48 protein-coding genes and 3 tRNA genes are annotated in these 56,426 nt (G+C 68.6%); 26 read left to right on the plus strand and 25 right to left on the minus strand.

The window, feature by feature from the left end:
- Nucleotides 1–340: 340 nt before the first annotated feature.
- The 7 genes from dxs to AC3WL7_RS16405 all read right to left on the minus strand — a co-directional run bounded on the left by dxs (nt 341) and on the right by AC3WL7_RS16405 (nt 6,689).
- Nucleotides 341–2,248 carry a 1-deoxy-D-xylulose-5-phosphate synthase gene (dxs, locus tag AC3WL7_RS16375; RefSeq protein ID WP_492751679.1) on the minus strand — a complete coding sequence of 636 codons (1,908 nt, stop codon included), beginning with the start codon at nt 2,246–2,248 and terminating at the stop codon, nt 341–343.
- A gap of 105 nt (nt 2,249–2,353) precedes the next feature.
- Nucleotides 2,354–3,019 carry an HNH endonuclease gene (locus tag AC3WL7_RS16380; RefSeq protein ID WP_079222565.1) on the minus strand — a complete coding sequence of 222 codons (666 nt, stop codon included), beginning with the start codon at nt 3,017–3,019 and terminating at the stop codon, nt 2,354–2,356.
- Between the two features lie 264 nt (nt 3,020–3,283).
- Entirely contained in the window at nt 3,284–5,074 is a 1,791-nt protein-coding gene (locus tag AC3WL7_RS16385) for an acyl-CoA dehydrogenase C-terminal domain-containing protein (protein WP_492751681.1), read from the minus strand.
- Nucleotides 5,075–5,135: 61 nt separating this feature from the next.
- Nucleotides 5,136–5,612, minus strand: coding sequence for an LEA/WHy family protein (locus AC3WL7_RS16390; protein WP_492751683.1), 477 nt, complete (start codon nt 5,610–5,612; stop codon nt 5,136–5,138).
- Nucleotides 5,613–5,777: 165 nt separating this feature from the next.
- Nucleotides 5,778–6,335 (minus strand): lipocalin family protein, encoded by a 558-nt coding sequence (locus AC3WL7_RS16395; RefSeq protein WP_492751686.1) that lies wholly within the window; start codon nt 6,333–6,335, stop codon nt 5,778–5,780.
- 130 nt (nt 6,336–6,465) lie between these two features.
- Nucleotides 6,466–6,541 (minus strand) — tRNA-Phe (locus tag AC3WL7_RS16400).
- Between the two features lie 72 nt (nt 6,542–6,613).
- Nucleotides 6,614–6,689, minus strand: a tRNA-Phe gene (locus tag AC3WL7_RS16405).
- 322 nt (nt 6,690–7,011) lie between these two features.
- On the opposite strand from AC3WL7_RS16405, the gene curA reads away from it, so the two are divergent.
- The gene (gene curA / locus AC3WL7_RS16410) at nt 7,012–8,040 is read left to right on the plus strand and encodes an NADPH-dependent curcumin/dihydrocurcumin reductase (RefSeq protein WP_492751688.1); all 1,029 of its coding nucleotides are present in this window, start codon (nt 7,012–7,014) and stop codon (nt 8,038–8,040) included.
- Between the two features lie 61 nt (nt 8,041–8,101).
- On the opposite strand, the gene AC3WL7_RS16415 is transcribed toward curA, so the two are convergent.
- Nucleotides 8,102–8,566 (minus strand): hypothetical protein, encoded by a 465-nt coding sequence (locus AC3WL7_RS16415; RefSeq protein WP_079222561.1) that lies wholly within the window; start codon nt 8,564–8,566, stop codon nt 8,102–8,104.
- 126 nt (nt 8,567–8,692) lie between these two features.
- On the opposite strand from AC3WL7_RS16415, the gene AC3WL7_RS16420 reads away from it, so the two are divergent.
- Both AC3WL7_RS16420 and AC3WL7_RS16425 read left to right on the plus strand, forming a co-directional pair.
- The gene (locus AC3WL7_RS16420; protein WP_492751691.1) at nt 8,693–9,454 is read left to right on the plus strand and encodes a hypothetical protein; all 762 of its coding nucleotides are present in this window, start codon (nt 8,693–8,695) and stop codon (nt 9,452–9,454) included.
- A 110-nt stretch (nt 9,455–9,564) separates the two neighbouring features.
- A complete protein-coding gene (locus AC3WL7_RS16425) occupies nt 9,565–9,741 on the plus strand; it encodes a hypothetical protein (protein ID WP_174208691.1) in 177 nt (58 codons plus the stop codon).
- 27 nt (nt 9,742–9,768) lie between these two features.
- Here the strand turns inward: AC3WL7_RS16425 and AC3WL7_RS16430 are convergent, their stop codons facing one another.
- Both AC3WL7_RS16430 and AC3WL7_RS16435 read right to left on the minus strand, forming a co-directional pair.
- Nucleotides 9,769–10,662, minus strand: coding sequence for a hypothetical protein (locus AC3WL7_RS16430; RefSeq protein ID WP_492751693.1), 894 nt, complete (start codon nt 10,660–10,662; stop codon nt 9,769–9,771).
- A 108-nt stretch (nt 10,663–10,770) separates the two neighbouring features.
- A tRNA-Ala gene (locus AC3WL7_RS16435) sits at nt 10,771–10,846 on the minus strand.
- Between the two features lie 97 nt (nt 10,847–10,943).
- Between AC3WL7_RS16435 and AC3WL7_RS16440 the strand changes: the two genes are divergently transcribed.
- From AC3WL7_RS16440 to AC3WL7_RS16455, 4 genes are all read left to right on the plus strand, one after another.
- The gene (locus AC3WL7_RS16440) at nt 10,944–11,249 is read left to right on the plus strand and encodes a Rho-binding antiterminator (RefSeq protein ID WP_492751695.1); all 306 of its coding nucleotides are present in this window, start codon (nt 10,944–10,946) and stop codon (nt 11,247–11,249) included.
- Between the two features lie 121 nt (nt 11,250–11,370).
- Nucleotides 11,371–13,929 carry a Cache 3/Cache 2 fusion domain-containing protein gene (locus AC3WL7_RS16445; protein ID WP_492751697.1) on the plus strand — a complete coding sequence of 853 codons (2,559 nt, stop codon included), beginning with the start codon at nt 11,371–11,373 and terminating at the stop codon, nt 13,927–13,929.
- A gap of 189 nt (nt 13,930–14,118) precedes the next feature.
- On the plus strand, nt 14,119–16,446 hold the full coding sequence (locus tag AC3WL7_RS16450) for a TonB-dependent receptor (protein WP_492751699.1): 2,328 nt from the start codon (nt 14,119–14,121) through the stop codon (nt 16,444–16,446).
- 127 nt (nt 16,447–16,573) lie between these two features.
- Complete coding sequence (locus tag AC3WL7_RS16455; RefSeq protein WP_492751703.1) at nt 16,574–17,707, plus strand: hypothetical protein; 1,134 nt, start codon at nt 16,574–16,576, stop codon at nt 17,705–17,707.
- 278 nt (nt 17,708–17,985) lie between these two features.
- Here AC3WL7_RS16455 and rnd read toward each other — a convergent pair whose 3' ends face one another.
- Nucleotides 17,986–19,065 carry a ribonuclease D gene (gene rnd, locus AC3WL7_RS16460; protein ID WP_108747057.1) on the minus strand — a complete coding sequence of 360 codons (1,080 nt, stop codon included), beginning with the start codon at nt 19,063–19,065 and terminating at the stop codon, nt 17,986–17,988.
- Nucleotides 19,066–19,149: 84 nt separating this feature from the next.
- Here rnd and AC3WL7_RS16465 point away from each other — a divergent pair, with 84 nt between their 5' ends.
- Nucleotides 19,150–21,021 (plus strand): formylglycine-generating enzyme family protein, encoded by a 1,872-nt coding sequence (locus AC3WL7_RS16465; RefSeq protein ID WP_492751707.1) that lies wholly within the window; start codon nt 19,150–19,152, stop codon nt 21,019–21,021.
- Nucleotides 21,022–21,110: 89 nt separating this feature from the next.
- The gene (locus AC3WL7_RS16470) at nt 21,111–22,007 is read left to right on the plus strand and encodes a M48 family metallopeptidase (RefSeq protein ID WP_079222552.1); all 897 of its coding nucleotides are present in this window, start codon (nt 21,111–21,113) and stop codon (nt 22,005–22,007) included.
- A gap of 567 nt (nt 22,008–22,574) precedes the next feature.
- On the opposite strand, the gene xseA is transcribed toward AC3WL7_RS16470, so the two are convergent.
- Both xseA and queG read right to left on the minus strand, forming a co-directional pair.
- Complete coding sequence (gene xseA / locus AC3WL7_RS16475) at nt 22,575–23,906, minus strand: exodeoxyribonuclease VII large subunit (RefSeq protein ID WP_492751709.1); 1,332 nt, start codon at nt 23,904–23,906, stop codon at nt 22,575–22,577.
- Nucleotides 23,907–23,951: 45 nt separating this feature from the next.
- Entirely contained in the window at nt 23,952–25,022 is a 1,071-nt protein-coding gene (queG, locus tag AC3WL7_RS16480) for a tRNA epoxyqueuosine(34) reductase QueG (protein ID WP_492751711.1), read from the minus strand.
- A gap of 23 nt (nt 25,023–25,045) precedes the next feature.
- On the opposite strand from queG, the gene AC3WL7_RS16485 reads away from it, so the two are divergent.
- From AC3WL7_RS16485 to AC3WL7_RS16510, 6 genes are all read left to right on the plus strand, one after another.
- Nucleotides 25,046–26,530 carry an NAD(P)H-hydrate dehydratase gene (locus AC3WL7_RS16485; protein ID WP_492751713.1) on the plus strand — a complete coding sequence of 495 codons (1,485 nt, stop codon included), beginning with the start codon at nt 25,046–25,048 and terminating at the stop codon, nt 26,528–26,530.
- On the plus strand, nt 26,527–27,009 hold the full coding sequence (gene tsaE, locus AC3WL7_RS16490) for a tRNA (adenosine(37)-N6)-threonylcarbamoyltransferase complex ATPase subunit type 1 TsaE (RefSeq protein ID WP_492751715.1): 483 nt from the start codon (nt 26,527–26,529) through the stop codon (nt 27,007–27,009). The genes AC3WL7_RS16485 and tsaE overlap by 4 nt, the downstream gene beginning before the upstream one ends.
- An 81-nt stretch (nt 27,010–27,090) precedes the next feature.
- Complete coding sequence (locus tag AC3WL7_RS16495) at nt 27,091–28,659, plus strand: N-acetylmuramoyl-L-alanine amidase (protein WP_283222089.1); 1,569 nt, start codon at nt 27,091–27,093, stop codon at nt 28,657–28,659.
- Nucleotides 28,660–28,728: 69 nt separating this feature from the next.
- Complete coding sequence (mutL, locus tag AC3WL7_RS16500; RefSeq protein WP_492751717.1) at nt 28,729–30,636, plus strand: DNA mismatch repair endonuclease MutL; 1,908 nt, start codon at nt 28,729–28,731, stop codon at nt 30,634–30,636.
- 25 nt (nt 30,637–30,661) lie between these two features.
- Nucleotides 30,662–31,591, plus strand: a complete 930-nt coding sequence (locus AC3WL7_RS16505) for a DUF1684 domain-containing protein (protein WP_283222091.1) — start codon at nt 30,662–30,664, stop codon at nt 31,589–31,591.
- Nucleotides 31,592–31,593: 2 nt separating this feature from the next.
- Nucleotides 31,594–32,538: a TraB/GumN family protein gene (locus AC3WL7_RS16510; RefSeq protein ID WP_079222544.1), complete on the plus strand. Its 945-nt coding sequence runs from the start codon at nt 31,594–31,596 to the stop codon at nt 32,536–32,538.
- Between the two features lie 198 nt (nt 32,539–32,736).
- Here AC3WL7_RS16510 and phaR read toward each other — a convergent pair whose 3' ends face one another.
- The 3 genes from phaR to gluQRS all read right to left on the minus strand — a co-directional run bounded on the left by phaR (nt 32,737) and on the right by gluQRS (nt 35,133).
- Nucleotides 32,737–33,270 (minus strand): polyhydroxyalkanoate synthesis repressor PhaR, encoded by a 534-nt coding sequence (gene phaR / locus AC3WL7_RS16515; protein ID WP_079222543.1) that lies wholly within the window; start codon nt 33,268–33,270, stop codon nt 32,737–32,739.
- Between the two features lie 184 nt (nt 33,271–33,454).
- Nucleotides 33,455–34,195, minus strand: coding sequence for an acetoacetyl-CoA reductase (phbB, locus tag AC3WL7_RS16520; protein WP_079222542.1), 741 nt, complete (start codon nt 34,193–34,195; stop codon nt 33,455–33,457).
- A gap of 17 nt (nt 34,196–34,212) precedes the next feature.
- Entirely contained in the window at nt 34,213–35,133 is a 921-nt protein-coding gene (gluQRS, locus tag AC3WL7_RS16525) for a tRNA glutamyl-Q(34) synthetase GluQRS (protein ID WP_492751764.1), read from the minus strand.
- A gap of 93 nt (nt 35,134–35,226) precedes the next feature.
- On the opposite strand from gluQRS, the gene htpX reads away from it, so the two are divergent.
- Together htpX and AC3WL7_RS16535 are read left to right on the plus strand one after the other, a co-directional pair.
- Nucleotides 35,227–36,093, plus strand: coding sequence for a protease HtpX (gene htpX, locus AC3WL7_RS16530; RefSeq protein WP_079222540.1), 867 nt, complete (start codon nt 35,227–35,229; stop codon nt 36,091–36,093).
- Nucleotides 36,094–36,347: 254 nt separating this feature from the next.
- Nucleotides 36,348–36,794 (plus strand): hypothetical protein, encoded by a 447-nt coding sequence (locus tag AC3WL7_RS16535; protein WP_492751723.1) that lies wholly within the window; start codon nt 36,348–36,350, stop codon nt 36,792–36,794.
- Between the two features lie 132 nt (nt 36,795–36,926).
- Here AC3WL7_RS16535 and AC3WL7_RS16540 read toward each other — a convergent pair whose 3' ends face one another.
- Nucleotides 36,927–37,754, minus strand: coding sequence for an inositol monophosphatase family protein (locus AC3WL7_RS16540; protein WP_079222538.1), 828 nt, complete (start codon nt 37,752–37,754; stop codon nt 36,927–36,929).
- Between the two features lie 120 nt (nt 37,755–37,874).
- Here AC3WL7_RS16540 and AC3WL7_RS16545 point away from each other — a divergent pair, with 120 nt between their 5' ends.
- Together AC3WL7_RS16545 and AC3WL7_RS16550 are read left to right on the plus strand one after the other, a co-directional pair.
- Nucleotides 37,875–38,645: an RNA methyltransferase gene (locus AC3WL7_RS16545; protein WP_079225299.1), complete on the plus strand. Its 771-nt coding sequence runs from the start codon at nt 37,875–37,877 to the stop codon at nt 38,643–38,645.
- A 285-nt stretch (nt 38,646–38,930) separates the two neighbouring features.
- Complete coding sequence (locus AC3WL7_RS16550; protein WP_108758193.1) at nt 38,931–41,057, plus strand: EAL domain-containing protein; 2,127 nt, start codon at nt 38,931–38,933, stop codon at nt 41,055–41,057.
- A 174-nt stretch (nt 41,058–41,231) separates the two neighbouring features.
- On the opposite strand, the gene epmB is transcribed toward AC3WL7_RS16550, so the two are convergent.
- Nucleotides 41,232–42,272: an EF-P beta-lysylation protein EpmB gene (gene epmB, locus AC3WL7_RS16555; protein WP_492751727.1), complete on the minus strand. Its 1,041-nt coding sequence runs from the start codon at nt 42,270–42,272 to the stop codon at nt 41,232–41,234.
- Nucleotides 42,273–42,368: 96 nt separating this feature from the next.
- Here epmB and efp point away from each other — a divergent pair, with 96 nt between their 5' ends.
- From efp to AC3WL7_RS16580, 5 genes are all read left to right on the plus strand, one after another.
- On the plus strand, nt 42,369–42,935 hold the full coding sequence (gene efp / locus AC3WL7_RS16560; protein WP_079222535.1) for an elongation factor P: 567 nt from the start codon (nt 42,369–42,371) through the stop codon (nt 42,933–42,935).
- Between the two features lie 207 nt (nt 42,936–43,142).
- Nucleotides 43,143–44,486 (plus strand): TRZ/ATZ family hydrolase, encoded by a 1,344-nt coding sequence (locus AC3WL7_RS16565; protein ID WP_108747050.1) that lies wholly within the window; start codon nt 43,143–43,145, stop codon nt 44,484–44,486.
- A 25-nt stretch (nt 44,487–44,511) separates the two neighbouring features.
- Nucleotides 44,512–45,228: a bifunctional 2-polyprenyl-6-hydroxyphenol methylase/3-demethylubiquinol 3-O-methyltransferase UbiG gene (ubiG, locus tag AC3WL7_RS16570; protein ID WP_088026601.1), complete on the plus strand. Its 717-nt coding sequence runs from the start codon at nt 44,512–44,514 to the stop codon at nt 45,226–45,228.
- Nucleotides 45,225–45,920: a phosphoglycolate phosphatase gene (locus AC3WL7_RS16575; RefSeq protein ID WP_108747049.1), complete on the plus strand. Its 696-nt coding sequence runs from the start codon at nt 45,225–45,227 to the stop codon at nt 45,918–45,920. Before ubiG ends, AC3WL7_RS16575 begins: the two co-directional genes overlap by 4 nt.
- An 11-nt stretch (nt 45,921–45,931) precedes the next feature.
- Entirely contained in the window at nt 45,932–46,636 is a 705-nt protein-coding gene (locus AC3WL7_RS16580) for an isoprenoid biosynthesis enzyme family protein (protein ID WP_079222531.1), read from the plus strand.
- 87 nt (nt 46,637–46,723) lie between these two features.
- On the opposite strand, the gene AC3WL7_RS16585 is transcribed toward AC3WL7_RS16580, so the two are convergent.
- The 4 genes from AC3WL7_RS16585 to yidD form a co-directional block, all read right to left on the minus strand.
- Nucleotides 46,724–48,232, minus strand: coding sequence for a hypothetical protein (locus AC3WL7_RS16585; protein ID WP_492751734.1), 1,509 nt, complete (start codon nt 48,230–48,232; stop codon nt 46,724–46,726).
- 76 nt (nt 48,233–48,308) lie between these two features.
- On the minus strand, nt 48,309–49,157 hold the full coding sequence (locus AC3WL7_RS16590; protein WP_295521225.1) for a M23 family metallopeptidase: 849 nt from the start codon (nt 49,155–49,157) through the stop codon (nt 48,309–48,311).
- A complete protein-coding gene (locus tag AC3WL7_RS16595) occupies nt 49,157–50,503 on the minus strand; it encodes a dihydroorotase (RefSeq protein WP_492751738.1) in 1,347 nt (448 codons plus the stop codon). The genes AC3WL7_RS16590 and AC3WL7_RS16595 overlap by 1 nt, the downstream gene beginning before the upstream one ends.
- Nucleotide 50,504: 1 nt before the next feature.
- Complete coding sequence (gene yidD, locus AC3WL7_RS16600; protein ID WP_200734450.1) at nt 50,505–50,759, minus strand: membrane protein insertion efficiency factor YidD; 255 nt, start codon at nt 50,757–50,759, stop codon at nt 50,505–50,507.
- A 271-nt stretch (nt 50,760–51,030) separates the two neighbouring features.
- Here yidD and dksA point away from each other — a divergent pair, with 271 nt between their 5' ends.
- Nucleotides 51,031–52,272: an RNA polymerase-binding protein DksA gene (gene dksA / locus AC3WL7_RS16605; protein ID WP_492751742.1), complete on the plus strand. Its 1,242-nt coding sequence runs from the start codon at nt 51,031–51,033 to the stop codon at nt 52,270–52,272.
- Nucleotides 52,273–52,431: 159 nt separating this feature from the next.
- On the opposite strand, the gene AC3WL7_RS16610 is transcribed toward dksA, so the two are convergent.
- From AC3WL7_RS16610 to cysS, 3 genes are read right to left on the minus strand one after another with little or no spacing between them, the layout of a single operon-like run.
- Nucleotides 52,432–53,679, minus strand: a complete 1,248-nt coding sequence (locus AC3WL7_RS16610; RefSeq protein ID WP_492751744.1) for an MFS transporter — start codon at nt 53,677–53,679, stop codon at nt 52,432–52,434.
- A complete protein-coding gene (locus AC3WL7_RS16615; protein ID WP_079222523.1) occupies nt 53,676–54,128 on the minus strand; it encodes a SufE family protein in 453 nt (150 codons plus the stop codon). Before AC3WL7_RS16615 ends, AC3WL7_RS16610 begins: the two co-directional genes overlap by 4 nt.
- A 55-nt stretch (nt 54,129–54,183) precedes the next feature.
- Nucleotides 54,184–55,560 carry a cysteine--tRNA ligase gene (gene cysS, locus AC3WL7_RS16620; RefSeq protein WP_200734447.1) on the minus strand — a complete coding sequence of 459 codons (1,377 nt, stop codon included), beginning with the start codon at nt 55,558–55,560 and terminating at the stop codon, nt 54,184–54,186.
- A gap of 188 nt (nt 55,561–55,748) precedes the next feature.
- Here cysS and AC3WL7_RS16625 point away from each other — a divergent pair, with 188 nt between their 5' ends.
- A complete protein-coding gene (locus AC3WL7_RS16625) occupies nt 55,749–56,312 on the plus strand; it encodes a glycine zipper 2TM domain-containing protein (protein ID WP_108758200.1) in 564 nt (187 codons plus the stop codon).
- Nucleotides 56,313–56,426: the final 114 nt, after the last annotated feature.

Below are 56,426 nucleotides of genomic sequence, written 5' to 3' on the forward strand. Positions count from 1 at the left end.
GCGTGGATCTACTGGTTTGGTGGATGCGGACCGTTGGTCCGCACAGATGAGCCCATCCACGCATGGCGTGGATCTACTGGTTGGGTGGGTGCGGACCGTTGGTCCGCACAGATGAGCCCATCCACGCATGGCGTGGATCTACTGGTTTGGTGGATGCGGACCGTTGGTCCGCACAGATGAGCCCATCCACGCATGGCGTGGATCTACCGGTTGGGTGGGTGCGGACCGTTGGTCCGCACAGATGAGCCCATCCACGCATGGCGTGGATCTACTGGCTGGGTGGGTGCGGACCGTTGGTCCGCACAGATGAGCCCATCCACGCATGGCGTGGATCTACCGGTCAGCCGGCCGCGCTCAGCGGCGGCGTACCGCTCTCCAGCTTCGGCCAGCGCTTGAGCACTGCCGCGCGGATGCCGGCGGCGTCGATGCCGGCTTCCGCCAGCAGGTCTTCGCGGCTGGCGTGGTGCTGGAACGCGTCCGGCAGGCCCAGGTGCAGGATCGGACGCAGCACGTCTTCGGCGTTCAGCAGCTCGGCCACGGCCGAGCCGGCGCCGCCAGCCACCACGTTGTCCTCGATGGTCACCAGGCCGTCGTGGCTGTTGGCCATGGCCAGCACCAGCTCGCGGTCCAGCGGCTTGATGAAGCGCATGTTGACCACGCTCAGGCCCAGCTCGCGGCCGACCTGTTCGGCGGCGCTGACGGTGCTGCCGAAGGCCAGCAGGGCGATGCGGTTGCCCTGCACGCGCAGCTCGCCCTTGCCGATCGGCAAGGTGGACAGGTCGTTGCCGGCATCCACGCCGGTGCCGGTGCCGCGCGGGTAGCGCACGGCGGCCGGGCCGGGGTGCTGCAGGCCGGTGCTCAGCATCTGCCGGCATTCGGCTTCGTTGGACGGTGCCATCACCACCATGTTCGGCACGCAGCGCAGGAAGCTCAGGTCCAGGTTGCCGGCGTGGGTCGCGCCGTCCGGGCCGACCACGCCGGCGCGGTCGATCGCAAACAGCACGTCCAGGTCCTGGATGGCCACGTCATGCACCAGCTGGTCGTACGCGCGCTGCAGGAAGGTGGAGTAGATCGCCACCACCGGCTTGCCGCCCTGGGTGGCCATGCCGGCGGCCAGGGTCACCGCGTGCTGCTCGGCGATGGCCACGTCGAAGTAGCGCTGCGGGTATTCCTTGCTGAAACGCACCAGGCCGGAGCCTTCGCGCATCGCCGGGGTGATGCCGCACAGGCGCGGTTCGGCAGCGGCGGCGTCGCACAGCCAATCGCTGAAGACGTCGGTATAGGTCGGCTTCTTGGCGCCGGTCTTGGCCACCAGGCCCTTGTCCGGATCGAACGGGCCCACCGCGTGGTAACCGATCTGGTCGCCTTCGGCCGGCTCGTAGCCCTTGCCCTTGGTGGTCATCACGTGCAGCAGCTTCGGGCCCTTGGAGGCGCGCAGCGTCTTCAGCGTGGACAGCAGGGCGGGCATGTCGTGGCCGTCGATCGGGCCGGTGTAGTGGAAGCCCATTTCCTCGAACATGGTGGACGGCACGAACATGCCCTTCCAGTGTTCTTCCCAGCGCTTGACGAAGCGGGCAGGATTGTTCTTCTTGTCGCCGAGGATCTTCTTGCCGCCCTCGCGCAGCGCGTTGAGCGTGCGGCTGCCGGTGGCGCGGCCGAGCATCTTGGTCAGCCCGCCGACCGCCTCGGAGATCGACATGTTGTTGTCGTTGAGGATGACCAGCAGGTTCGGTTCCGGGTCCATGCCGCCGGCATGCATCAGCGCTTCGAAGGCCATGCCGGCGGTCATCGCGCCGTCGCCGATGACGGCCACGACCTTGCGGTCATCGCCCTGCGACTGGCGCGCGATGGCCATGCCCAGCGCAGCCGAGATCGAGGTGGAGGAATGGCCGACGCCGAAGGTGTCGTATTCGCTTTCCTCGCGCTTGGGGAACGGCGCAACGCCGTCCTTCTGCTTGACGGTGTGGATCTCGTCGCGGCGGCCGGTGAGGATCTTGTGCGGGTACGTCTGGTGGCCGACGTCCCAGACCAGCTGGTCGTGCGGGGTCTGGTAGAGGTAGTGCAGGGCCACGGTGAGTTCGATCACGCCCAGGCCGGCGGCGAAGTGACCGCCGCTCTTGCCCACCGACTCGATCAGGTAGGCGCGCAGCTCATCGGCGACCGCGCGCATTTCGGATTCGTCGAACGTACGCAGGTCATCGGGCGTCTGGATGCGCGCGAGGCGGGGATAGCGGGCAGAGTCGATCATCGTGTTCGCACTTATTCTGAACGCCCATTTTCGCCCTCAATCGGGGGTGGGGCAAGCAAACGCCGCCGCCCGTGACAGGACGGTGAGGGTTGCCGGTGCCGGTGTTCAGGTGCTGAGCTTGGATCGCTTGGGCAACTGCGCCTTCAGGAAGGCCATCTGGTCGGCCAGGATGTTGCGGTTGGAGAGGATCAGGTGCTCGATCCAGCTGGGCCGGTAGGGGATGGCCAGCAGGGGCATGTTGGCCTGCTGCGGGGTGCGGTTGCTCTTGCGCGAGTTGCACTGGAAGCAGGCGGTCACCACGTTTTCCCAGCAATCCAGGCCGCCCTTGGACAGGGGCATGACGTGGTCGCGGGTGAGGGTGGGGCGGTTGAACTGCTGGCCGCAGTACAGGCAGAGGTGGGCGTCGCGGGCGAACAGCGCCGGGTTGGTCAGGTTGGGCGTGGGGTCCGGTGCGCGCGAGCGGGCGTGGCCGCGGGCAGCGATGATCGGGTGCAGGTCCATGCCGCTCTGCAGGCCGCTGAGGCGGTTGGTGCCGCCGTGGATATGCAGGCAGGGGTCGCCCAGGGTCCAGGAGACCGCGTTGCGGGCGTAGAGACAGGCTGCGTCCTGCCAGGTGATCCAATCCAGGACGCGTCCGTGGGCGTCAAGCGAGAGCAGGCGGACGGTGCCGGGGCGATGCAGCGGGCTGGCATTGGGCGATGACGCGGCGCCCGGAGCAGAAATCGAGGCTCCGGCTTCGATCAGACCCAAGCGTGTAGTGTCTGTCTCCATCGGGAGAACAGCTTATACCCGAATCATTGCGATTTGTGTATCGCCCGTGGGCGATACGCAAATCGCAGGATTCGGGTCCGCGCATTCTTCCTATCCCCCGCGCCGTTGGCGCGCCCCCCTTAACAAAGGGGGGCTCTCCTCCAGATACATGGCGGGGTCTGGGCCCTTATCCACGCATGGCGTGGATCTACTGGGGTGCCCACGCATGGCGTGGATCTACCGCTGCCGGCCAGCGGCCGGCACTACCGGGGTGTTGAGGCTGGGTCAGGCGCCGAAGCGCTCGTCGTCCATGGCCATCAGCGGGGCGGCGCCGGCCTGCATGGCGGCGGCGTGGGCGAGGGTGCGCGGCAGGACGCGGGCGAAGTAGAAGCGGGCGGTTTCGCGCTTGCCCTGGGCGAAGGCGGCGCCGTGTGCGCTGGCGTCGGCGGCAGCGACGCTGCGGGCCCACCAGTAGGCCAGCACCACGTAACCCGAGTAGAACAGGTAGTCGTAGCTGGCCGCGCCCAGTTCGTCAGGGTTGGCGGCGGCGCGCTTGAGCACGTCCATCGTCAGCTTGCCCCACTCGGCCGCCTTGGCCTGCAGCGGGCCGATGAACTCGGCGAGTGCCTCGTTGCCTTCGTGTTCCTTGGCGAAGGCTTCGATCTCGGCGAGCATCAGCTTCAGGCCGGCGCCCTGGCTGGAGGCGGTCTTGCGGCCGATCAGGTCCAGCGCCTGGATGCCGGTGGTGCCTTCATACAGCGTGGTGATGCGTGCATCGCGCGCCAGCTGCTCCATGCCGTGCTCGCGGATGTAGCCGTGGCCACCGAAGCACTGCAGGGCGTTGTAGGTGTTCTCGATGCCCCATTCGGTCTGGCAGGCCTTGGAGATCGGGGTGAGGAAGCTGACCAGGGTGTCGGCGCGCTCACGCTCGGCGGCGTCGCCGGCGCTGTGTGCCACGTCGATGAGGGTGGCCGCGTGCAGGGCCAGCAGGCGGCTGCCTTCGACCAGCGACTTGATGGTCAGCAGCATGCGGCGCACGTCCGGGTGGACCAGGATCGGGTCGGCGGCCTTTTCCGGGAACTTGGCGCCGCTCAGGGCGCGCGACTGCAGGCGCTCGCGGCTGTACTTCAGCGCGTTCTGGTAGGCACGCTCGGACAGGCCGATGCCCTGCAGGCCGACGCCCAGGCGCGCGGTGTTCATCATGGTGAACATGGCCTGCAGGCCCTTGTGCGGCTGGCCGACCAGGTAACCCTGCGCACCGTCGAAGTTCATCACGCAGGTGACCGAACCCTTGATGCCCATCTTGTGCTCGATCGAGCCACAGCGCAGTGCGTTGCGCTCGCCGACGTTGCCTTCACGGTCGACCTTGAACTTGGGGGTGACGAACAGCGAGATGCCCTTGGCGCCCGGCGGGGCGTCGGGCAGCTTGGCCAGCACCAGGTGCACGATGTTTTCAGTCAGGTCGTGCTCGCCGGCGGTGATGAAGATCTTGGTGCCGGTGATCGCGTAGCTGCCGTCGGCGTTCGGCTCGGCCTTGGTCTTCAGCAGGCCCAGGTCGGTGCCGCAATGCGGTTCGGTCAGGCACATGGTGCCGGTCCAGCGGCCTTCGATCAGCGGCTTGAGGAAGGCGTCGTGCTGCCACGCCTCGCCGTGCTGCTTCAGGGCCTCGATGGCGCCGTGGGAGAGCAGGGGGAAGTTGCCCCAGGCCAGGTTGGCCGCGTTGATCATTTCGTTCAGCGGCACGCCCAGGGTGTGCGGCAGGCCCTGGCCACCCAGTTCCGGTGCGGCGGTCAGGCCGGTCCAGCCGCCATCGACGAACTGGTCGTACGCCTGCTTGAAGCCGGGCGGGGTGGTCACTTCACCGGTGGCCTGGTCGAGCACGCAGCCGATCTCGTCGCCCACGCTGTTGAGCGGGGCCAGCACGCTGGCACTGAAGCGGCCGGCTTCTTCCAGCACGGCATCGACCACGTCGGCGGTGGCGTCGGTGAAGCCCAGGCGGGCGAACAGCGGTTCCACCTTGAGCACGTCGTGCAGGGCGAAACGGAGGTCGGAAAGCGGGGCGGTGTAGCTGCTCATCGGTGACGTCTCGATCAGGACAAAAGGGCGCGGCAGGCGATGCCGCGGCGAAAGGGGGATCTCAGCGCAGCACGCCGGGCAGGCCGGGGGCCTGGTTGAGGGTGCTGCGGCCGCTGATGTCGAAGCTGCGCTGCTTCTTTTCCTGCGGCGTGGCGGCCACCGTGCCCTTCAGGCCATAGGCCAGGGTGCGGTTGCCGGCCAGGGCGTCGGCCACCACCAGGCGCGCGCCGGAGCTGGGCACCAGGTCGAGGTTGATGACGTCGGCCGAGGTGCCGCCGATGGAGATGGCCGGCTTGGCCTGCAGGGTGCCTGCTTCGGTGTCGCCGACGGTCAGGGTCAGCGTCACATCGTCGAAGGTCATGGGCATCGAGCTGTAGTTCTGCAGGCGCAGGGCGACGGTCCAGTTGCCGTCGGCGCGCACGGTGAGCTGCTGCAGGCTGGCCGCCGGTTCCGAAACACGCTTGACGATGCCATCGCTGCAAGCAGCCAGGGCCAGGGTGCACAGGACGATCAAGGCGAAACGGAAACGGTGGAGCATGGGCGCAGGTCCTTTGTAGGGGGTGCGTGGGATAAGCATACTACGGCGTATGGTGGAATGGATCGCCCATGGCGACCCGTCGCAGAGGGTAGCGCGTGAGCATGACCGGCAGGCGTGCGCGGGACGCTGCCAGGGGCGCGCCCGGGATGCTGGAAGGGTTGGGGTTCAGTCGGCCGGCGTGGGCGCGGGATCGCGCAGCGGGGCCATCACCCGCAGGGGCGCCAGGTCGTAACCCATTGCTTCGGCTTTGGCCTTGAGCTGCTCGAACAGGGCGCGGTCCATGTCGGGCAGGCGCGAGAGGATCCACAGGTATCGGCGGTCGGGTTCGCCGACCACGGCCCACTGGTAGTCCGGGTCCAGCGCGATCACCCAGTAGTCGGCCCAGACCAGCGGCACCCAGCTCAGCCAGTCCGGGGCGAAGCGCACCTGCAGCTGGCCGGGCCGGCCTTCCACCGGGCGTGCCACGCCATCGGCGGCGATGCGCTCTCCGCTCTGCACGCGGCAGGCGTTGCTGACGCTGATGCGGCCGTCGCGGCGCAGGCTGTACGTCGCCGTGATGTCGCCGACGCACTTTTTCTGGAAGGAGACGGGGAGGTGTGCGATCTCATGCCACTGGCCGGCATAGCGATCGATATCCAGCGCCTGGACCGACTGCACGTTGGCGGCGCCGGCGTGGGCGGCGGCGATCAGCAGGCAGGGCAGCAGCGCGTGGCGCAGTCGCATGGGACGTCTCCGGTCGAGACGTCGAGAGTAGGCGACTGGACGCTGGACCGGGCGTGAAAACCATCGTTCAGGTTCCATCGGTCGCGCGAAGCGGCAAAAAAAAGACCTGCATTTCTGCAGGTCTTCAAACTGGTGGCCGAGGACGGAATCGAACCGCCGACACGGGGATTTTCAATCCCCTGCTCTACCAACTGAGCTACTCGGCCAGTCTGGTTGGCCAACCGCGCGAACGCAGTGGCCGGAAAAAAAAGACCTGCATTTCTGCAGGCCTTCGAAAGTGGTGGCCGAGGACGGAATCGAACCGCCGACACGGGGATTTTCAATCCCCTGCTCTACCAACTGAGCTACTCGGCCACTTGTTTCGTTGCAGCGAGGTCGCTGCCAAGGACGCGCATATTACGGAGGTCGACTGCGTTCGGCAAGCGTTTTGGCAAAAAACCTTCACATTGCCGTCTGCGCGCGCGCAAGTGCTTGATCCTCGGTGCCCAGCAGGCGGCCACAACGGGCAGTGCGCGCTGCGGAAATCAGCGGTCCGCCGATATCGGCAAAGCCGCAACCGCAGGGGCTGGGTCCGGTGCGGCCGGTGGAACGCTGTTTCTGCTGCCTCCCAGCCCCGCGCCTGCGGCGTACTGTCGAGGTTCCTTTTTCGATGCTGGCCGCAGCAGAGACCGTTGCCATGTCCGACACCCCGACCACCACCACGCGCATCGTGCTGGCCTCGCGCCCCCAGGGCGCACCGACCGACGCCAACTTCCGCCTGGAACAGGCCGCGCTGCCGGCACTGCAGCCGGGCGAAGTGCTGCTGCGCAACCGCTATCTGTCGCTGGATCCTTACATGCGCGGACGCATGGATGACGGCCCGTCCTATGCCGCGCCCGTGGCGGTGGGCGCGGTGATGGAGGGGCAGACCGTGGCGGAGGTGCTGCAGTCCACGGTGGCCGGTGTTGCCGTAGGTGACCACGTGCTGGCACCGGGTGGTTGGCAGACCCATGCGGTGCTGTCTGCCGCCGCGCTGGGCCGCCGCCTGGATGCGGCCGGACTGCCGCTGAGCACCGCATTGGGTGTGTTCGGCATGCCGGGCTTCACCGCCTACTCCAGCCTGCATGAAATCGCGCGCCTGAAGCCGGGTGAGACGTTGGTGGTGGCCGCTGCGAGCGGACCGGTCGGTGCCACGGTCGCGCAGCTCGCGCGCCTGCAGGGGGCACGCGTGGTTGCCATCGCCGGTGGCGCAGCCAAGCAGGCCTACCTGCGTACGCTGGGCGTGGACGTGGCGCTGGATCATCGCGCGGCGGATTTCGCCACGCAGCTGCGTGACGCCGTGCCGGATGGCATCGATGTGTACTTCGAGAACGTCGGCGGTCATGTCCTGGATGCGGTACTGCCACTGCTCAACGATTTCGCCCGCATCCCGGTCTGCGGCACCATCGCCACCTACAACGCACGCGGTGCCGAGCAGCCCGGACCGGACCGGCTGCCGGCACTGTTCAGCCAGATCCTGCGCCAGCGGCTGACCGTGCGCGGTTTCATCGTGCATGACTTCAAACACCTCTGGCCGGACTTCGAGCGCGAGATGGGGCAGTGGCTGCGCGAAGGGCGCATCCAGTACCGCGAGGACGTGGTCGAAGGGTTGCAGCGCGCCCCTGAGGCATTCTTCGGACTGCTGCAGGGGCGTAACTTCGGCAAGCTGGTGGTGAAGCTCGACTGAGCTGGCCGCGGCTATCGGGCCGGGCAGGGCAGGTCAGCGGCAGGGCGGGTGCGCCGCGCACTCACGGCGCGAAACGTACCTGCCGTGGGTCGCTGACGCTGATCTGCGTCTGGTAGTAGTACTTGCCGCTGGGCTGGCCGTTGCCGTCGATGAAGTCGATGCGGACCTGGCGCGCGGTGCCGCGCACCAGCAGGCGGCGGTTCTGCAGGTGGTCCAGCTTCAGGCCCAGCGCGCTTTCCAGCCCCGGCCGCAGGGCCGAGTCCATGTTGAGGGTGATGTTCAGCGGATGCCGGTAGTCGCGTTCGCTGTTGAGGTAGATGCGGCCATCGTCGCTGCCGATGGCCTGCACGGTCATGGCGAAGATGCCGGAAATACCGCGTGCCGGATCGTCCTGTGCGGCGCGCACGGCTTCGTAGTTGCCGATGTAGCCGGGCATCGGCGGCGGCGCAGCGGCCAGGCGGTGGGCACAGCCGGTCGTGAGCAGCAGCGGGGCCAGCAGTGCGGCCAGCAGGGTGGGGCGGTACATGGCGCTTCCTTGTGCGTCGGTGATGTGCCGATTCTGGCCGCGCGAGCGTTGCAGCCACAAGCGCACTGTCCATCCCGCCCGCCGATGGGTCATGCTGGACGCCTGTTGCATCGACCAGGGAAGGACATGCCGAAGACCGCCGACGTTCATGCCATCGACTGGGCAACGCTGCAGGGTGCCTACGGCGACGCGTCCGAAGCGGGCGCACTGCTGGCATCGATGATGGACCCGCAGCACCAGCAGGACTGGAACGACATCTGGTCGCACCTGTGCCACCAGGGCACGGTCTATTCGGCCAGCCACGCGGCGCTGCCGGTGCTGCTGTCGATCGCGCGGCAGACCGGGCGCAGCGACGGAGATGATGCGCTGCTGCTGGCCGGCGCCATCGTTGCCGGCTCGGACGTGGGCGACCCCGGGCTGGTGCCGCATGGCGATGTCATCCAGGCGTTGCGCAGCAAGGTGCACAAGCGCCTGCAAGGCACGGGCAAGGATGCGGTGCCGCTGTCCGACGATGGTCACGGTGAACGTGGCTGGTTGCGCCAGGCCTGGCTGGGCCTGAGTGGCGAGAAGGCCTGGTCGCAGCACCTGGACCGGCTTGCCGAGGGCGAGATCGTAGGCGAGTGCGTGGCCTGTTCGGCGGATCTGTACTGCACGCTGGATGCGGAAGCGCCGTACGTGTGCCATGAGGATCCGGTGTTCGGCGCGCCGTCGGCGACGACGGCACTGTTGCCGGGCGAACCGGTGGGCGTGGCCGAGCAATGGCTGATGCACCAGGTGCGCGATGATGGCGACCAGCGCGCCGAGCAGTTGCTGGCGCTGGCGTTCGGTCATTCCACCTGCAGCGCCTGCGGGCATCCGTTCGCCGTGCGCGAATGCGCGCAGGCCTGAACTGCATGCCGCCCCTGCACGCGGTGCTCGCGGCGGCCTGACCTGCGCATCACCGGCGCGCGTCTAGCGTGCGTTGACCGGGCCGGCCTGTTGCCGGCCGGAGCGCCCCCATGAACGACAAGCAGAACCCCAACCAGCAGCAGGCCCGCGAGGGTGCCCAGGAAAGCCGCCAGGATCGCCGGCAGGATGAGGTGGCAAAGCAGCGACCGGGCCAGGACGACCAGCAGGTGCATGACGCGCATTCGCGCCGGCCGCAGCGCAAGGATGGAAGCCAGGACCCGGCCTGAGAGTGCCAGTGGCCGCTGGCGCCCGGCCTATGGCTGCGCCAGCAGTGCCGACACTTCGCGGATGCGCAGGTCGAGAAAGCGTGCGTCGCGCGCGGAGATGAGGCTCGAACGAACGTACGCTTCGTAGTTCTCCCCGGCGCATCCGCCACCCGACAGGCAGACGGACGCCATCAGCGGTGAGCCGCTGCTGCAGTCATATCCCATGCGGCAGCCGACGATGCTCCACGCATGGCCCGAAATCGAATCGGAAGAGAGGTCCGCGTACCGGCCCGTGGCGCTGCTGTGTGCGGGGTACGCCACCAGTTCGCCAAGCCGGAACAAGGCGGCCGGGTCTTTTGATCTGGCAACATCGTCCATCAGGCGCGTGTAGGCGGCCGCGTCCGGTTTCTCGCCGTTGAGCAACAGCAGCCGGGCCTGGGCGGCGAGGTCGCCGCGGGTGGCTGCAGACTCAAGCCAGGCACGGATGGCCTCGATCGGGATGATCTGGCCGCCATCGACCTTCGCGCACAACGCCGCGGTGGAACGGGCAGTGCGCATCATTTCTGCCGTCTCCTCCGGGTACGGCGTGTGGCGGGCCATGACTTCGTAGCCCGGCAGGTAGTTTTCTGGTGCGATGTTGACCGCGAAGCAGCGCTCGTACAGTTCAGCCAGTTCACGCTGGGAAACCGCGTCCCCTGACTGCGCGCGTGCCTTGAGATCGCCGAACGCGAATGCCTGCGGGCGCGGCGGGGTGGCGGGCGCAGGGCCGGCAGCGGGAAGGCCTGGCGCGGCGGGCGCTTTCGGGGAGGAAGGGGCCGCAGTGGGCGCGCGCCCACCGGCGGCGGTGCTGTGGTCACGGCCGTCGCCCGACCAGATGGCGTAGGCCCCGATGGCCAGGAGGACAATCGCAGCAATCAGCGTCCGTGCGTTCTTCCCGATCACCCGCGTGTCCTCGTGGCCGATTCCGTTGCCAACCGTGCAACAAAAAAGGCCGGAAGCCCTGTTATTTCAGGAGTTCCGGCCTTCTGAGTGCGTTGCCGCACTGAATAGTGGTGGAGCCAAGGAGGATCGAACTCCTGACCTCGTCATTGCGAACGACGCGCTCTCCCAGCTGAGCTATGGCCCCACGGCTGGGATCCAGTGTAGCGCCGGCCCCCGGGCTTGCCAAGCGGCGGCCCGGAGCCCATGGCAGGCTGAGCTCCATCACCGCCGAGGAACCCCACATGACCGACTACCACCCGCTGGAGTGCGACCTGCATGATGTGCTGGAAATCGCCTGCCTGCACCGCGCCCTGCTGCAGGTCGAACTGCGCGACGGCAGCCGTTTCGTGGCGCGGGCGCGGACCACCGAGAGCACTGCGGACAAGGAAGAGTTCCTGCTGCTGGATGCGCCCGACGGCGAGCGCCGCATCCGCCTGGACCAGCTGCATGCTGTGGCCACGGTGGGCGCTGATGGCACTGCCGGCGCGCGCACTGTGCTGGGCCCGGGGCCCGCCGACGGCAGTGGCGAAGCTGAACAAGGTTTCTGAATCAATGGCTTGGCGCCGTCAATAACCAGATCCGGCTAGGCGGCGGGCGTAAAGAGGACCAGAACGGTGCCGTTAATGGGGGTGCGCTTTCGAGCACTCCCTTCCACGGATCCGTTTTTCCATGATGACCCCTGCTGCCTCCCGTTTCTCTGCTTCGCCGCCGCGCCGTTCGTTGACCATCGCCTCGCGGCTTGCCCTGTTGATGGCCCCGATCACCACCGTCGCCTTCGCCGCCCTGGCGGTCCTGATCTACCGCGACACCGCTGACAGTTACCAGCAGCGCGTGAGCGCCGGCCTGCACACCGCCACCGTGCTGATGCGCGATTCGGTGCAGTTGTACGACCGCAGCCTGAGCGAAAGCACGGAGCGCATCGCCGGTACCTTCCGCGCGATGCTGCCGCAGGGTGAGGCGCAGGCCGATGGCGCCGCAACGATCGATGTGGCCGGCCGCAGTACGCCGACGCTGCGCATGGGAAGCCAGGCCATCGGCCCAGCGTCGACCGAAGTGGATCGCTTCGCCGACGCCACCGGTGGCGTGGCCACGGTGTTCGTGCGCGATGGCGATGATTTCGTTCGCGTGGCTACGTCGCTGCGCAACGCGCAGGGCGAGCGCGTGCTGGGCACCGTGCTTGACCACGCCAATCCTGCATATGCGCGGGTGCTGGGCGGGCAGGGCTACACCGGCCCGGCGCACCTGTTCGGCACCGATTACATGACCCACTACATGCCGATCCGCGCCGCCGATGGCAGCGTGGCCGGCATCGCCTTCGTCGGCCAGGATTATTCGCAGGGCCTGGGCGCGCTGAAGGCGCGCCTGCGCGAGGCCACGCTGGGCCGCGAAGGGCGCTTCATCGTGCTCGATACCCGCGCCGGCAAGGAGCGCGGCCGCGTGGTGGCCGCCACCGACGGCGAGGGCGGGCTGCTGCAGGAGCGGGTGGCCGCGCAGGACCTGCCGGCGCTGCAGGCGCTGCTGGATGGCAGCAGCACGCAGGCACGCCTGCATCTGAGCCCGGCTGCGGGTGGCGGCGAGCAGGCGTGGTTCGCCTCGGCACAGCGCTACGGCCCGTGGCAGTGGCTGGTGCTCGGCCTCGAGCCGCAGTCGGTGCTGGATGATGTGCTCAACGGCCTGATGCTGCGCATCGCGCTGATCTCGGCGCTGGCACTGGCCACGGTGGTGACCCTGATCGTGCTGGTGGTACGCCGGTTGCTGGGACGCCCGCTGGCCGCCGCTGCGCAGGTCGCGCGTGACGTGGCAAGCGGGCGCCTGGACCGCGAGATCGAGGTGCGCCGTGACGACGAGGTCGGCCGCGTGCTGGGTTCGCTGCAGCAGATGCGCTCCAAGCTGCGCGAGATCCTGCAGGCGCAGGCGGCCATGGGCGAACACCACGCGGCCGGCGTGGTCAGCCACCGCATCGACGAACAGGCCTTCGAAGGTGAATTCCGCGCCATGGTGGCCGGCACCAACGCGCTGGTGGCCGCGCACCTGCAGACCCAGCAGCGCATGGTTGCGCTGGTCGAGCGCTATGCCGAGGGTGACCTGCAGCAGACGATGGACGTGCTGCCGGGCGAACAGGTGGCGATCACCCAGGCGCTCAATGGCGTGCGTTCGAAACTGCAGGGCATCAACGGCGAGATCAAGCGCCTGGTGGCGGCCGCTGCCGCCGGTGATTTCGGCGTGCGCGGTGATGCGCAGGCCTTTGCCAACGATTTCCGGCAGATGGTGCAGGGCCTGAACAGTGTGATGGGCACGGCCGATGAAAACCTGATGGCGCTTTCGGGGTTGCTGCGCAACCTGGCCGAAGGTGATCTGCGGCACCGCATCGATGGCCAGTCGCAGGGCGTGTTCGCGCGCATGCGCGGGGACGCCAATGCCACCGTGGGCGCGCTGACCGGCATCGTCGGCCGCATCCAGCAGGCGGCCGGCGCGGTGAGCCTGGCCGCAGCGGAGATCGCCGCCGGCAACGACGATCTGTCGCGTCGCACCGAACAGCAGGCGGCCAACCTGGAAGAGTCCGCGGCGTCGATCGAGGAGATGACCTCGGCCGTGCGCCAGAACGCCGACCATGCGCGCCGCGCCGACCAGCTGGCGAGCGAGGCGGCACAGGTGGCCGGGCGCGGTGGCGTGGCGATGGCGGAGATGCAGGCGACGATGGGCCTGATCGACGCGGCATCGCGGCGCATCGCCGAGATCATCGCGGTGATCGATGGCATCGCCTTCCAGACCAACATCCTGGCGTTGAACGCGGCGGTTGAGGCGGCGCGGGCGGGTGAGGAAGGGCGCGGTTTTGCGGTGGTTGCCAGCGAGGTGCGCGCGCTGGCGCAGCGCTCCACGCTGGCCGCCGCGGAGATCAAGGGGCTGATCGAGGATTCGGTTGCCCGGGTGGCCGAAGGCAACGTGCTGGCCGGTGATGCCGGGCGGACCATCCAGGACGTGGTGGCGTCGGTGACCGAGCTGGGGGGACTGGTGGGCGAGATCGCCCATGCCTGCCAGGAACAGGCCGCCGGTATCGAGCTGGTCAACCAGAGCATCGTGCAGATGGACGGCGTGACCCAGCAGAACGCCGCGCTGGTGGAGGAGGCGTCGGCGTCGGCACGGGCGATGAGCAGCCAGGCGCATGCCCTGCAGGAGGCGGCCGGTCGCTTCGTGCTGGCACGTTCTCCGCTGGCTGCAGGCGTGTAAGGGGAGCAGGGCCCGGGGGCGGTGGTGTTCGCTGCCGCCCCCACTTTGCCGCAGTGGGCGGGAACCTGACTGCGACGGGGTGCGCAACGAAATCGTAACAATTCGGGCGATAATGAACGCTTGCGCAGTGTCTCCCTTTTCTACCGCCCGGCTCGCGCAGGCCGCACGGATGCCTCCTCAGAGCTCTCGATGCCTTCCCATACCGATTCCCGCCGTTCGTCGGGCATGTCGTCCTTTATTTCTTTCCGTCGCCACCCGCTGGCCCTGGCCTGTGCCGGCCTGGCCCTGGTCGGCAGCTTCGGTGCCGCCGCGCAGGACAGCGCGCCGACCCCGACCGGTCTGGACACCATCACCGTGACCGCCGAACACCGTGAGCAGAACCTGCAGGAAGTGCCGGTATCGGTGGGCGTGGTGCAGGGCGAGCGCATGCGCGACTTCACCGCCGGCGGCGACGACACCCTGCTGGCGCTGTCCGGCCGCGTGCCGAGCCTGTATGCGGAAACCACCACCGGCCGCATCTTCCCGCGCTTCTACATCCGCGGCCTGGGCAACATCGACTTTTACCTGGGTGCCTCGCAGCCGGTGTCGATCATCCAGGACGACGTGGTGCTGGAGCACGTGGTGCTGAAGTCCAACCCGGTCTATGACGTGGACCAGGTGGAAGTGCTGCGCGGCCCGCAGGGCTCGCTGTTCGGCCGCAACACCACCGCCGGCATCGTCAAGTTCGACACCATCAAGCCGAGCGAAGACTACAGCGGCCGCGTCAGCGCCAGCTATGCCAGCTACAACAGCGTCTCGATCGACGGCGGCTTCGGTGGCCCGATCAACGATGTCGCTGCGTTCCGCGTGTCGGCCCTGTACCAGCACCGCGACGACTACGTCGACAACACCTACACCGGCCCCAGCGCCGATGGCACGGTCAGCCCGAAGAAGAACGCCATGGGCGGCTTCGATGACCGCAACGTGCGCGCGCAGCTGCTGCTGACCCCGAGCGACCAGTTCTCGATCCTGGCCTCGGCCCACGCCCGCGATTACGAAGGCACCTCGACCCTGTTCCTGCGCAACGCGCTGACCAAGGGCTCGAACCAGACCGACGTGCCGCGCGACAAGGTGGCCTACGACGAAGCCGACAACAACCCGCAGGCCTACAAGACCTACGGCGGCTCGGTGAAGGCGCGTTATGACTTCGGCGCGGTCGACTTCACCTCGATCACCGCTTACGAAACCACCTCCGGCTACAGCCGTGGTGACACCGACGGCGGCGCAGCGGTGAACTTCCCGGTCAACGGCGTGCCGAACGGCTACGGCCAGTCGATGGGTCAGATCCGCGACCTTGACCAGTGGACCCAGGAGTTCCGCCTGGCCAGCCACGATGACAACGCCCTGCAGTGGCAGGCCGGCGCGTTCTACTTCAACGGCAGCGACACCACCGATTTCTACCAGCGCGCGTGGTTCCTGCAGGGCGCGGCCCGCAACCCGAACAACTGGGTGCGCCTGCGCAACAAGAACACCTCGTGGGCCGGTTTCGGCCAGATCAGCTACGCCTTCACCGACAAGTTCAGCATCACCGCCGGCCTGCGCCAGACCAAGGACGAGAAGCACACCCGCCTGCTGAAGACCGCTGACACCGCTGCCGGCGTGGTCACCTACAAGGGCCGTACGGACGTGAAGATGTCCGATACCACCCCGAGCTGGGACCTGAGCGCGATGTACCAGTTCAACCCGAACGTGAGCGTCTACGCGAAGGTCGCCCGTGGCTTCCGCGGCCCGACCATCCAGGGCCGTTCGGCGGTGTTCAACGCCGACTTCACCACCGCCGATTCGGAAACGATCCTGTCGTGGGAAGCGGGCGTGAAGAGCAGCCTGTGGGACAACCGCCTGCGCCTGAACGCCACCGCGTTCACCTACACCGTCAACGACATCCAGCTCAACGGCAACGATTCGGACGGCAATGGCGTGCTGTTCAACGCAGACAAGGCCAAGGCGTACGGCTTTGAAGCCGACATGGAACTGCGCCCGATCCCGAACCTGACCCTGAGCGCCGGCGTCAGCCTGCTGCACAGCGAAGTGCAGGACAAGCGCGTGTATGCGCAGGTCTGTGCGCTGAACGGCGCCGTGGTGTGCACCGTGAATGACCCGACCATCAAGGTCGGTGCGAACACCTTCGCCAAGATCGACGGCAATCCGCTGCCGAACGCGCCGAAGTACAACGTGAACTTCGCTGCCCGTTACGACTTCCCGGTCAGCGATGCCGGCACGATGTTCGTGTCCACCGACTGGAACAAGCAGGGTTACACCAGCTTCGTCCTGTACGACAGCAAGGAATTCAACTCCAAGGGTGATTTCGAAGGCGGCCTGAAGCTGGGTTACTCCGGCAACTACGGTGCCTACGAAGTGGCGCTGTTCGCGCGCAACATCACCAACGAGAAGAACCTCAAGGGCGTGATCGAGAACTACATGGCCGCGGTCTACAACGAACCGCGCACCGTGGGTGTTTCGCTGAACATGAACTGGTAAGCGCTGGCGTCATGCAGCCACCGGCAACGCCCCGCACTGCGGGGCGTTGTCGTTTCCGCGACCTGCGTGCCGCGACGGCGCGAGTGCACATGCTATGTTCGCGCGCCGTGTTGAATGGATCTCGACCATGCTGAAATCCCTGTACCAGGACCATGCCGACCCCATCACTGCGCTCGCGCTGCAGGCGCGCTGCGAAGCACAGGTGGTCAGCTGGCGCTGGGCAACCGCATCGATGGGATACATCACGCCGTTCCCGCGCGAGTCCACGGGCACGCCAGCGCCGCGCTGGGTGGCCGAAGCAAAGGCGGATGCGCGAAAGCACGTGCAGCACGGCCTCGATGGGGAAGGGCGCATCGTGTTCGAGCGCGGCCCGTCCGGTCGCATCGGCGTGTGGCTGCACCAGCAGGACTGCCGCCATTACCTCACTTTCCATGAAGGCGGCCATATCAGCGACGCCTGGGAATTCCGCGAGCAGGGCGGGCGCCTGCAGGCACTGGACCTGGTGGACAATGGCCGCGGCATCGACCGCACCTACCACTGGCAGGGCGACCGGCTGCTGCGCGAAGTGATGTGCAACTGGAGCACGACCGGGCGCACCTGGTGGTGCCAGGATGTCTACAGCTACAACGATGCCGGCCAGCTGGACCGCATCGTGCTGGAGTACCTGGACAAGAATGGACGCGCCACCGGCCAGCGCCGGTTGCAGTACCAGCGGCCACGCCCGGGCGAGACGCTGGCCACGGTCACCGCTGACGTCGAGCGCCTGCTGATCGAGGCGATTGCGGCCCAATTGCCTCGCATCCCGCGCGATGAGCCGCTGTACTGCCTGCTGCTGTGCTTCACCGAAAGCGACTTCACCGCGGCCTGGCCGCCGTTCCTGGTGTGGGGCCGGCAGCCCTACCGCGAGGCGGTGCTGGCGCGTGGCGAGGACGTGGCCTATTACCTGTGGGCGCCGGATGAGATGCGTGGCGTGCAGGGCGATGCGCATGAGTGCTGGTTCGACGATGTTGCGCTGGTCGAGGCCTGCAAGCGGCATTCGCAGTACATGGAAATGCGCGGCAGCGATGCGTCGGCCAAGCGCGTGCTGAAGAACGTGGCGGCCTGGCTGGACGCACCCGAACGCCGCGCCCTGCTCGCAGCCACCGATGATTTCGTGGTGGCCGTGGCTGACAACACGGGAAGCATCGACCCGCTGCCCGGGCTGCGCCGGGCGATTGGGCCGGAGCGCTGGGGCCGGTTGAAGGAACGCGGTTACGTCTGAGCGACGGTGCGGACGGCGGGGCCCAGGTAGAGTCGACTGTCAGTCGACTGCTCCGGGCGGTGCAGCAGAACACCCGCGCTGCGCGCGGTAGTCGACCAACGGTCGACTCTACCCAGCCGGCCTCCGGTGAGGATCGCCGCAGGCCGGTAGAGTCGACTGTCAGTCGACTGCTCTGGGCGGTGCAGCCGGCCTCCGGTGAGGATCGCCGCAGCCCGGTAGAGTCGACTGTCAGTCGACTGCTCTGGGCGGTGCAGCCGGCCCCAACCGGCGCCGCGCCATCAACGTGCCGGCAGCAGTGCCTGCAGGCGCGCTTCCAGTTCCTGCTGGCGCCAGCCAGCCAGCGCGGCGGGCCACTGGCGGCGTTCCAGATAGCTTTCCAGGTGCTTGCGCGAGGCCAGCACGCCGTCGGCCAGGCCCAGCTCGCGGCTGCGCTCGGCCACCGCGTCCTGCAGCTTCTTCAGCAGCTGCTTGTTGGTATCGCTGGCCTGCATTGCCAGCGGTGCATCGGCTTCGTCGTCCAGCGGCGTGGACAGGGCCTGCCAGACCGCGCCGGCCAGCTTGCGCGGTGCCTTCGGGAACTGCTCGAACAGCTTGCCCAGCGCCGCCTCGTCGGCCGGCGGCGTGCGCGCCAGGGTGGCGGCCAGCTCGTTGTCCAGGATCCAGCTGCGCGGGCGGTCGCTGCTGCGTGCCTGCACGTCGCGCCAGCGCAGCAGGCGCAGCAGGCGGCGCTGGGCCGCGGCATCGAGGAACTGCGCCGCGCGCATGCCCAGGTGCGGCCAGCGCTCTTCATCGTTGGCCACGCTGGCCAGCAGGCGCTCGCCATCATCGTGCAGCCACTGCTGGCGGCCCAGCGCCTGCAGCTTGCCGTCGATGGCGTCATGCAGCGCGAACAGGTGCTCGACGTCGTCGGCGGCGTACTGCAGCTGCGAATCGGACAGCGGCCGGCGCATCCAGTCCGAACGGGTTTCACCCTTGGCCAGGGCGACGCCGGTGATTTCCTGCACCAGCTTCTGGTAGCCCATGCCGGCACCGATGCCGGCCAGCGCTGCACCGATCTGGGTGTCGAACAGCGGCCGCGGCAGCACGCCGCAGGTCCACTTGAACGCCACCAGGTCTTCGCTGGCGCTGTGCATCACCTTGGTGATGGATTCGTCGGCCAGCCACGGGGCCAGGGCTTCGGGCATGCCGGGAATCAGCGGGTCGATCAGCAGGATGTCATCGCCGACGGCCATCTGCACCAGCGCAAGCTGCGGCCAGAAGGTGCGTTCACGGATGAATTCGGTGTCCAGGCCGATGCGGCTCGGGCGCTGCTGGCGGTACGTGTCCAGCTCGGCGGGGGTGGTGATCCAGGTTGCCACGTGTCAGGGCCTACTACTCGGGTTTGCTCAGGCAGGGGAGAATAGCCTAACGTCGGTCCGCATCCGTGTTGAAGGAGCCCCCGCTTGCGTTTTCCGCTGTCGTCCGCGCTGTGCACCGCCCTGGCCGTTGCCCTGGCCGGCTGCACGCCGCCGCCTCCGGTGCCCGCCAGCGGGGCCGATGAGGAGCGTCCGGCGCAGGCCCAGCCCGCGGACGCGCCGGGGCAGGGCACCGTCACCATCGCCGATGACGACGCGGCCGAGGACATCCAGCAGTGGACGCCGCCCCGGGTGGACCGGCAGCAGCGCAGCCAGGCGCAGCTGCGCCGTGCTGCCGGGCAGGCCTTCGCCCGCGACCACCTGTACGAGGATGCCGACGCGGCCATCCCGCTGTGGCTGGCGGTGCAGGAGGAAGATCCGGACGATCGCCAGGCCCGCGACGGCCTGCAGCGGGCCCGGCAACGCCTGCTGCAGCAGGCCGACGCGCTGCTGGCGCGGCCGCTGAAGCAGCGCGAGGCGCTGGCCGAAGCCAGCCGGCAGGCGCTGGTGCTGCTGACCCTGGCGCCGAAGGACGACAAGGTGCGCGCGCTGCAGGGCCGGGTGGAGACCGCGCAGCGCGTGGTGGCCTACAACCGTGCCGGTGAGGATGACCTGCGTGCCGACCGCATCGGCGAGGACGGCGACGGTGCCATTCCCAATTTCCGCGAAGCGCTGGCCCTGGACAAGGACAACCGGCGTGCGCGGCAGGGCCTCGCGGCGGCGGAGAGTGGCCTGATCCGCCGTGCCGAGGACGCCGCGCGTGCGCGCGACTTCGCCAGTGCCGGTGCCTGGCTGGCCGAGGCCAGCAAGGTGCGCGATTCCTCGCCGACCATCGCCGATGCCTTCGAGCGCATCGAACAGATCCGTGCCACGGCGCTGGTGCAGCTGCGTGACGGTGGCCTGCGCGACCTGACCACGCCGCAGGGCCTGAAGCCGGCGCGGGAGAAACTGGCCGAAGCGCTGCGCATCGCCCTGCCCGGTGACCCGGTGGTGGCGCAGCTGCGCGAGCGCATCGACCTGGCCACCCATTACGGCAGCTTCCGCCCCGGCCAGGTGTTCAGTGATGCACTGCGTGACGGCGGCCGCGGCCCGCAGATGATCGTGGTGCCGCATGGCGGCTTCCAGATGGGCGCCGGCGATACCGAGCCCGGTGCCACCGACGCCGAGCGGCCCTCGCATTACGTGCGCTTCGAGCGTGGCTTTGCGATGGCCATCACCGAAGTGACCGTGAGCGACTTCGAGCGCTATGTGAAGGCGACCAACGCCCGCCCGCGCGCAACCCGGCGCGGCCATTCGGTGGTCTACGACGAGCGCAGCGGCAACTTCATCCGCCGCAGCGGCGTGGACTGGCGCTCGGATTACGACGGCAGCCGGGCGATGGGCAATTCGCCGGTGATGCACGTGAGCGTGCGCGATGCCGAGAATTACGCCACGTGGCTGTCCGAGCAGACCGGGCGTTCCTACCGGCTGCCCAGCGAAGCCGAGTTCGAGTATGCGATGCGGGGCGGCAACAGTGGCCGCTACCCCTGGGGCGATGCCGGCCTGCCGCCGGAAGGCAACGGCAACTACACCGGCAGCCGCGATGTCTCGCCCTCGGGCCGGCACTGGCAGAACGCCTTCGTCGGCTACGGCGATGGCTGGTGGGGCCCGGCACCGGTGGCCACCTTCCAGGCCAATGCCTTCGGCCTGCACGACCTGTCCGGCAACCTCAGCGAGTGGGTGGCCGACTGCTGGCATGCCAGCTACCGGCGCGCCCCGTCCGATGGCGCGGCGTGGTTCAACCCGGGCTGCCGCTCGCGGGTCATCCGTGGCGGCAACTGGGCCAACGCACCGGAACAGACCCGCGCCGCCTGGCGCCAGTCGCAGGATTCGGACACCACCAGCGCGCGCATCGGCTTCCGCCTGGTGCGCGGCATCTGATCCCGCAGCGGCTTCACCCGCCCTGGGCGGCGGCGCACTAAGATTGCGCCGTGCCCGCCGGCCGGCGGGGTCTGCTGGAAGGCCTGTCGATGCGCAACGATCCCTTTTCCCGCTCGCCGCAACAGGGCCCCCGGCGCGGCCTGTTCGGCAACATCCGCTGGTGGGTGCTGCTGCTGGCGGCCGGCTATGCGGCGTTCTACTGGTTTTCCAACCGCTCGGTCGACCCCTACACCGGCGAGAAGGTGCTGATCGACAGCACCCTGGATGCCAGCCAGGAAAAAGCGCTGGGCCTGCAGGCGTACCAGGAGATCCTGTCGCAGGAGCGGCCGCTGGATCCGAACGCGCAGATTTCGCGCGACATCCGCGCCATCGCGCAGCGCCTGATCGCCAAGGTGGACGTGGTGGAGACCGCGCTGGCGCAGGAGCACGGCGTGCAGCCCGGGCACTTCTCGCGTGATTTCGACTGGGAGGTCAACGTCATCCAGTCCGACCAGGCCAACGCGTTCTGCCTGCCGGGCGGCAAGATGGCAGTGTACACCGGGCTGGTGCCGGTGGCGCGCACCACCGATGCGATGGCGGTGGTGATGGGCCATGAGATCGCCCATGCGTTGCTGCGCCATGGTGCGCAGCGCATGGCGCAGCAGAAGCTGACGCAGATCGGGCAGATGGCGGGCGCGGCCAGCGGCATGGATGCGCAGCAGCAACAGATGATGATGTCGGCGATGGGCTACGGCTATCTGCTGCCGTATGCGCGCAGCCACGAGACCCAGGCCGATGAGGTGGGGCTGATGCTGGCGGCGGCGGCGTGCTTCGACCCGCGCGAGGCGGTGCCGTTGTGGGAGCGGATGGGGCAGGCCAGTGGCGGGCAGTCGCCGCCGGAGTTTTCCTCGACCCATCCGAACCCGGGTACCCGGATCCAGAACCTGCAGGCGCTGATGCCGAAGGCACTGGAGTACCGGCAGAAGTTCTGCGAGCAGGCGAAGTAGGGTGTTGTTCGGCAGGGCTTGCAGCCCTGCACCTGCTCAATCAACGTCAACGGCAACGTCAAAAGCCGGCATTCCGTGGGTTGGCGGGGTGGGTCCGGTTGAGGGGGGCGCCGTAAACCCATCCATGGGGGCTTGGTCGCGCCATCCATGGCGCTCACACCCCCTCAACTGGACCCACCCCGCCTTCGACAGACCTCCGCGATCTGTCGGAACGGCGTTCTGCTCTGGTGGGTGCCGACCGTTGGTCGGCACCTACCAACAGCCGCAGTTGCCAGTAGATCCACGCCATGCGTGGATGATTCATTCGATATCTGACAGATGTGCCGACCAACGGTCGGCACCCACCACCAGCAGTTCCCAACAGCCGCGTGAACCTGTCGAAGGCGGGGCACTGTAGGTTTGCGGGGTGTGAGCCGCATGGATGCGGCGACCAAGCCTACATGGACGTATTTACGGCGTCCCCGCAAACCTACAGTGCCCCGCCATCCCACGGAATGCCGCTTCGGCTTTTGACGTTGCTGTTGATTTGCAGCAGGTGCAGGGCTGCAAGCCCTGCCGAACAACCCCTTACTTGACCAGCACGTCGATCACGCCGTCACCGACGCGCGCCTGCAGGGCATCCCCCGGCTGTACCTGCCCGACCTGACGCACCAGCGTGCCGTCATCACGGCGCGTCAGGATGCTGTAGCCACGCGCTACCGTCGCCAGCGGGCTCACCGCCTCCAGCGAACGCGCCAGCCCACGCAGCCGCAATGCGTCCCGTTGCAGCAAGCGCTGCAGCGCCGCCTGCGGGCGGCCGCGCAGGGCGGCCAGGCGCCGCTGCATCTCGTCCAGCTGGCGCTGCGGATGGTGACCGCGCAGGACCGCTGCTGCGTGGCGCAGGCGCGCCGCACGGCGCTCCTGCTGCTGGTTGAATGCCGCATGCAGGCGCCGGCCCAGGTCGAGCTGGCGGCGACGCAGCAGGTCCAGGCGCGCCTGCGGGCTCTGTGCGTTCAGGCGCAGCAGGGCGCGGTCGGCGCGCTGCATCGCCTGCTGCATCGTGTGCCGCTGCAGCTGCACCATGCGCGCGGCGGTGCGGCGCAGGCGCAGGGCCAGTTCGCGCTGGTCGGGCACCAGCAGTTCGGCGGCCACCGACGGCGTCGGCGCGCGCAGGTCAGCGGCGAAATCACTCAGGCTGAAGTCGGTTTCGTGACCCACTGCCGACACCACCGGGGTGCCGCTGGCGGCGATCGCGCGGGCCAGTGCCTCGTCGTTGAAGGCCCACAGATCCTCCAGCGAACCACCGCCGCGGGTCAGCAGGATCACGTCGTAACGCCCACTGGCATCGGCGGCCTGCAGCAGGCGGGTGATCTGCGCGGCGGCCGTGCTGCCCTGGACCAGGGTCGGCAGCAGGTCCACTTCCAGCAGCGGGAAACGGCGGGCCAGCACGCTCAGCACGTCGCGCACGGCGGCGCCGGTGGGCGAGGTGATCACTGCCAGGCGCTGCACGTGCGCCGGCATCGGCCGCTTGCGTGCCGGGTCGAACAGGCCCTCGGCCTCCAGGCGCGCCTTCAGTTCCTCGAAGGCGCGGCGCAGCGCACCTTCGCCGGCTTCCTCCATGTGGTCCAGCACCATCTGGTACTCGCCACGGGCGTCGTACAGGGTGACCTTGCCGCGCACCAGCACGCGCATGCCTTCGCGCGGCACGAACTTCAGGTACTGCGCCTTCATCCGGAACATGGCGGCGCGCAGCTGCGCGCGTGCGTCCTTCAGGGTGAAGTACAGGTGCCCGGATGCGGGGCGGGCCACGCTGCCCAGCTCGGCTTCGACCCAGATCGCCGGGAAGCTGCCTTCCAGCAGGTCGCGGGCCAGGGTGTTGAGCTGGCTGGGGGTGAGGACGTCGTTGTTGCGTGGCTGCATGGGTACGGCGGATGGCGGGCGGAGCAGGGCGCTCAGGATCGCACGTCAGCGCGCGCCGTGCTGGGCCAGCGCCCATTGCACGTGCTCGCGCACCAGCGGCGAAGGATCGTCGACGCGGGTCTGCAGGGCGGCCAGCGCCTCGGCCGAGGCCGGTGCATTGCCCAGGGCCACCGCGATGTTGCGCAGCCAGCGTTCATGGCCGCTGCGGCGGATCGGGCTGCCTTCGGTGCGGCGCAGGAATTCGGCCTCGTCCCAGGCGAACAACTGGTCCAGGCGCGCGGTATCGAGGTTGTTGCGCGCACGGAAATCCGCCTCGTCGGTGCGCTTGGCGAACTTGTTCCAGGGGCAGACCAGCTGGCAGTCGTCGCAGCCGTAGATGCGGTTGCCGATCAGGGGCCGCATGTCTTCGGGGATGGCGCCGTCGTGCTCGATGGTGAGGTAGGAAATGCAGCGTCGTGCATCCAGCCGCTGCGGGCCGATGATGGCCTGGGTGGGGCAGATGTCGATGCAGCGCGTGCAGGTGCCGCAGTGGGCGGTGGCAGGCGCATCGATCGGCAGCGGGATGTCGATGTAGATCTCGCCGATGAAGAACCATGAGCCGCCCTGGCGGTCGATCAGGCAGGTGTGCTTGCCGATCCAGCCCAGCCCGGCATTGCGCGCCAGCGCGCGTTCCAGCACCGGCGCCGAATCGACGAACACGCGGTAGCCCAGCGGCGCGACTTCATCGTTGATCTGCGTGGCCAGCTTCTGCAGGCGGTTGCGCATCAGCTTGTGGTAATCGCGGCCCAGTGCATAGCGCGCGACGTAGGCGCGGCCCGGATCGGCGAGGGTGGCCCAGGCTTCGGTGTCGTCCTTGTGGCTGTAATCCATGCCCACCGATAACACCCGCACGGTGCCGGGCAGCAGCTCGGCCGGACGTGCGCGCAGGGTGCCGTGGCGGGCCATCCAGTCCATCGTGCCGTACAGGCCCTTGCCCAGCCAGTCGGCCAGGTGCGCCTCATCCTCGCCCAGCTCGATGCCGGCGATGCCACAGCGCTGGAAGCCGTGCGCGCGGGCCAGTTCACGGATGCGCGAGACGGCCTGGGCCGGATCGAGGGGGGCGGGGACGGGGAACATGCGCACCAGTATAAAATCCCGGCATGCCCGATCTCTCCCTTCTCTTCGATACCGCCGCTGCACGCACGCTGGATGCACGCGCGTCCGCGCTGGCCGGCGACGACGGCTGGGGCCTGATGTCCCAGGCCGGTCTGGCCGCGTGGCAGTGCCTGCTGCAGCAATGGCCCGATGCTCGCCAGCTGTGCGTGGTGGCGGGCAGTGGCAACAACGGGGGCGATGGCTACGTGCTGGCGACGCATGCCCTGCAGTCAGGCCGGCAGGTGCGCCTGTTCGCGCTGGCCGGGAAGCCGCCAGCCACGGCGCTGGCCCGGCAGGCGGCCGCAGCGTTCACCGACGCAGGTGGCCAGGTGGAAACCGTGGACGGCGCGCTTCCGGCGTGCGACCTGCTGGTGGATGCGTTGTTCGGGCTGGGGCTGGACCGCGCACCGGAAGGTGATGCCCGCGCGCTGATCGGGGCGATCAATGCCCAGGATGCGCCGGTGTTTGCGCTGGACGTGCCCAGTGGCGTGGACGCCGATCGCGGCCAGGTGCCTGGCGTGGCGGTACGCGCGCAGGTCACCCTGCAGTTCATCGCCAACCACCGGGGGCTGTTCACCGGTGGCGCGCTGGACCATGTCGGCCAGCGCCGGCTTGCGCCGCTGGAGCTGGATGACGCGTCCTGGGAAGGCGTGAGCGCCAGTGCGCAGCGCTGGGCGGCCGATCGCCTGCCGCGCCTGCTGCCGCCGCGCCGTGCCAATACCCACAAGGGAGAATCCGGCCATGTGCTGTGCGTGGGAGGCAACCACGGCAGTGGCGGCGCCATCGCCCTGGCCGCCGAGGCGGGCCTGCGCGCCGGTGCCGGCCTGCTCAGCATCGGCACCCGCGGCGACCACGTCGGCCCGCTGCTGTCGCGGCTGCCGGAGGCGATGGTGCACGCGCTGGAAGGTGGCGAGGTGCTGCCGAACCTGCTGGACAAGGCCCGTGTCGTGGCGATCGGCCCCGGGCTGGGCCAGGACGACTGGGCCCGCGCCCTGTTTGCCCGCGTGCTGGCCTGTGGCAAGCCGCTGGTGATTGATGCCGATGCGCTGAACCTGCTGGCCCGCGACCCTCGCGCGCTGCCCGATGCCATCCTGACCCCGCACCCGGGCGAGGCCGCGCGGCTGCTTGAATGCACGACGGCCGAGATCCAGGCCGATCGCTACCGCTGCGCACAGGCACTGGCCGAGCGCTACCACGCGGTGGTGGTGCTGAAGGGGGCGGGCAGCATCGTGGCCGCGCCGGGCCAGATCCCGCGCCTGATTGCCGCCGGCAACCCCGGCATGGCCGTGGGTGGCATGGGCGACCTGCTCACCGGCATCATCGCCAGCCTGCGCGCGCAGGGCCTGGATGCCTTCGACGCCGCCGCGTGCGGTGCCCTGCTGCATGCGCTGGCCGGCGATGCCGCCGCCCTCGATGGCGCACGCGGCCTGCTCCCTACTGATCTGCTGGCGCCCCTGCGGCGGCTGGCCAACCCGGAACTGCCGCAATGACTGAATTCTTCCTGGCCGACAGCGAAGCCACCGAACTGCTGGGCCAGTGGCTGGCCGCCACCCGTCCGCCGCAGGCGCTGGTCGAGCTGCGGGGCGATCTCGGCGCCGGCAAATCCACCACCGCACGCGCGCTGCTGCGCGCATTGGGCGTGCAGGGCGCGATCCGCAGCCCGACCTACACCCTGGTCGAGCGCTACCCGCTGGCCAGCGGTGGCGAAGCGTGGCACCTGGACCTGTACCGCATCGGCCAGGCGGGCGAACTGGATTTCCTTGGCCTGGACGAGGGCAGCGCGGTGCTGTGGCTGGTCGAATGGCCCGAGCGCGGCGCCGGCGCACTGCCACCCACCGATCTGGTGGTGGCACTGGAGATCGAGGGGCAGGGCCGACGCGTCCGTCTCACTGGGGTCAGCGACGCCGGGCGTGAATGGCTCGGTCGGCTTCCCGATGGGGGCGACTTGCAGGCCATTTCTGTGGGCTGACGAGAACAAACACCGGCAGGTTACGGATTATTAAGGAAAAAGGTGTTGCATTCCGTTCAGCGCGGTGATTGAATCCTGACCATGCGCCTGGGGAACCGTCTCATCGCCATCTGTGCCGCCGTCGGACTGGGTCTGGCGAGCGTCTGTGCATGGGCCGGTGAAGTCCGCCAGGTCCAGCTGAACACCGGCGCGACCGGCACCCGTGCGGAAATCTCACTGGTTGGCAGCGGCGGCTACAAGACCCTGTCGCTGTCCTCGCCGAACCGCCTGGTGATCGATTTCCCCGATTCCAGTGCCGTGCACAACCTGAAGATGCCGGCCGCGCAGGGCGTGGTCACCGCCGTCCGTACGGGACAGCCGGTTCCGGGCACTTTCCGTGTCGTCTTCGACCTGGCCGCATCGGTGGCGCCGTTCCGCCCGCAGATGCAGCGCGAAGGCAACGAATCCCGGCTGGTGATCGAATGGCCGGGCGATGGTCCAGCCACCGCCGCCAGCCGTGCCGCGCCTGCGGCCGCTGCTCCCGTCGCCCCGTCCACCGCCAGTACGGCCGCCGCGCAGACGGCGCAGTCGCGTGGCGATGCCGCCCGTGCCACCGCGCTGTTGACCGCGCAGGTGCAGCAGCAGGCCAGCGCTACCGCCGCTGCACCGGTTGCGCCGGCACCGGCCCCGACCACCACCCCGGCCCAGGTGGCCGCTGCGGGCATCAGTGCCGGCAGCACGCCGCCGCCGTCTTCGTCGTCTTCGCCGGCCGCGATCCTTGCCGGCCAGCCGACCCGTACCGTGGTGGCCGCCGCACCGGCGCCGACGCCTGCGCCCGCCGCTGCGCCGGCCGAAGCACCGCGACCGGCCATGCCCAGCGATGCCTCGCGCATCCGCATGCAGCCGGGCATGCGCCACCTGGTGGTGGCCATCGATCCGGGTCATGGTGGCCAGGATCCGGGCGCGATCGGCCCGACCGGCAAGCGCGAGAAGGATGTCACCCTGGCGGTGGCACGTGAGCTGGCCCGCCAGGTCAACGCCACGCCGGGCCTGAAGGCCTACCTGACCCGCGACAGCGACGTGTTCATCCCGCTGCCGATGCGTGCGCAGAAGGCGCGCGCGAACAAGGCCGACATCTTCATTTCGATCCATGCCGACGCCGCCGAGAACCGTTCGGCCACGGGTTCGTCGGTCTACGTGCTGTCCACCAAGGGCGCCTCTTCGCAGCGCGCGCGCTGGCTGGCCGACAAGGAAAACGCGGCCGACCTGGTGGGTGGCGTGCGCCTGCAGCAGACCGAAGGCACCCTGGCCAACGTGCTGCTGGACCTGGCCCAGAGCGGCTACATGAAGGCGTCCGAAGACGCGGCCGGCCACGTGCTGGGCGGCCTGAAGCGGATCGGCAACAATCACAAGCCGAACCTTGAGCGCGCCAACTTCGCCGTGCTGCGCACTTCGGACATGCCGGCGATGCTGGTGGAAACCGCCTTCATCTCCAACCCGGACGAAGAGCGCCGCCTGATCGACCCGGCCTACCAGCGCAAGGTCGCTGGCGCGGTGCTCGATGGCGTGCACACCTTCTTCAGCCGGCAGCCGCCTCCGGGCACGCTGTATGCGGCCCGCGCCCAGGCCGAGATCGACGCCGCCGCCACCATGGCCGGCGGCAGCAAATAATCCGCGGATCGAGCGGTCGGTAGCGCCGGGCCGCGCCCGGCGGACGTGTGCCTCCGTTATCATCCCCGCATGACGTCTGCTACCCATCCGCGCCCGATCCGGCCGTTGCCGGAAATCCTCATCAACCAGATCGCTGCCGGCGAAGTGGTCGAGCGGCCCGCGTCGGTGGTCAAGGAGCTGGTCGAGAATGCCATCGATGCCGGCGCCAGCCGCGTGGACATCGATCTGGAGGAGGGCGGTGTGCGCCTCATCCGCATCCGCGACAACGGCAGTGGCATCGCCCCCGAGCAGCTGCCATTGGCCGTCTCGCGGCACGCCACCAGCAAGATCGCCGACCTCGACGACCTCGAATCGGTGGCCACCCTTGGCTTCCGCGGCGAAGCGCTGCCGTCGATCGCCTCGGTCAGCCGTTTCACCCTGGCCTCGCGCCGCGCGCATGACGAGCACGGCTCGGCGCTGCAGATCGAAGGCGGCAAGATCGGCGAAGTGACCCCGCGTGCGCATGCGCCGGGCACCACCGTGGAAGTGCGCGAGCTGTTCTACAACGTGCCGGCGCGGCGCAAGTTCCTGCGTGCCGAGCGCACTGAAATGGGCCATATCGAAGAGTGGCTACGCTCGCTGGCGCTGGCCCGCCCCGATGTCGAGCTGCGCGTCTCGCACAACGGCAAGGCCTCGCGCCGCTACAAGCCGGGTGACCTGTATTCCGATGCGCGCCTGGCCGAGACCCTCGGCGAGGACTTCGCCAACCAGGCCGTGCGCGTGGACCACACCGGTGCCGGCCTGCGCCTGCATGGCTGGATCGCACAGCCGCATTATTCGCGGGCCAGCGCCGACCAGCAGTACCTGTACGTCAATGGCCGTTCGGTGCGCGACCGCAGTGTCGCCCACGCGGTGAAGATGGCTTACGGCGACGTGCTGTACCACGGCCGCCAGCCGGCCTACGTGCTGTTCCTGGAACTGGACCCGACCCGGGTGGACGTCAACGTGCACCCGGCCAAGCACGAAGTGCGCTTCCGCGATTCGCGGCTGGTGCACGACTTCGTCTACCGCACCTTGAAGGATGCGCTGGCCGACACCCGTGCCGGCGTTTCCGCACAGGAGATCGGCGCCGGTCCGGCCCATCCTGCCGATGCCGGCAGCGCGCCGATGCCGTCCAGCGCGGGTGCGTCGGGCTTTGGCCTGGTGCGCGGCGCGGCCCCGGGATCGGGCGGCGGTGGTGGCGGTGGCGGTTTCTCTGGTTGGCGCCCGCAGCAGCCGCTGGGCCTGCAGGTCGCCGATGCGCCGGCCGCCTATGCCGCACTGTATGCCGCACCCGGTGCAGGCGAACGCAGCAGCACGCTGCCGCCGATGCCGAGCGAGAACGGCCTGCCGGTGACCAGCGCCGACGCCGGCGTGCCGCCGTTGGGCTACGCCATCGCGCAGCTGCATGGCATCTACATCCTGGCCGAGAACGCCGAAGGCCTGATCGTGGTGGACATGCATGCCGCCCACGAGCGCATCGGCTACGAACGCCTGAAGAACGCACACGATGGCATCGGCCTGCAGTCACAGCCGTTGCTGGTGCCGATCACTCTGGCTGTGGGCGAGCGCGAGGCCGACACCGCCGAAGCCGAGGCGGAGACGCTGTCCGCGCTCGGTTTCGAGGTCACCCGTGCCGGTCCCGGCGCGCTGCACGTGCGCAGCATTCCCGCGCTGCTGGCCAACGCCGAGCCGGAAGGCCTGCTGCGCGACGTGCTGACCGACCTGCGCGAGCATGGCCAGAGCCGGCGCATCGCCAGTGCGCGCGACGAGCTGCTGTCGACCATGGCCTGCCACGGCGCCGTGCGCGCCAACCGGCGCCTGACCGTGCCGGAAATGAACGCGCTGCTGCGCGACATGGAAATCACCGAGCGCTCGGGCCAGTGCAACCACGGGCGACCGACCTGGGCACGTTTTTCGCTGGCGGAGATCGACCGCTGGTTCCTGCGCGGCCGTTGAGCGGCGCAACATCGAGGGAGCATCCATGCGTTATCGGGGAGTGGGCGGACTGCTGGTCGCCTTGTTGCTGGCCGCCTGCAGCCCGTCACCGGAGCCTGTGGCGGTGGTGAAGGACGATCCGGCGTTCGCGGCCGCGCAGCAGCAATGGCGCGTGCAGCGCTATGAAGACCTGACCCGGCCCGACGGCTGGACGGCGCTGGTCGGCCTGCACTGGCTGCAGTACAAGTCGCACTTCATCGGCAGCGGCGCCAGCAGCGGCATCCGCCTGGGCGTGGGCCCGGACAAGCTGGGCCTGCTGCGGCGCGAGGGCGACCAGTGGTGGTTCAGTCCCGAAGCCGGCGTGGATGTCAGCCAGGACGGCCAGCCGGTGCGTGGCCGCGTGCGCATGAACACCGACAAGGATCCGGCGCCCACCGTGCTCGCCTTCGATGGCGGCAAGGGCCATCTGAGCATCATCCGGCGCGGCCCGCGCGATGCGCTGCGGGTGAAGCATGCCGACGCCGCGGCGCGCCGCGATTTCGCCGGCCTGCAGTACTGGCCAGGCGGTGCCGGCTGGCAGGTGCAGGCACGTTTCATCGCCCATCCCGCTGGCAAGACCCTGCCGATCGTGGACATCACCGGCCTGACCACCGAAATGCCCAATGCCGGCGCGGTGGAATTCGAACGCGACGGGCGCAGCTGGCGGCTGGAAGCGATCGGCGCGCCGGGCGAGCCCCTGTTCCTGGTCTTTGCCGACCGCACCAGCGGCCACGGCAGTTACCCGGCCGGGCGCTACCTGGACATCGATGCACCGGCCGCCGATGGCAGCGTGCGCATCGATTTCAACCACGCCTACAACCCGCCCTGTGCTTTCACCCCGTATGCGACCTGCCCGTTGGCGCCGCCGGAAAACCGGCTGGACCTGCGCGTGGACGCTGGTGAGAAGGCGTACCACCTGCCTGAAGGAGAAGGCTGACCATGTCGATCAGATCATTGTTGCGCGGTGCCGTGCTGTTGCTGGCCTGCGCGGTCGCTCCCCTGGCCGCCGCCCGCGGCGCACCGGCCGAAGCGCCGGCCGCCAAGCCGCCGGTGCCGTTGCTGTGGAAGGTGACCGGCCCGGGCGATGCCCGCGTTTACCTGCTTGGCTCGTTCCACCTGCTCAAGCCCACCGATTACCCCTTGTCGGCCGATGTCGAGCAGGCCTTCACCGCGTCCAAGCGCGTGCTGTTCGAAGTGTCGCCGGAGGAAATGGAATCGACCCAGGCCGCCACCCAGATGGTGCAGACCGCCATCCGCCGCGATGGCAGTGAACTGAAGCGTGACCTGGATGATGCCACCTGGCAGAAACTGCAGGCCTATGCCACGCAGAACAAGCTGCCCCTGGCGCAGCTGCAGGGCATGAAGAGCTGGTTCGTCGCGCTCAACATCACCATCGGCCAGATGCAGAAGATGGGCCTGGATGCGAACCTCGGCCTGGACCGCTATTTCATGGCGCAGGCAAAGAAGGCCGGCAAGCAGACCGGCGGGCTGGAGGACATGCAGAGCCAGATCAACCTGCTCGATGGCATGAGCCTGCAGGAGCAGCGGCAGATGATGGCCGAAGCGCTGGACCAGGCCGAGAAGGGTGATGCGCAGTCGCTGATGCTGCACGACGCCTGGCGCCGCGGCGATGACCGCCTGCTGTGGAACAAGATGGCGGTGGAAATGCGCCAGCAGTACCCGCAGCTCTACCAGCGCATCAACACCGCGCGCAACGATGCCTGGGTGCCCAAGCTGCTGCCGTACCTGCAGGATGGGCAGGGCGGCACGCTGGTGGTGGTCGGCGGCCTGCACCTGCTGGGCAGCGACGGCGTTGTGGAAAAGCTGAAGGCCAAGGGCTACAAGGTCGAGCGCGTGTGCACGGGGTGCAAGCCGAAGCGTTGAGGGTAGAGTCGACCGTTGGTCGACTGCTTTCCGGTCGGATGGCGGAAATGCCCGCGCTTCGCGCATGAGTCGACCAACGGTCGACTCTACCGAAGAGCAGTCGACCAACGGTCGACTCTACCCGCTGGGATGCCGGCATCCAAAACAAAACGGCGCGCCACAGGGCGCGCCGTCTTCGTTTGGGGCTGGGCGGTGGTCTCAGCGCCGGGTCTTGCCGCCGGTGCCGGTGCCGGTACCCGGCTCGTTCGGCTTGGTGCCGGTGCCGGTGCCCGTACCGCCGGGGCGCGGGCCGCCGAAGCCGGTGCCCATGTTGCGCTGGAATTCCTGCCAGAGCTCGAGGTTGCGCTCGGTCAGCTGGTTCATCATCGCCCACGGGGTCTGGCCCAGCAGGTTGCCCATCTGCTGGCGGAACTGCTGCTGCTGGTCGAGGAAGACCTGCATGCTGCGCTCCAGGTAGTTGCCCATGAAGCCCTGCAGCGAATCGCCGTAGAAGCGGATCAGCTGGCTCAGCAGCTGGGTGGACAGCATCGGTTCGCCGTCCTGTTCCTGGTCGGCGATGATCTGCAGCAGGACCGAACGGGTCAGGTCATCGCCGCTCTTGGCGTCGCGGACCTCGAAGTCTTCACCGTCCAGGATCAGCTGGCGCACATCCTCTATGGTGATGTAGCTGGAAATTTCGGTGTCGTAGAGACGGCGGTTCGGATACTTCTTGATGATGCGGGTCGCAGCCATGAAGCGGTCACTCGTCACTGTAGATGTGCAGCATGGCGCAGTGCACAAGCCTTGGCAACCGCCGCAGCCCCCGCCGGGCTTGGGTTTCACGCCCGATCATGTTGCGCAGCAAGGGTTTGCGTGCTGCGCAGCATGACCAACGGCAGGGGGCCTTCGCGTGCCCGCTGCCGGTGCCTGCGCGGCCTTACCAGCCCATGTGGTGGCCGCCGTTGATGTCCAGGTTGCTGCCGGTGATCCAGGCGGCCTCGTCAGCCACCAGGAAGGACACGCCGTAGGCGATTTCCTCCGGCTTGCCCAGGCGCCCGGTGGGGATGTCGGCGATGATCTTGGCGCGCACTTCCTCCGGCACCGCCATCACCATGTCGGTGGCCACGTAGCCCGGCGAGATCGTGTTGACGGTGATGCCGAAGCCGGCGTTCTCGCGCGCCAGGGAGATGGTGAAACCATGCATGCCGGCCTTGGCCGCGGCGTAGTTGGCCTGGCCGTACTGGCCCTTCAGGCCGTTGATCGAGCTGATCTGGATGACCCGGCCCCAGCCGCGACGGCGCATGCCTTCAATGACCGGGCGGGTGACGTTGAACACCGAATTGAGGTTGGTGTTGATCACGTCGTGCCACTGGTCCGCGCGCATGCGGTGGAAGGTGGTGTCGCGGGTGATGCCGGCGTTGTTGACCAGGATCTCGACCGGGCCCAGCTCGGCTTCAACCGCGCGGATCAGCGCTTCGGCGCTGTCCGGGTCGGACACATCGCCGGGGAAGATCGACACGTTGTAGCCGCGTTCGGTCATGGCCTGCTGCCAGGCGCGGGCCTTGGCCTCGTCGCGGTAATTGGTGGCGACCCGGTGGCCCTGGTCGGCCAGGCGTTGGCAGATGGCGGTGCCGATGCCGCCGGTTCCGCCGGTGACCAGTGCGACGCGAGAAGTCATGGAATGCTGTCCGGGTTTCAGGTGGGGGAAAGGGGATTCTGCAACATCGGCGCGGAAAGTGCGCCCGGTGGCAGCAGGATGTCGCTGCGTGGCAGCCGCTGGGGGTCGAAGGCCCGGCGCGCGGCGGCCAGCAGCGCGTGTACCTCGTCGATGCCCTCCAGCGCAGCCGGCGCCTGGCCCAGCAGCTGCCACAGCTGGCGCAGCACCGGTACCGGCCGCGCGCTGTCCACCGGCAGCGCGGCCAGCGATTTGGACAGCTTGTGGCCGGGCGCATCCAGCAGCAGCGGCAGGTGCCAGTAGCGCGGCACTGCCAGCCCCAGCGCCTGCTGCAGCAGGATCTGCCGTGCGGTGGAATCGAGCAGGTCGGCGCCGCGCACCACTTCGGTGACGCCCTGCGCGGCGTCGTCCACCACCACGGCCAGCTGGTAGGCCCAGCAGCCATCGGCGCGGCGCAGCACGAAATCGCCAACGTCAGCGTGCACATCCTGGGTCTGCAGGCCGCGCAGGCCATCCTCGAACTGCACCACGCTGCCCGGTGGCACGCGGAAGCGGACGGCGGGGTCCGGTCGCGGTTGCCGCGCCACGCAGCGATGGTGGATGCCGCCGCTGGCGGCCACTTCGCTGCGGCTGCAGTGGCAGACGAAGGCCAGGCCGCTGGCCAGCAGCACGTCCAGCGCGGCCTGGTAGGCATCGCCACGTTCGCTCTGCCAGAGCACGTCGCCATCGTGATCCAGGCCGAAGGCGGCCAGCGCCTGCAATTGTGACTGCGCCGCGCCCGCGACGGTGCGGGGTGGGTCGACATCCTCGATGCGCAGCCGCCACAGGCCGCCGTGATGGCGCGCAAGCAGCCAGCTGCCGAGGGCGGCGAGCAGGGAACCGGGGTGCAGCAGGCCGGTGGGCGAGGGCGCAAAGCGGCCGCAGGGAATAGGCGAGGTCATGCTGGCTGAATCGTCGGTCAGGTTGGCGCTTGAATTCAAGCTGACTGCACCGCAAATTGGCAGATATCGACCCCTTCCGAGCCGGAATTTCCCATGTTTACCCGCGTAGCCCTTTTCCTGGCCACCAACCTTGCGGTGCTGATCCTCGCCGGCATCGTGATGTCCATCCTGGGCGTGGACTCCCGTTCGATGAGCGGCCTGCTGGTCATGGCCGGCATCTTCGGCTTTGGTGGCTCCTTCATCTCGCTGCTGCTGTCCAAGTGGATGGCCAAGCGTTCCACCGGCGCGGTGGTCATCACCGAACCGCGCAACCCGACCGAGCGCTGGCTGCTGGCCACCGTCGAGCGCCAGGCCAAGGCGGCCGGCATCGGCATGCCCGAAGTGGCCGTGTATGACGGTCCGGAAATCAACGCGTTCGCCACCGGTGCCAACCGCAACAACGCGCTGGTGGCGGTGTCCACCGGCCTGCTGCACAACATGAGCGAAGACGAGGCCGAAGCGGTGCTGGGCCACGAGATCGCCCACGTCGCCAACGGTGACATGATCACCATGGCGCTGCTGCAGGGCGTGCTGAACACCTTCGTGATCGTGCTGGCCCGCGTGGTCGGCGGCGTCATCGACAGCGCGCTGTCGGGCAACCGCGAAGGCGGCGGCCGTGGCTTCGCCTACTTCATCATCGTGTTCGTGCTGGAGATGGTGTTCGGCCTGTTCGCCACGATGATCTCGATGTGGTTCTCGCGCCATCGCGAGTTCCGCGCCGACGCTGGCGGTGCCTCGCTGGCCGGCCGCCAGAAGATGATCGCCGCGCTGGAGCGCCTGCAGCTCAACCACGGCCAGAGCACGCTGCCGACCCAGATCGCAGCCTTCGGCATTGCCGGTTCGACGGCGAAGAAGCTGTTCATGAGCCACCCGCCGCTGGAAGAGCGCATCGCCGCGCTGCGCGCTTCGACTGCCGCGTAAGCGTCGGGCTGAATCTGGAAATACGAACGCCCGGCCTGGTGCCGGGCGTTTTTTTTGCAGCCCCCAGGCCGGTAGAAGCGCGCTTGGTTCTGTCGCATTCGGCATGGTGTGGCAGGCTGGGATGCAAAGCTTCGGTCCGCTGCAGCGAGCTGATGCACGGACTTGCGCGAAACGTCTCGACCTGTGCATTGAGTCTGGAACGGGACTCTGGTCCAGTTTGGGACTCTTTCGCATAACGACCAAGGATGCTTGGCATGCATCAAGACGACGGCGTTGCTTTCGAGGACATCAAGGCGGAGTTCCTGGAGGAGTTCATCGAACATACGGTGACGGAGCTGGAAATGTTCAGCGATGAACTGGAGCGGCGGGGGCACGGCCCTTTGCCTCATCCAGAGCACGGTTGGCCGAATCTCGATCGCACCCTATGCACGCTTATCGCGATTCTGGATGAAGGCGGCGAGGATGGGGATCTCATGCAGTACACGGTCGGCCGGTATCTGGGGGAGGTTGTCAGGCTTCGCTTCGGTGGGGAGTGGCTTGGTGTCGAGTTGAACGATGACGGTGTGCCAGAGCCGATGCTCGTTGGTCATGAAATGGACCCGCCGGAGGCGTTCAATCCCTTCGAGGTAGTGGCCCGTCTTCGAAGTGGTTCGGGAATGCCGGACATCCGGGCTTTCATTGAGCAATGGGTCAAACGCTGAACCCGCTTTCGAGGCCATGGGCAGTTTGCGCAAACGCAGTCGAGCATGGCTCGACTCTACAAAGGCTGCGCGGCACAAACAGAAACGGCACCCTATCGGATGCCGTTTCAGTGAGCCGCGCTGCCTGGACGCTTAGAACTTCGCGTCGAACTCGGCCGCGTAGCCGGTGTTGACCAGCACCTTCTGCAGCGACTCGGCCACCTTCAGGTTGCCGGCGACGACCTGCTGGGTGTCCGGGCCACGGTTGTCCATGCGGGCCAGGGTCGCGCCCTTGAAGTCGCAGACCTTGCCGCCGGCTTCGCGGACCAGCAGCACGCCAGCGGCGATGTCCCAGGCCTTCACGCCGGCTTCGAAGTAGGCGTCGGCGCGGCCACAGGCCACGTAGGCCAGGTCCAGGGCGGCCGAACCGCTGCGGCGGATGTCCTCGGCCTGCACCAGCAGGGCGTCGACGGCCTTCAGCTGGGCGCTGGCACGGGCGCGCTCACGCGGGGCGAAGCCGGTGTGGATCATGGTGCCGCCCAGGTCCTTGCGGTCGGCCACGCGGATGCGGCGGTCGTTGAGCACGGCACCGGCGCCACGGCTGGCGGTGAACAGTTCATTGCGCAGCGGATCGAAGATCACCGCGTCGGTCGGCTCGCCGTTCTCGACCAGGGCGATCGACACGCAGTAGTGCGGCACGCCGCGCAGGTAGTTGCTGGTGCCGTCCAGCGGGTCGATGACCCACATGTTGCGGTGGCCACCCTGCACGCCGCCTTCTTCGCCGAACACGCCGTACTCGGGGTAGGCGCGCTTGAGTTCCTTGACGATCACCTTTTCAGCGTCGGCATCGACTTCGCTGGCGTAATCCATCCGGCCCTTCTGCACCACATTGAGCGCCTCGAGCTTGTTGATGTTGCGCAACAGGACGTTGCCGGCGAGGCGGGCGGCCTTGACCATGACGGTGACGGCGGGTTTCTGCATGGCGTGGGCTCCCGGAAAGGCAGAAGAGGTAGGGCTGGCGGGGGAAAAGAGCGGGTCCGGCGCAGTGGCCGGCCGCACAGTTTACCATTGGTCTTCGTCCAGCTCGACATTTCCCTGTTCATGTCCCAGTTTTCCGCCGCCACCCGCCTCCGATTCGTCCTGGTCGGGACCCAGCACCCCGGCAACATGGGCGCTGCCGCCCGTGCCCTGAAGACCATGGGCCTGGCCCGCATGGTCCTGGTCGCCCCCGAGAAGCCGCTGGACGAGGAGGCCTTCCGCCGCTCGGCCGGTGCCGAAGACGTGCTCGGCGACGCCCCGGTGGTGGCCACCCTGGCCGAAGCCGTCGCCGACTGCACCCTGGTGCTGGGCTGCACCGCGCGTGCACGCCGGGTCCAGCTGGAGGAGTACCTGCCGTCCGACGCCGCCGCCCGGGCCGTGGCCAAGGCCGGCGAGGGCGCCGAAGTGGCCCTGGTGTTCGGCCGTGAGCGCACCGGCCTGACCAACGAAGAGCTGCAGCTGTGCCATGCGGCGGTGCATATCCCGTCCGACCCGGCGTTCAGCTCGCTCAACCTGGCCGCCGCCGTGCAGGTGCTGGCCTATGAAACGCGCATGCAGCTGCTGGGCGCGCAGCCGGCGGCGGAGGCCGAGGCCGGTTCCCGCGAGCCGGTGGCCAGCCATGAGCAGATGGAGAGCTTCTTCGCCCAGCTTGGCGACACCCTGGACGAGATCGATTTCCACAAGGGCCGTGCGCCCGAATCGGCCATGCGCAAGCTGCGCCGCCTGTTCCTGCGCAGCGAGCCGAGTGAACAGGAAGTGCGCCTGCTGCGCGGCATCCTGGCCGATGCCCAGCGCATGGCGCGGCTGGCCGGGAACCACGGCAAGGAAGGCTGACGACGTTCTCATTTTTTCGGGTAGTCTGTCTGGATACCCTGGGGGGATGATGCTTGTGTCGGCTTCATGCAAGGCAACGCAGTGGGGATTGCTGAGCCTGGTTCCATGGCGGCCTGTCCGCGCGGCCACGGCCGCGGCGGAGATGCTTCGGGCGTGGTATCGGATCGACAAGGTCACAGAAACAATGAGGGGCCGGGCGCTGCTGCAGCGTCCGGCGGCCGCGCATACGCGGTGGAGTGGATTGGAATGGGCAGTGCAGTCGGGACACGTACGGATGGAAGTGGCATGAAGTGGCTCGGCTCGGGGATGCAGGCCCGTTTCCTGCTCGCGATGGGCGGGGCGATGCTGGTGGTGGTGGCGATCCTGGCGGTGTTGCTGGGCCGCCAGGCGACAATGCAGAGCGAGGTGAAGAGCCTCAGCGGCGGCGTCATCCATGAATTGTTCGACCGCAGCGTGCGCAGCCGCGGCGAGGCGTTGGCGCGCGAGCTGTCCGACTCGCTGGCCAACCCGCTCTATTACAACGACCTGGGCCAGGTGGGCGCGCTGGTGCGCTCGACCTCGCGGCAGCCGGTCATCCGCTATGTGCTGGTGTTCGACGGCAAGGGCCGGCTGGTGCATGACGGCTCGGTCGGCGTGCCCGGCTTCGGCAAGCCGATGACCGACCCGCTGGCCGCGGCGGCGACCGCCGCGCAGGGCCTGGTGGTACAGCAGTCGGCCACCGTGCTCGACAACACCATGCCGATCATGGTCGGCAAGCAGCGTATCGGCGGCGTCCGCGTGGGCATGGCGCTGGATGAAGTGCGGGAGCGCGAGCTGGCCGCCAACGCCACCCTCGGCGAGCGCCTGCAGCAGGTCGGCAGCCGCCACCTGGGCTGGCTGCTGCTGATGCTGGGCCTGCTGGTGGTGATCGGGGTGGTTGTCATCCTGTATGTGCAGCGCACCCTGGTGGCGCCGATCCGGGACCTGGCCGCCGCCGCGCGCCGCATCGAGGCCGGTGACTACCAGGCACCGCTGCGGGAAAACACCCGTGACGACGAGGTCGGCGAGCTGGTGCGCGGGTTTGCCCGCATGCGCGATGCGATTGCCCGCCACGACCGCGAAGTGCGGCACATGGCCTACACCGATGCGCTGACCGGGCTGACCAACCGCCTGGCGTTCCGTGAGGCGCTGGACCACCGGCTGATGGCCGCGCGGGCATCCAAGCACCGGCTGGGCCTGCTGTTTGCCGACATCGATGATTTCAAGCGGGTCAACGACACGCTGGGCCACGAGGCGGGCGACGAGGCGCTGCTGCAGTTCGCCCAGCGCATCGGCCATGCCGTGGCCGAGGCGGGCGGCGACGACGCGCTGCTGGCGCGTTTCGGTGGCGACGAGTTCGTCATCCTGGTCGGCGATGGCGACGTGGCTGCCAATGCCCGGCTGCTGGCCGAAGTGCTGGTGCGCGAGCTGGGCAAGCCGCTGGTGGTGCAGGGCAGGGAGCTGTTCCTGGGCACTTCGATCGGCGTGACGCTGTACCCGGACGATGCCGCCGACGCCACCACGCTGCTGAAGAACGGCGACATCGCCATGTACCAGGCGAAGATGGCCGGCAAGAACTGCTACCGCTACTACAGCCGGGCGATGGACCACGCGGTCGAGCGCCGCGTGCACATGGAGCAGGAGCTGCGCGGTGCCTGGGAGCGCGGCGAGCTGCGCCTGGCCTACCAGCCGATCTTCCGCATGCGCGACCGCCGCCTGGTGGGCGTGGAAGTGCTGCTGCGCTGGCAGCACCCGACCCTGGGCACGATCCCGCCGTCGGTGTTCATCGAAGTGGCCGAGCAGAGTGGCCTGATCGAGGTGATCGGCCCGAAGGTGCTGCGTGCGGCCTGCATGGAGGCCTCGCAGTGGCCGCGTGGCGCAGCCGGCGACGAGCTGTTCGTGTCCGTGAACGTGTCGCCGCGCCAGCTGCGTGGCGGCGAACTGCCGGCGCTGGTGGCGCAGTGCCTGCACGAATCGGGGCTGCCGTCCTCGCGCCTGCACCTGGAACTGACCGAAACCGCGGTGATCGGCGACGAGATGCTGGCCGCGCAGCTGCTGGACAAGCTGCACCGCACCGGCGTGAAGGTCTGGCTGGATGATTTCGGTACCGGCTTCTCCGGCCTCAGCCACCTGCGCCAGGTGCCGGTGGACGGCGTGAAGATCGACAAGAGCTTCGTGGCCGACATGCAGCGTGACCCGGACGACCTGGCGCTGACCACGGCCATCATCGCCATGGCCCATGCACTGGGCATCACCGTGGTGGCCGAGGGCATCGAGCAGGAAGCGCAGTTCGAACTGCTGGCCCAGCGCGGCTGCGACCTGGGGCAGGGCTACTGGCTGAGCCACCCGGTCACCGCCACCGAAGTGGTGCGGATGATCGATTCGGGCCTCTGACACCCCATCCACGCATGGCGTGGATCTACTGGTTACACGGGGCGCTTGCTGGGGTCGCCGGGCAGTTTGCGCACCGGGCCAGAGCGCCGCAGTAGAGCCACGCCATGCGTGGCTGCTTCGGCCTGGAAGCCCATCCACGCATGGCGCGGATCTACCGGCCCTGCGCGTTCCGGGTTACACCGGGCGCTTGCTGGGGTCGCCGGGCAGCTCACGCACCAGCTTGGGGATCAGGTAACCGGACAGGCGTGCGGTCAGGCCGGCGATCAGGGCCTTGGCCTGGGCGTCGTCCACTTCGAAGTGGGCCACGCCCTCGACCTTGTCCAGCTGGTGCAGGTAATACGGCAGCACGCCCGCGGCGAAGCTGCGCTCGCTCAGGTCCTGCAGCGCCTGCACGCTGTCGTTGACCCCGCGCAGCAGCACGGCCTGGTTCAGCAGCTGTGCGCCGAGGCCGCGCAGGCGTGCCATCGCGGCATCCACGCTGGCATCGAATTCGTTGGCATGGTTGGCATGCACCACGATGGCCAGCGGCCACGGCAGGCTGCCCAGCCAGGCCAGCAGCTCCTCGTCCACGCGCTCGGGCAGCACGATCGGCAGGCGGGTGTGGATGCGCAGGCGGCGGATGTGCGGTATCTGGCGCAGGGCGTCGGTCAGCTCGGCCAGCTTGTGCGTGGCCAGCGACAGCGGATCGCCGCCGGACAGGATCACCTCGTCGATGTCCGGATCGGCTGCAATGGCCGCCACGGCCTCCTGCCAGCCACCCTTGGCGGCGTTTTCCGCGCCGTAGTCGAAGTGGCGGCGGAAGCAGTAGCGGCAGTTGATCGCGCAGCTGCCGGTGGCCACCAGCAGGGCCCGGCCGCGGTACTTCTGGATGACCCCGGTGGCCTTCTTCGCCGCGCCGTCGCCCACCGCGTCGAAGCTGAACCCGGGCGCCGGACGCATTTCCTCGTCGATCGGCAGCACCTGGCGCAGCAGCGGGTCGGTGGCATCGCCGGGGCGCATGCGCGCCACGAAGCCTTCCGGCACGCGCAGGGCGAACTGGGCCATGGCCGCCTCCGAGACCCCCAGCGCCGCCGGGTCCAGCTGCAGCCGGGCCAGCAGGGCGTGCGGGTCGCGCAGCGCCTGGCGCCAGAGCTGCTGCCAGCGCGCGGGCGCGCCTGGCGACTGGGGCCGGGGGAAGGCGGAAAGCTGCATGGAGAGGGGGCCTGCGGTTATCATGGGGGCATAAACAGTTGCCCACCGGGGTTCCGGTGGGTTTTCCATTCTACCGGCTCGCCGCACGCGCGGCGGTTTCGCCATTTGAGGAGCTTGAGCATGGCCACTGCGGGCATGAACGATGTCAAGAACGGGATGAAGATCCTGGTCAACAATGAACCGGCCGTCATCTCCGAGACCGAGTTCATCAAGCCGGGCAAGGGCCAGGCTTTCACCCGCGTGCGCTATCGCTTCATCCGCTCGGGCCGCACCGTGGAAATGACCATGAAGGCCACCGATGACGTGGAAGTGGCCGACGTTGTCGATACCAACATGGATTACATGTACAGCGACGGCGAGTACTGGCACTTCATGGACCCGGAAACCTTCGAGCAGGTGCAGGCCGACAAGGCCGGCATGGGCGGCGCCGAGAAGTGGCTGAAGGGCGAAGAGTCCTGCATCGTCACCCTGTTCAACGGTTCGCCGATCTTCGTGCAGCCGCCGAACTTCGTCGAACTGAAGATCACCGAGACCGATCCGGGCGTCCGTGGCGACACCTCGGGCGGCGGCGGCAAGCCGGCCACCCTGGAAACCGGCGCCGTGGTCCGCGTGCCGCTGTTCGTCAACCAGGATGAAATCGTCAAGGTTGATACCCGCTCGGGCGAATACTCCGCGCGCGTCAAGTAATCCGGCGCAGCCGGATTACGGTAGTGCCGGCCGCTGGCCGGCAACCCCGGCGCCGGATTACCTGTAGAGCCGAGCCCACGCTCGGCTTTCCGGGCACCGCCCGGAACCCGTTGCCGGCGCCCATGGCGCCGCAACGGACAGCCGCCGGGCATGGCCCGGCGCTACCGCCTCCCGCCAGGCCCTTCTCCAATAGCCAAGTGAGCCCGCATGAGCGATAGCCCGCACCTCCCCGAAGCCTGCGACCTGCTCATCGAAGCCGGTTATGTCGTTCCGATCGAGCCGCATGCGGTGGTGCTGGAAGATCATGCCGTCGCCGTGCGTGGCAGCGAAATCGTCGCCATCCTGCCGCGAGCCGAGGCCCGCGCGCGTTTCCGCGCCACCCAGGTGGTCAGCCGCCCCGACGCGGCGCTGATGCCCGGCCTGGTCAACGCGCACACGCACAATCCGATGACCCTGCTGCGCGGCGTCGCCGACGACCTGCCGCTGATGACCTGGCTGCAGCAGCACATCTGGCCGGTGGAAGCGGCGGTGATCGGCCCTGAATTCGTCGCCGACGGCACCACCCTGGCCATCGCCGAGATGCTGCGCGGCGGCACCACCTGCGCCAACGAGAACTACTTCTTCGGCGACGTGCAGGCCGCGGTCTACAAGAAGCACGGCTTCCGCGCCCTGGTGGGTGCGGTCATCATCGATTTCCCCACCGCCTGGGCCAAGACCGACGACGAGTACTTCGCCAAGGCCGGTGAACTGCACGACCAGTGGCGCACCGATCCGCTGATCGGCACCGCGTTCGCGCCGCATGCGCCGTACACGGTCAACGATGCCAATTTCGAGCGGGTGCGGATGCTGTCCGACCAGCTCGACATGCAGGTGCACCTGCACACCCACGAGACCGCGCAGGAGATCAACGATTCGATCAAGCTGCACGGCCAGCGCCCGCTGGCGCGGCTGGATCGCCTCGGCCTGGTCAACGACCGCCTGATCGCGGTGCACATGACCCAGCTGACCGACGCCGAAATCCATCTCTGCGCCGAGCGTGGCGTCAGCGTGGTGCACTGCCCGGAATCGAACCTGAAGCTCGCCTCCGGTTTCTGCCCGGCCTGCGCCCTGCAGCGCGCCGGCGTGAACCTGGCCATCGGCACCGACGGCTGCGCCAGCAACAACGACCTGGACATGTTCAGCGAGAACCGTACCGCGGCGATCCTGGCCAAGGCCGTGGCCGACGATGCGACCGCGCTGGACGCGGCCACCACGCTGCGCGCCTCCACCCTGGGCGGTGCGCGCGCGCTGGGCTTTGGTGAACGCATCGGCTCGATCGAAGTCGGCAAGCAGGCCGACCTGGTCTGCGTCGACCTGTCCGCGCTGGAAACCCAGCCGCTGCACAACGTGCTGTCGCAGCTGGTGTACGCCACCGGCCGCCAGCAGGTCAGCGATGTCTGGATTGCCGGCAAGCCCAAGCTGGTGCAGCGCGAGCTGGTCGGCATGGACCTGCCGGGCATCATCGCCAACGCGCGCCAGTGGCGCGAGCGCATCCGTCATATCCGCGCCTGAACCCCGGCGCTGCAAGGACTTTCTCATGACTGCCCCCCACGCTTCCTCCAATTTCGATCAGGCCGAGCTGGACAAGTTCGCCGCGCTGGCCAACCGCTGGTGGGACGCTGACGGCCCGCAGAAGCCGCTGCATGCGCTGAACCCCGTACGCCTGAAGTACGTGGCTGACCGCGTGCAGTTGCGCGGTGCGCGCGTGCTCGACATCGGCTGCGGTGGTGGCCTGCTGAGCGAAGCACTGGCCCAGGCCGGCGCCGACGTCACCGCCATCGACCTCGCCCCGGAGCTGGTCAAGGTGGCGCGCCTGCATGCGCTGGAAAGCGGCGCCAAGGTCGATTACCGGGTGCAGGCCGCCGAGGACCTGGCCGCCGAGCAGCCGGGCAGCTTCGACGTGGTCACCTGCATGGAAATGCTCGAGCACGTGCCCGATCCGGGCGCGATCATCGAAGCCTGCAAGCGCCTGCTGAAGCCCGGTGGCCACCTGTTCCTGTCGACCATCAACCGCACCGCTGCCGCGTTCGCAGTGGCGATCGTCGGCGCCGAGTACGTGGCACGGCTGCTGCCCAAGGGCACCCACCACTACCAGGAATTCATCAAGCCGGCCGAGCTGGCACGCTGGCTGCGCGAGGCCGATGTGCAGCTGGTGGATGTGAGCGGCATGGCCTATGAGCCGTGGCGCAACCATGCCCGCCTGAGCAGTCGCACCGACATCAACTACCTGGCCTACGCGGTCAAGCCTGCATGACCACGGCCAGCTTCCCGCGGGCGGTGCTGTTCGATCTGGACGGCACGCTGCTGGACAGTGCGCCGGATTTCGTCGCCACCTGCGATGCGATGCTGGCCGAGCGCGGGCGTGCGCCGATCGACCCGGCGCAGCTGCGCCCGGTGGTCTCCAAGGGCTCGCGTGCGATGTTGACCGCCGCCTTCCCGGATCTGGACGCGGCCGACCGCGATGCCCTGATTCCCGAGTTCCTGCAGCGCTATGAAGCGCTGATCGGCCAGCACGCGGTGCTGTTCGACGGCGTGGCCGGCATGCTCGCCGCGCTGGACGCCGCAGGTACCGTGTGGGGCATCGTCACCAACAAGCCGGAGTATCTGGCGCGCCTGATCCTGCCGCAACAGGGCTGGCAGCAGCGCTGCGCGGTGCTGGTGGGCGGTGACAGCCTGGCCGAGCGCAAGCCGCATCCGCTGCCGCTGCTGCATGCCGCGCAGGCGATCGGCATCGCCGCCGAGGACTGCGTGTATGTAGGCGACGACGAGCGCGACATCATCGCCGCACGCGCGGCGGCCATGCCGTCGGTGGCAGCGCTGTGGGGCTACCGCCTGCACAGCGACGATCCGCTGGCCTGGCAGGCCGACGTGCTGGTGGAAAACGCCGAACTTCTGCAACTGGCCAGTCTTTGGCCGACCCGGCCGGCAGCCCCGGCCCAGCCGTAAGGAATGACGTAGTGAGCAGTACCGCGCTGGACAGTTTCCTCGACAAGTGGCGCAGCCGTTGGCCGGAATGGTCGGTGGCCGCCCCGTTCGTGGCCGAATCGCAACGCGAGCTGGCGGTGGCGTGGTTTGCGCTGCTGCAGGAGTTCGACGACATGCTCAACACCAGCGGCGACCCGCTGCCGGCCGATGCCAAGCTGGCGTGGTGGGGCGAGGAGCTGCGCAGCTGGGCGGGGCAGCGTTCGCGCCATCCGCTGGGCCGCCTGCTGGAGCCGGTGCGTGCGCCGTGGGCGCAGCTGGCCGGGACGCTGCCGGACCTGGTCGAGGCGCGCACGGTTGCCCTCGATGCCGCCAGCGCCGAGCGCGCGCTGGCCAACTACGCCGAAGCGGTTGCCGCCGTGGAAGCAGTGCTGTTCAACGACACGCCGCGCAAGGGCGCCGGCCGTGCAGTGCAGCTGCAGACCCTGGCCCAGCGCCTGCAGGATGCCGGCGTGGCCGGTGTGCCGCGCAGCCTGCTGGACCAGGACGCCAGCACCGCCGCGCAGCGGTGGGCACAGGCTCTGCTGAAGGGCTGGGGCACCCGCGTACCCGGTCCGCGCGCGCGCCGCGTCTGGGCCAGCCTGGCCCGCGCCCGCGTGGCCGCACAGGCGGCCGGCAAACCGATTGAAGCGACCCCGGTGCGCACGCTGCTGCGTGTGTGGTGGGCTGCCCGCGGTTGATGCCGCTGCCGCTGCGCTCGCCGGGCATGGCCCGGCGCTACCGGGCGCGGTAATCGGGTAGCGCCGGGCCATGCCCGGCGGATGCCCTCAGAACGTCCTGGCCTCGTTCATGGCCGCGCGCAGCACCTCGCGGTCGAGCGCCATTCCGCTGCGTGCTTCCACCGCATCGACGATGCCCAGCCACGCGGTGTAGATCTGCTCGCGTTCCTCGGTTTCGATGAAGCCGCTGCGACGATCCAGCGCGTTGAAGCCTTCGGTGTAGGTGCGTCCCACCTGCGCCAGCGCCTCCGTCACTGCCGCTGCGTCGCCGCCTGCCGAGGCCAGCTTCAGCGCCTCGCTGCAGGCCTTTCGATACAGCGTGGCCGCCTTGTTCGCCTGCGCGGTAGTGACCTGCGCGCTGCCGTCCCAATCACGGAACGGATTGTCGAGGTTGGCAGCCAGCCAGTCCGGCGTGCGCAGCTGGGTGACAGCGAGGTCCAGGCCGCCAGCAACCTCGCGCTTGTAGGCCTTCCTGATCGCCGCGCCCAGTGCAGCCGGCACGCTGGCCAGCCACAGCCGGCACAGCCGCGGCCAGCAGCCGGGTGCAGGAAACACCGCATCCTCCGGCGGGAACACGTCGCTGGCACTGAGGGTATGCAGGTGCTGCAGTTCGCCCAGCCGCTGCAGGCCGTGCAGCACGGCGGGTGCGCCGGTGACATGCAGCGCACGCAGCTGCGGGAAGCGCCCGGCGATGCGCCCGCCATCAAGTTCGCGCACGTCGCGCAGCTGCAGCGCACCCAGCGCCGCCAGGCCGGACCAGCGCAGCGTGGCATCGGAACTGATGAGCGTCAGCCAGCGGCCGTCATCCTCTCCTTCGATGACCAGGCCGGGCGTGATCGTGCCGTGCAGGGTCAGCCGGCACAGGCCGTGGTTGAGGTGCAGGTGGTGCAGGCCGGTGGCATCGATGCTGGCCTGGACCAGGCCGGTGCCGCGCAGGTCCAGCGTGGTGTCCTGCGGGTGGCTGATATCCAGCGTGTGGATCAGCGGCCGCTTGCGCAGCCACGGCAGCAGGCCGGGCACCGGCTCGCCGATGTCCAGCCGGGTGAGCAGGGGCAGGGCATCGAACAGGTGCAATGACGGGGCCAGGTTCATGGCCGCGCCATCGAGGCGGGTGGCACAGCGGCGCACCGGATAGTCGCCATGTTCCAGCACTACCGTGCGGTCCTCGGCGGTGGCGGCGCGCTTGAAGGCCTGCGTGGCGGCTGCATCCAGCGCATCCCAGTGGCGCTGGCGTTCGATTTCCGATCCATCGGGCCAGCTGCCGAGCCGGTTCGGCGCGGCGTCGACCAGGGGCGCGCGCCAGCCTACTCGCTGGAAGTCGCGCGGCACCTGCTTGCCCACCCCGAGGTGGTGCAGCGCGTTGTCCTGTTGCAGGTAGTTGAAGCGCGCCGGCTGCATGGCCGCCACGGCGGCCGGGTCGGGCGGCGTGGCGCCGGTCCAGTCCAGGGTCAGCACGGCCAGGCTGCCGTCGCGCGCGTCCTGGTGGGTCAGCTGGTAGGCGACGAACGCCTGCAGGCGCTCGTTGTGGACGACATGGATATCACCCGGAGCGGGCATGCAACATTCCTTGTTTCAATGCGGCGAAGCATCCCGGTAGTGCCGGCCGCTGGCCGGCAACCAGGCCGCACGGCCGTTATTTGCGCTCCAGCACCAGCAACGGATCGATGCGGGTGTCGAACCAGTTCATGCCCCAGTGCAGGTGCGGGCCGGTGGCACGGCCGGTGGCGCCGACAGCGGCGATCACCTGGCCCTGGGTCACCCGGTCGCCGACCTTCACGTCGATGCGCGACAGGTGCAGGAAATTCGAGCTGACGCCGTAGCCATGGTCGATCAGCAGGGTGCCACCGGTGAGGTACAGGTCCGGGCCGGCGAACGTCACCACGCCGGCGGCCGGTGCCTTCACCGGGGTGCCGGTGGGTACGGCGATGTCCATCCCCGAATGACCGGCGCCGGGCTGGCCGTTGTACACGCGTGCATTGCCGAAGCGACCGCTGATGCGGCCCTGCACCGGCCAGATGAAGGTCTGGGTGAAATCGGTACGGTCGTCATCGCGGGCACGCGCGGCGGTCACCTGCGCCTGTTCGCGCTTGATCCGCTCGGCAATCGCCGGTGGCGGATTGACCGTTTTCGGCGGCACGCCGTTGACGCGCTCGGTCGGCCAGTCGCGCGCGGTCACGGTGATGGTGGCCGTCTCGCTGCCGCCGTCGGGGCGCTGCACCTGTACCTGCAGCGGACCCTTCTCATCGCGGCCGATGCCGAACACCACGCTGCCGTAGCTGCTCACCCGCAACTGCCGGCCGGCGTACTGCACGCGGCTGCCGGCGGGCACCTTACCGATCACCAGCGCGCCCTGCGAAGCGCTGGCCGGGAACACCACGCGGCTGTCGATCAGGCTGCCGATGCCATCCTGCGCCTGCGCCTGGGGTGTGGTGAGCAGGGGCGCGGCCAGCAGCAGCGCCCCGATCATCAGTGCCGAACGCATCAGCGGTCGTAGGTCATGCGCTGGCCGGCGGGTTCGCCCACCAGCTTGCTGCCGTCCCACACCCGCTGGCCATTGACCCAGGTGGAGGCCACGCGCGAACGGAAGGTGGTGCCTTCGAACGGCGACCAGCCGCACTTGGACAGCACGTCCTCGCGCTTGACGGTGAACGGCACGTCTTCCACCAGCACCAGGTCGGCGAAGTAGCCTTCGCGCAGGAAGCCGCGTTCTTCCACGTCGAACAGCTGCGCCGGGGCGTGGGCGAACTTCTGCACCACCTGTTCGCGGGTCAGCTTGCCTTCGTGCACGCGCTCAAGCGCGGCCACCAGCGCGTACTGCACCAGCGGCAGGCCCGACGGTGCCTGCGCGTACGGCTTCTGCTTCTCTTCCCAGGTGTGCGGGGCGTGGTCGGTGGCCAGCACGTCCAGCACGTCATCGGCCAGCGCGGCGGTGATCGCCTCGCGGTCGGACACTTCCTTGATGGCCGGGTTGCACTTGATCAGGTTGCCCTTGGTCGCGTAATCCGGGCGCGCGAAATGCAGGAAGTGCACGCAGGTTTCGGCGGTGATCTGCTTGCGGCTGCCGTCGGAGCGGATCAGCGGGCCCTTCTCGAACAGCGCCAGCTCGTCGGCGGTGGAGATGTGCAGCACGTGCAGGCGGGTGCCGTGCTTGCGCGCCAGCGACATGGCCAGGCGGGTCGACTTGATGCAGGCCTCGCGCGAACGGATGTCCGGGTGCATGTCCGGGGTCAGCGCGTCGCCGTACTTCTCCTGGAATGCCTTGAGGTTGGCATCGATCATCGGCGTGTCTTCGCAGTGCGTGATGATCGGCGTCGGGCATTCGCGGAAGATCGCATCCAGCGTTTCCGGGTTGTCCACCAGCATGTTGCCGGTGGAGGCGCCCATGAACACCTTCACGCCCGGTGCCTTCTTCGGGTCGAGCGCGCGGATCGCTTCCAGGTTGTCATTGCTGGCGCCGTGGTAGAAGCCGTAGTTGGCCCAGGCGCGGCCGCGTGCCAGCTCGTACTTGGCTTCCAGGATGGTCGAATCCAAGGTCGGCGGGTTGGTGTTGGGCATGTCCATGAAGCTGGTCAGGCCACCGGCCACGGCGGCCGCCGATTCGCTGGCGATGTCGCCCTTGTGGGTCAGGCCCGGCTCGCGGAAGTGCACCTGGTCATCGATCATGCCGGGCAGCAGCCAGCGCCCGGCTGCGTCCACCACCTGTTCGCCGTCGCGCGGCGCCAGGCCACTGCCGATCTGCGCGATGCGGCCGTTCTCGATGCGCAGGTCGCCGTCGAAGGTGCGGCCTTCGTTGACCATGCGGGCATTGGTGATGAGGGTGGAGGACATGTCAGTGTTTTCCTGTGCAACGGCAAGAGGGGGCGTTGGGCGATTCGGGCACCGGATCGAAGCCGCCGGGGTGGAACGGATGGCAGCGGCCGAGGCGGCGCGCAGCCAGCCAGCTGCCACGCAGCGGGCCATGCAGCGCGATGGCATCCATTGCGTATTCAGAACAGCTGGGCACAAAACGGCAGCGCGGCCCCAGCAGGGGGCTGATGAAGCGCTTGTAGAAGCGCAGCAGGGCAATGAGCAGGCGCGAGATCACCCAGTCATCTTATGCCAGTTGGCATGAAGCCCGCATTTGTGCAGGATGGGCCGTTGGTCGCATGTCGCCGATGGCCTGCGACCGGTACCGGCACCGTGAGGTGCCGGCCAGGTTCCGTACCGCGCAAGGCGGTCCAGGTTCGCCGGACCGTCGCTTTGGGCCGCTGGCTCCAGGACTGAATGGAGCAGGCCCCCAAGGTTGCTGCTGCGGATCGGGTAGGCTATAAAGGCCCGCTTTCCCGGGCCCCGGGGAATCCAAGGAAGAGCGTTTCGTGGCTGCTAAAAAAACTGCAAAGAAGGCCGTCGAGGCCGCCAAGAAAACCGCCAAGCCTGTTGTGAAGAAGTTGGCGGCCAAGCCTGTTGCCAAGAAGCCGGCCGGCAAGGCGGCCCCCAAGGCAGCATCCTCACAACCGGCGGCCAGGAAGGCCACCGCAACGAAAACACCGGCCAAGGCCAGCAAGCCTGCGGCGAAGAAGGCCGCAGCGCCGGCCAAGTCCAAGCCAGCGGCGGCCAGCAAGAAGGCGCCGGTGGCAAAGAAGGCTGCCAGCAAGGCTGCACCGGTCAAGAAGGCCGTGGCCAAGCCGGCACCGAAGAAGGCCGTCGCCAAGCCCGCACCGAAGCCGGTGGCAAAGAAAGCCGCGGCCAAGCCGGCAGCCAAGCCGGCGGTGAAAAAGGGAGCAGCGGCTAAACCCGCCGCCACGCCTGCCGCTGTAAAGAAGGTAACCAAGAATGTCGCCAAGCCGGCTGCCAAGCCGGCCCCGGCCCCGGTAGTGAAAACCGCACCGAAGCCCGCCGCCAAGGCAGCTCCGGCCAAGTCTGTCCCGGCCAAGACCGCGGCAGTGGCAGCAGCCAGACCGGCCCCCAAGCCGGCCCCGGCCGCCACCCCTGCAGCATCGACGGCCCCGCAATCCAAGAATCCCGTGCCCGTTTCGAAATCGCCTGCCAAGACCGCTGTGAAAACTGCCGTGAAACCAGATCCCGCTCCGAAGACCGTGTCGCGCCCCGTGGGCAAGGTTGCCGTGGCTGTGACCGCCCGTTCGGCGGCGCCGGCCCCGCGCAGCAAGTACAAGGTCGTCGAATACAAGACCGACGAGGCCACCGGCCGCCCGATCCTGCCGACCGGCTACAAGCCCGGCTCGGACGAGGAGTACATGAGCCCGCTGCAGCAGGAATACTTCCGCCAGCGCCTGCAGAACTGGCGCGCCGACCTGGTGGAAGAGTCCAAGCAGACCATCGAGAACCTGCGTGAGGAAGTGCGTGACATCGGCGATGAAGCCGAGCGTGCGACCCGCGAGACCGAGAACTCGCTGGAACTGCGTACCCGTGACCGCTACCGCAAGCTGATCGGCAAGATCGACAGCACCCTGAAGCGCCTGGAAGCCGGCGACTACGGTTACTGCGTGGACACCGGTGAGGAAATCGGCCTGGAGCGCCTCGAAGCGCGCCTGACCGCCGAGCGCACCATCGACGCCCAGGAGCGTTGGGAGCACCTGCAGAAGCAGCAGGGCGACTGATTCCAGTTCGTTGTCTGGTCATGCGAAAAACCCGGCCTCGGCCGGGTTTTTTGTTGGGTAGTAGCGTCGAGCTTGCTCGACTGGCCGATGGTAGAGCCGAGCCCATGCTCGGCTGCCGTTCAAAGAAAAGCAGCCGAGCATCGGCTCGGCTCTACAGGCTCACTGCAGGTCGCGCAGGTTCAACTTCCGCAGCGTCGGGTTCTTCCACGCCGTGATCCCGGCCACGCTCAGCACGGCAAACCCGCCCAGCACCACCGCCGGCACCAGGCCCAGCAGTTTCGCCATCGTGCCGGCGTAGAACGCGCCCAGCTCGTTGGACGAGCTGATGAAGATGCCGTTGATGGACGACACCCGCCCGCGCATTTCCTCCGGCGTGGCCAGCTGCAGGATGGTCGAGCGCACCACCACCGAGACGCCGTCGAAGGCGCCGTAGAACAGCAGGATCAGCGCCGACAGCCAGAAGTGCTGGGACAGGCCGAAGCTGACCACGCACAGGCCGAAACCGGCCACGGCGAACAGCAGCACGCGGCCGGCATTCTTCTGCAGCGGGTGGCGGGCCAGCCACAGGCCCACCGCGATCGAACCCAGTGCCGGCGCCGCGCGCAGGATGCCCAGGCCCTCGGGGCCGTAGTGCAGGATCTCCTGCAGGAAGGCCGGCAGCATCGCCACCACGCCGCCCAGCAGCACCGAGAACATGTCCAGTGCCATCGCACCGACCATGATGCGGTTGCCGACCACGAAGCGGGCACCCTCGGCGATGCTCTTGAAGATCGGCGCGGCCGGGCCGTCGTGCACCGGCTCGCTCACCTTCAGCGTGGCCAGGCAGCCCATCGCCACCGCGGCGAAGGCGGTGGCCACGCCATAGGACAGGCCCTTGCCGCCCCAGCCGACCAGGATGCCGCCCAGCGCCGGGCCCACCACCATGCCCGACTGGAACACCACGCTGCCCAGGCCGGCGCCGCGGGCGAACTGGCTGCGCTCGAGCACGCGGGCGAACAGCGCGTTGTAGATGGGCGACAGGAACGCGCGCACCATGCCGGTCAGTGCGATGGCGGCGTAGATCGGCCACACGCCCTGGAACGGCAGCCAGCCGGTGGCCACGCCGGTCAGTACCACGGCGGTGGCGACCAGGCCGGCGCAGGCGACCATGCCCAGCCGGCGGCGCGGCAGGTGGTCCACCAGGTAGCCGGCAAACGGCGCCACGCAGAAGAACGGCAGCACCTCGGCCAGGCCGACCAGGCCCAGCGAGAACGGATTGCGGGTGACTTCGTAGATGTGCCAGCCGACGGTGACGGCCACCACCTGGTAGGACAGCATCGCGAAGATGCGGTACGCCAGCAGCTTGGCAAAGCCCGGCCGGCCCAGCAGGGCCAGCGCGCCTTCGTCCCCGGTGGCGGCGGCGGTCACGGCTGTTCGCGCTGCAGCTGGGCCTGCGCGGTCTCGCGGATGAAGGCCAGCATCGCCGCCACACCGTTGCTGCGGGTGGGCGAGAGGTGGCGGGCCAGGCCGATGTCCTGGATGTAGCTCGGTTCGGTGTCCAGGATCTCCTGCGCCGAACGCCCGGAATACACGCGCAGGGCCAGGAAGATCAGGCCGGAGACGATGGCCGAATCACTGATGGCGTGGAAGCGCAGCGACTGCGCGTTGCCTTCGGGCACGATCCAGACCATCGACTGGCAGCCCAGCAGGCGGTGCTCTTCGGTTTTCCAGGCGTCGGCGAAGGCCGGCAGCTTGCGGCCCAGGTCGATCAGGTACTGGTAGCGCTCGGACCAGTCGCCGAAGAAGGCAAATTCCTCGGCGATGGCGGCCTGGGCCTCGGCGGCGGTGGGTTCAAGCGGGAACGGGGAGTCGGTCACAACGGTCTCTACAGTGGGGGCGTGGCCGGACGCGCCGGCCACGGGGCAGGGCGGGTCAGGCGCGCTTGCGCACCCAGCGCACGCCCTGCGGGGTGTCTTCCAGGACGATGCCTTCGGCGGCCAGCTGGTCGCGGATGGCGTCGGAGCGGGCGAAATCACGGGCCTGCTTGGCGGCGGCACGCTCGTCGATCAGGGCCTGGATGCGTGCATCGTCGTCGCCTTCGCTGGCGGCGGTGCCGAACCACTGCGCCGGGTCGGCCTGCAGCAGGCCCAGCGCCAGGCCGGCACCGAGCAGCTCGCCCTTCAGGCGCGTGCGCTCGGCCGGATCGGTCGCGCGGCGCGCCTCGCCGGCGATGCGGGCCACTTCGGCCAGCGCCTGCGGGGTGTTCAGATCGTCGTCCAGGGTCGCCTCGACGGCGGCCGGGATCGCCGCCGTGGCGGTCACGTCGGCCAGGTCGCGCAGGGTGCCGTACAGGCGGTCCAGGGTGCGCGCGGACTGTTCGATCAGTGCATCGGACCAGTCCAGCGGCTGCCGGTAGTGGGCCGAGAGCAGGGCCAGGCGCAGCGCCTCGGGCGGATGCTGGCGCACCAGGTCATGCACGCGCTCGATGTTGCCCAGCGACTTGCTCATCTTGGCGCCGCCGAAGTTGAGCATGCCGTTGTGCATCCAGAACCGGGCGAAGATCCTGCCGCCATGGGCGCACTCGCTCTGCGCGATCTCGTTTTCGTGGTGCGGGAACTGCAGGTCCACGCCACCGGCATGGATGTCGATGGTCTCGCCCAGGTGGGCGGCGGCCATCGCCGAGCATTCGATGTGCCAGCCGGGGCGGCCACGGCCCCACGGCGATTCCCAGCCGGGCAGGTCGTCACTGGAGGGTTTCCACAGCACGAAATCGCCGGCATCGCGCTTGTACGGGGCCACCTCGACGCGGGCACCGGCCAGCATTTCCTCCGGATCACGGCGCGACAGCTTGCCGTAGCCATCGAAGCTGGCCACCGCGAACAGCACGTGGCCCTCGGCGGCGTAGGCATGGCCGTTGGCGATGAGCTGCTCGATCATGGTGATGATCTGCGGCATGTGCGCGGTCACTTCCGGCTCGATGTCCGGCGGCACCACGCCCAGCGCGGCCATGTCTTCACGGTAGGCGGCGGCGAACCTGTCGGTGATGGTGCTGATCGGCACGCCCTGCTCGCGCGCGGCGTTGTTGATCTTGTCGTCCACGTCGGTGATGTTGCGCGCGTAGCGCAGGCCACCGAAGCGCCGCCGCAGCAGGTCGGCCAGCACCCCGAACACCACCGGGCCGCGGGCATTGCCGATGTGCACGTAGTTGTAGACCGTCGGGCCGCACACATACAGGGTCGGACAGGCCGGGTCGATCGGGGTGAACGGTTCGAGCTGGCGAGTCAGGTTGTTGTGCAGGCGCAGGGTCATGGGGCTGTGGCTGGGGGACAAGCCTGTGATTTTAGAACGTGTCGGGCCCCAATGGGGGATGGCCGGCGGCGGCCGGGCGGGGCAGGGGGGCCGCCGAGGGGTGGGCAGGAGCGGCGCGGACGGGTAATGTTCAGCCCCTCGCGGTCGTCACTGCCTACACTATCGCCGTGCCCTTTCTTCCATCGCCAATGAAATCCACCGCGTTGCTGACCCTGGCCTGCCTGTCGGCGGCGCCGGTCGTGGCCCAGGCCCAGGAGGCCGAACCGCGCAACCGGGTGGTGATCGTGGAGAACGTGAAGTTCGACTACGCCCAGGTGCTGAACGTCGAGCCGGTCTTCCAGACCCTGCGCGCGACCCGCACCGAGGAGCACTGCGAGCCGGTCTCGACCCGCACCCTGGCCCCGGTCAACGTGACCGGCGAGGAGCCGGTGGAGGAAAAGGGGCGGATCGGTCGCTTCTGGGACTCGGTGCGCTCGATGTTCAAGCACAGCGACGAGGAGGCCGCCCAGGAGGTGGTCGCCGAGAACCCGGCGCCGGCCCCGGCCAACAATGGCCCCATGCTGACCCGTGACTGCAAGATCGTGCCGGTCGGCCGCGAGTTCCGCCGGCCCATCGCCTATGACGTGGACTACGTCTACAAGGGCACCAAATACCGTTCGCGGCTGCCGGAAGACCCCGGCAACCGGTTGAAGATCCGGGTCTCGATCACCCCCTGGGTGGGCCCGGAGCAGGCGGCGGCCAGTTCCCCCTGACCGGCCGGGGCCTTGCGCTGCCGGCAGCGTGGGGTCTTGCGCCCACCCCGCCCCCATGCAAAGATAATCGACCATGAAGCTCACCGACTTCCAGCACGACAGCAGCGCCGCCCG

Source organism: Stenotrophomonas sp. FW305-3-2-15-E-LB1 (genome assembly GCF_058787375.1).

Coding starts and splice junctions, on each gene's coding strand:
- AC3WL7_RS16550 (WP_108758193.1), top strand. CDS start 38,931: ATGAAGTGGCTCGGCTCGGGGATGCAGGCCCGTTTCCTGCTCGCGATG.
- AC3WL7_RS16395 (WP_492751686.1), bottom strand. CDS start 6,335: ATGCGACTGCGCCACGCGCTGCTGCCCTGCCTGCTGATCGCCGCCGCC.
- AC3WL7_RS16450 (WP_492751699.1), top strand. CDS start 14,119: ATGCCTTCCCATACCGATTCCCGCCGTTCGTCGGGCATGTCGTCCTTT.
- ubiG (WP_088026601.1), top strand. CDS start 44,512: ATGACTGCCCCCCACGCTTCCTCCAATTTCGATCAGGCCGAGCTGGAC.
- htpX (WP_079222540.1), top strand. CDS start 35,227: ATGTTTACCCGCGTAGCCCTTTTCCTGGCCACCAACCTTGCGGTGCTG.
- efp (WP_079222535.1), top strand. CDS start 42,369: ATGGCCACTGCGGGCATGAACGATGTCAAGAACGGGATGAAGATCCTG.
- AC3WL7_RS16415 (WP_079222561.1), bottom strand. CDS start 8,566: ATGTACCGCCCCACCCTGCTGGCCGCACTGCTGGCCCCGCTGCTGCTC.
- AC3WL7_RS16485 (WP_492751713.1), top strand. CDS start 25,046: ATGCCCGATCTCTCCCTTCTCTTCGATACCGCCGCTGCACGCACGCTG.
- AC3WL7_RS16470 (WP_079222552.1), top strand. CDS start 21,111: ATGCGCAACGATCCCTTTTCCCGCTCGCCGCAACAGGGCCCCCGGCGC.
- AC3WL7_RS16425 (WP_174208691.1), top strand. CDS start 9,565: ATGAACGACAAGCAGAACCCCAACCAGCAGCAGGCCCGCGAGGGTGCC.
- AC3WL7_RS16510 (WP_079222544.1), top strand. CDS start 31,594: ATGTCGATCAGATCATTGTTGCGCGGTGCCGTGCTGTTGCTGGCCTGC.
- gluQRS (WP_492751764.1), bottom strand. CDS start 35,133: ATGACCTCGCCTATTCCCTGCGGCCGCTTTGCGCCCTCGCCCACCGGC.
- curA (WP_492751688.1), top strand. CDS start 7,012: ATGTCCGACACCCCGACCACCACCACGCGCATCGTGCTGGCCTCGCGC.
- AC3WL7_RS16565 (WP_108747050.1), top strand. CDS start 43,143: ATGAGCGATAGCCCGCACCTCCCCGAAGCCTGCGACCTGCTCATCGAA.
- epmB (WP_492751727.1), bottom strand. CDS start 42,272: ATGATAACCGCAGGCCCCCTCTCCATGCAGCTTTCCGCCTTCCCCCGG.
- AC3WL7_RS16445 (WP_492751697.1), top strand. CDS start 11,371: ATGATGACCCCTGCTGCCTCCCGTTTCTCTGCTTCGCCGCCGCGCCGT.
- AC3WL7_RS16455 (WP_492751703.1), top strand. CDS start 16,574: ATGCTGAAATCCCTGTACCAGGACCATGCCGACCCCATCACTGCGCTC.
- AC3WL7_RS16545 (WP_079225299.1), top strand. CDS start 37,875: ATGTCCCAGTTTTCCGCCGCCACCCGCCTCCGATTCGTCCTGGTCGGG.
- AC3WL7_RS16385 (WP_492751681.1), bottom strand. CDS start 5,074: ATGAGCAGCTACACCGCCCCGCTTTCCGACCTCCGTTTCGCCCTGCAC.
- phaR (WP_079222543.1), bottom strand. CDS start 33,270: ATGGCTGCGACCCGCATCATCAAGAAGTATCCGAACCGCCGTCTCTAC.
- AC3WL7_RS16420 (WP_492751691.1), top strand. CDS start 8,693: ATGCCGAAGACCGCCGACGTTCATGCCATCGACTGGGCAACGCTGCAG.
- phbB (WP_079222542.1), bottom strand. CDS start 34,195: ATGACTTCTCGCGTCGCACTGGTCACCGGCGGAACCGGCGGCATCGGC.
- AC3WL7_RS16585 (WP_492751734.1), bottom strand. CDS start 48,232: ATGCCCGCTCCGGGTGATATCCATGTCGTCCACAACGAGCGCCTGCAG.
- cysS (WP_200734447.1), bottom strand. CDS start 55,560: ATGACCCTGCGCCTGCACAACAACCTGACTCGCCAGCTCGAACCGTTC.
- AC3WL7_RS16380 (WP_079222565.1), bottom strand. CDS start 3,019: ATGGAGACAGACACTACACGCTTGGGTCTGATCGAAGCCGGAGCCTCG.
- AC3WL7_RS16590 (WP_295521225.1), bottom strand. CDS start 49,157: ATGCGTTCGGCACTGATGATCGGGGCGCTGCTGCTGGCCGCGCCCCTG.
- AC3WL7_RS16540 (WP_079222538.1), bottom strand. CDS start 37,754: ATGCAGAAACCCGCCGTCACCGTCATGGTCAAGGCCGCCCGCCTCGCC.
- tsaE (WP_492751715.1), top strand. CDS start 26,527: ATGACTGAATTCTTCCTGGCCGACAGCGAAGCCACCGAACTGCTGGGC.
- xseA (WP_492751709.1), bottom strand. CDS start 23,906: ATGCAGCCACGCAACAACGACGTCCTCACCCCCAGCCAGCTCAACACC.
- AC3WL7_RS16440 (WP_492751695.1), top strand. CDS start 10,944: ATGACCGACTACCACCCGCTGGAGTGCGACCTGCATGATGTGCTGGAA.
- AC3WL7_RS16390 (WP_492751683.1), bottom strand. CDS start 5,612: ATGCTCCACCGTTTCCGTTTCGCCTTGATCGTCCTGTGCACCCTGGCC.
- AC3WL7_RS16595 (WP_492751738.1), bottom strand. CDS start 50,503: ATGTCCTCCACCCTCATCACCAATGCCCGCATGGTCAACGAAGGCCGC.
- AC3WL7_RS16535 (WP_492751723.1), top strand. CDS start 36,348: ATGCATCAAGACGACGGCGTTGCTTTCGAGGACATCAAGGCGGAGTTC.
- AC3WL7_RS16505 (WP_283222091.1), top strand. CDS start 30,662: ATGCGTTATCGGGGAGTGGGCGGACTGCTGGTCGCCTTGTTGCTGGCC.
- AC3WL7_RS16575 (WP_108747049.1), top strand. CDS start 45,225: ATGACCACGGCCAGCTTCCCGCGGGCGGTGCTGTTCGATCTGGACGGC.
- dxs (WP_492751679.1), bottom strand. CDS start 2,248: ATGATCGACTCTGCCCGCTATCCCCGCCTCGCGCGCATCCAGACGCCC.
- AC3WL7_RS16495 (WP_283222089.1), top strand. CDS start 27,091: ATGCGCCTGGGGAACCGTCTCATCGCCATCTGTGCCGCCGTCGGACTG.
- queG (WP_492751711.1), bottom strand. CDS start 25,022: ATGTTCCCCGTCCCCGCCCCCCTCGATCCGGCCCAGGCCGTCTCGCGC.
- mutL (WP_492751717.1), top strand. CDS start 28,729: ATGACGTCTGCTACCCATCCGCGCCCGATCCGGCCGTTGCCGGAAATC.
- AC3WL7_RS16625 (WP_108758200.1), top strand. CDS start 55,749: ATGAAATCCACCGCGTTGCTGACCCTGGCCTGCCTGTCGGCGGCGCCG.